Consider the following 57,671-nt stretch of genomic DNA (forward strand, 5'->3'; position numbering starts at 1 on the left):
ACTGCTCTTTAACAATTTATCAGACAATCTGTGTGGGCACTCAAAGTGACATGGATTCTTAATGTCTTCGGACAATAAATGAATACCAAGTCTCTGAGTGAACATACGTAATTCATTACGAAGTTTAATTCACGAGCATCAAACTTAAATTGAAGAGTTTGATCATGGCTCAGATTGAACGCTGGCGGCAGGCCTAACACATGCAAGTCGAGCGGCAGCGGAAAGTAGCTTGCTACTTTGCCGGCGAGCGGCGGACGGGTGAGTAATGTCTGGGAAACTGCCTGATGGAGGGGGATAACTACTGGAAACGGTAGCTAATACCGCATAACGTCGCAAGACCAAAGAGGGGGACCTTCGGGCCTCTTGCCATCAGATGTGCCCAGATGGGATTAGCTAGTAGGTGGGGTAACGGCTCACCTAGGCGACGATCCCTAGCTGGTCTGAGAGGATGACCAGCCACACTGGAACTGAGACACGGTCCAGACTCCTACGGGAGGCAGCAGTGGGGAATATTGCACAATGGGCGCAAGCCTGATGCAGCCATGCCGCGTGTATGAAGAAGGCCTTCGGGTTGTAAAGTACTTTCAGCGGGGAGGAAGGTGTTGAGGTTAATAACCTCAGCAATTGACGTTACCCGCAGAAGAAGCACCGGCTAACTCCGTGCCAGCAGCCGCGGTAATACGGAGGGTGCAAGCGTTAATCGGAATTACTGGGCGTAAAGCGCACGCAGGCGGTCTGTCAAGTCGGATGTGAAATCCCCGGGCTCAACCTGGGAACTGCATTCGAAACTGGCAGGCTAGAGTCTTGTAGAGGGGGGTAGAATTCCAGGTGTAGCGGTGAAATGCGTAGAGATCTGGAGGAATACCGGTGGCGAAGGCGGCCCCCTGGACAAAGACTGACGCTCAGGTGCGAAAGCGTGGGGAGCAAACAGGATTAGATACCCTGGTAGTCCACGCCGTAAACGATGTCGACTTGGAGGTTGTGCCCTTGAGGCGTGGCTTCCGGAGCTAACGCGTTAAGTCGACCGCCTGGGGAGTACGGCCGCAAGGTTAAAACTCAAATGAATTGACGGGGGCCCGCACAAGCGGTGGAGCATGTGGTTTAATTCGATGCAACGCGAAGAACCTTACCTACTCTTGACATCCAGAGAACTTTCCAGAGATGGATTGGTGCCTTCGGGAACTCTGAGACAGGTGCTGCATGGCTGTCGTCAGCTCGTGTTGTGAAATGTTGGGTTAAGTCCCGCAACGAGCGCAACCCTTATCCTTTGTTGCCAGCGGTTAGGCCGGGAACTCAAAGGAGACTGCCAGTGATAAACTGGAGGAAGGTGGGGATGACGTCAAGTCATCATGGCCCTTACGAGTAGGGCTACACACGTGCTACAATGGCGCATACAAAGAGAAGCGACCTCGCGAGAGCAAGCGGACCTCATAAAGTGCGTCGTAGTCCGGATTGGAGTCTGCAACTCGACTCCATGAAGTCGGAATCGCTAGTAATCGTAGATCAGAATGCTACGGTGAATACGTTCCCGGGCCTTGTACACACCGCCCGTCACACCATGGGAGTGGGTTGCAAAAGAAGTAGGTAGCTTAACCTTCGGGAGGGCGCTTACCACTTTGTGATTCATGACTGGGGTGAAGTCGTAACAAGGTAACCGTAGGGGAACCTGCGGTTGGATCACCTCCTTACCTTAAAGAACCTGCCTTTGTAGTGCTCACACAGATTGTCTGATGAAAAGTAAATAGCAAGGCGTCTTGCGATTGAGACTTCAGTGTCCCCTTCGTCTAGAGGCCCAGGACACCGCCCTTTCACGGCGGTAACAGGGGTTCGAATCCCCTAGGGGACGCCACTTGCTGGTTCGTGAGTGAAAGTCACCGGCCGTCATATCTCAAAACTCATCTTCGGGTGACGTTTGAGATATTTGCTCTTTAAAAATCTGGATCAAGCTGAAAATTGAAACGACACATCTTTAAGGTGTGTTCGAGTCTCTCAAATTTTCGCAATCATGAAGTGAAACATCTTCGGGTTGTGAGGTTAAGCGACTAAGCGTACACGGTGGATGCCCTGGCAGTCAGAGGCGATGAAGGACGTGCTAATCTGCGAAAAGCGCCGGCGAGGTGATATGAACCTTTGACCCGGCGATGTCCGAATGGGGAAACCCAGTGCAATTCGTTGCACTATCGTTAACTGAATACATAGGTTAACGAGGCGAACCGGGGGAACTGAAACATCTAAGTACCCCGAGGAAAAGAAATCAACCGAGATTCCCCCAGTAGCGGCGAGCGAACGGGGAGCAGCCCAGAGTCTGAATCAGCTTGTGTGTTAGTGGAAGCGTCTGGAAAGTCGCACGGTACAGGGTGATAGTCCCGTACACGAAAATGCACAGGCTGTGAACTCGAAGAGTAGGGCGGGACACGTGGTATCCTGTCTGAATATGGGGGGACCATCCTCCAAGGCTAAATACTCCTGACTGACCGATAGTGAACCAGTACCGTGAGGGAAAGGCGAAAAGAACCCCGGCGAGGGGAGTGAAAAAGAACCTGAAACCGTGTACGTACAAGCAGTGGGAGCACCTTCGTGGTGTGACTGCGTACCTTTTGTATAATGGGTCAGCGACTTATATTCTGTAGCAAGGTTAACCGTATAGGGGAGCCGAAGGGAAACCGAGTCTTAACTGGGCGTTAAGTTGCAGGGTATAGACCCGAAACCCGGTGATCTAGCCATGGGCAGGTTGAAGGTTGGGTAACACTAACTGGAGGACCGAACCGACTAATGTTGAAAAATTAGCGGATGACTTGTGGCTGGGGGTGAAAGGCCAATCAAACCGGGAGATAGCTGGTTCTCCCCGAAAGCTATTTAGGTAGCGCCTCGTGAACTCATCTTCGGGGGTAGAGCACTGTTTCGGCTAGGGGGCCATCCCGGCTTACCAACCCGATGCAAACTACGAATACCGAAGAATGTTATCACGGGAGACACACGGCGGGTGCTAACGTCCGTCGTGAAGAGGGAAACAACCCAGACCGCCAGCTAAGGTCCCAAAGTCATGGTTAAGTGGGAAACGATGTGGGAAGGCACAGACAGCCAGGATGTTGGCTTAGAAGCAGCCATCATTTAAAGAAAGCGTAATAGCTCACTGGTCGAGTCGGCCTGCGCGGAAGATGTAACGGGGCTAAACCATGCACCGAAGCTGCGGCAGCGACACTATGTGTTGTTGGGTAGGGGAGCGTTCTGTAAGCCGTTGAAGGTGTGCTGTGAGGCATGCTGGAGGTATCAGAAGTGCGAATGCTGACATAAGTAACGATAAAGCGGGTGAAAAGCCCGCTCGCCGGAAGACCAAGGGTTCCTGTCCAACGTTAATCGGGGCAGGGTGAGTCGACCCCTAAGGCGAGGCCGAAAGGCGTAGTCGATGGGAAACAGGTTAATATTCCTGTACTTGGTGTTACTGCGAAGGGGGGACGGAGAAGGCTATGTTAGCCGGGCGACGGTTGTCCCGGTTTAAGCATGTAGGCGGAGGTTCCAGGTAAATCCGGTACCTTTTAACGCTGAGGTGTGATGACGAGGCACTACGGTGCTGAAGTAACAAATGCCCTGCTTCCAGGAAAAGCCTCTAAGCATCAGGTAACATCAAATCGTACCCCAAACCGACACAGGTGGTCAGGTAGAGAATACCAAGGCGCTTGAGAGAACTCGGGTGAAGGAACTAGGCAAAATGGTGCCGTAACTTCGGGAGAAGGCACGCTGATATGTAGGTGAAGCCCCTGCGGGTGGAGCTGAAATCAGTCGAAGATACCAGCTGGCTGCAACTGTTTATTAAAAACACAGCACTGTGCAAACACGAAAGTGGACGTATACGGTGTGACGCCTGCCCGGTGCCGGAAGGTTAATTGATGGGGTTAGCGGTAACGCGAAGCTCTTGATCGAAGCCCCGGTAAACGGCGGCCGTAACTATAACGGTCCTAAGGTAGCGAAATTCCTTGTCGGGTAAGTTCCGACCTGCACGAATGGCGTAATGATGGCCAGGCTGTCTCCACCCGAGACTCAGTGAAATTGAACTCGCTGTGAAGATGCAGTGTACCCGCGGCAAGACGGAAAGACCCCGTGAACCTTTACTATAGCTTGACACTGAACACTGGTCCTTGATGTGTAGGATAGGTGGGAGGCTTTGAAGCGTGGACGCCAGTCTGCGTGGAGCCGTCCTTGAAATACCACCCTTTAATGGCTGGTGTTCTAACGTAGACCCGTAATCCGGGTTGCGGACAGTGTCTGGTGGGTAGTTTGACTGGGGCGGTCTCCTCCCAAAGAGTAACGGAGGAGCACGAAGGTTAGCTAATCCTGGTCGGACATCAGGAGGTTAGTGCAATGGCATAAGCTAGCTTGACTGCGAGAGTGACGGCTCGAGCAGGTGCGAAAGCAGGTCATAGTGATCCGGTGGTTCTGAATGGAAGGGCCATCGCTCAACGGATAAAAGGTACTCCGGGGATAACAGGCTGATACCGCCCAAGAGTTCATATCGACGGCGGTGTTTGGCACCTCGATGTCGGCTCATCACATCCTGGGGCTGAAGTAGGTCCCAAGGGTATGGCTGTTCGCCATTTAAAGTGGTACGCGAGCTGGGTTTAGAACGTCGTGAGACAGTTCGGTCCCTATCTGCCGTGGGCGCTGGAGAATTGAGGGGGGCTGCTCCTAGTACGAGAGGACCGGAGTGGACGCATCACTGGTGTTCGGGTTGTCATGCCAATGGCACTGCCCGGTAGCTAAATGCGGAAAAGATAAGTGCTGAAAGCATCTAAGCACGAAACTTGCCCCGAGATGAGTTCTCCCTGAGACTTTAAGTCTCCTGAAGGAACGTTAAAGACTATGACGTTGATAGGTCGGGTGTGTAAGCGCAGCGATGCGTTGAGCTAACCGATACTAATGAACCGTGAGGCTTAACCTTACAACGCCGAAGGTGTTTTGGCGAAGAGACAGACACGATTTTCAGCCTTGATACAGATTAAACAGAATTTGCCTGGCGGCTTTAGCGCGGTGGTCCCACCTGACCCCATGCCGAACTCAGAAGTGAAACGCCGTAGCGCCGATGGTAGTGTGGGGTCTCCCCATGTGAGAGTAGGGAACTGCCAGGCATCAATTAGAAGAACCCCGTACCGGAAGGTGCGGGGTTTTTTGCTTTGTGCGTCAGAAATCATGGCGGATGGCGGCTTCGCCTTATCCTGCCTGCAAAATCCGTAGGCCCGGTAAGCGCAGCGCCACCGGGCAGACCAGACCGCACGATCTTACTGGAAAGAGATACAGGAATATAAAAACAGGGAAGGTTTTGATAAACGCAGAAAAGCAAAAACCCAGCCATAGGCTGGGTTCTTTAAATAGTGGTGCCCGGACTCGGAATCGAACCAAGGACACGGGGATTTTCAATCCCCTGCTCTACCGACTGAGCTATCCGGGCAACGGAGCGCATTAAACCGCAATCACGCTCTAGCGTCAACATTATTTCGGGAAAAGCTGTTCAACTGCTTAAGTTTGCGGCAATCTGGCGGTTTACGCGCCGAATACGTCGAATTTAACAGGTTCGCTTACGTCAATGCCCCGCCCATACGGCACTGAGCAAAGCGCAGAATATCTTCCGCCAGCCGGTGCGCCGTATCCACGTCGGCCTGGCTACGGTTCACCAGCATGCGGCTCAGGCAGCCCTCCAGCACCAGCTCCATCTGTTTCGCCACCATTGCCGGGTCATCCACTTCCAGCGTGGTCAGTAGCTCGTGGGTGAAGTCATGTGCCGCCCGTTTTTGCTGATCCGCCAGCTGATGGACAGGATGGCCTGGGTCGGGAAAATAAGTGCAGGCGGCGATGAACAGACAACCCGGGTACCGGTTGTTGCTGACACATTCCGTCAGGGCGGTATAGCGCGCCAGCAGCTTTTGTTCCGCAGTCAGTTCTTCATTCAGCATCAGCTGCCTGCGCCAGACATCAACCTGCTGGCTGAGATAGCGCAGGGCATCATAAACGAGCGCCTCTTTATCCGGCCAGAAGCGCTTAAGATCATCCACGGGGTAATCGATACGGTCGGCTACCATCTCAAGCGTGGTGCTGGCGATCCCTTGAATCTCAAGTAATTGCAGGGCTTGTCCCAGTACGTCTTCACGTTGCACGGTTATCTCCTCCGCTATTCCCAACGGTTTGTCCCGTTTAAAGTGTTGTTTACGGTTGGCGATTGCGCAAATGCGCGTTAAATGCCGCTGCATCCATAAACCCGGTTACACGCTGTTCTGGCTGCTCCTGGCCCTGCTGATTGAAGAACAGAATGGTTGGCAGCCCGAGCACGTTAAGCTGCTTCTGCAGAGCCTTATCCTGCGCATTATTGGCGGTCACGTTCGCCTGAAGCAAAACGGTCTCTTTCAGGGCACTTTGCACCTGCGGATCGCTAAAGGTATATTTCTCAAACTCTTTGCAGGCAACGCACCAGTCGGCATAGAGATCGAGCATCACCGGTTTGCCTTTTGCCTGTGCGAGCGCGCTGTTGAGCTCATCAACGTTCTTAATCTGGATGAAGTTCAGATGCGCCTGCGTCTGGTCTACCGGCGAGCCGAACGCCCAGTCCTGAAGAGGACGCACGCTCACCAGCGCGGCGGCGAGCAGGAGGATTTGCACCAGGCGCATCCACGCTTTTTTCGCCCCCAGACTGACGATAAACGCCCAGGAGAAGAATGCTACGCCGAGCATCGCCCACAGACGCAAACCCCAGACGTCGCCGATGATACGCTCGAGGAGGAACACCGGCAGCGCCAGAATCACAAAGCCAAACGCGGTTTTCACCGTCTCCATCCACGGGCCGCTCTTCGGCAGAAGTCGATTGCCGAAAACCGTGACCAGAATCAGCGGTAGGCCCATGCCCAGCGCGTAAAGGTACAACGTACCGCCGCCAAGCCACAGATTCCCGCTCTGGGCAATATAGAGCAGGATGGCACTCAGCGGTGCGGTGGTGCAAGGGGAACAAATTAAACCAGCGATGGCTCCCATCGCGAATACCCCACCCGCCGAGCCACCCTGCTGGCGATTACTCATTAGCGTTAAGCGAGTTTGCAGAGACGACGGTAACTGCAGGGTAAACAGGCCGAACATCGACAGAGCCAGCAGGATAAACACCACCGATAAGCTAATAAGGACGTAAGGATGCTGCAGTGCGGCCTGGAACTGTAACCCGGCAGCGGCAACCACAAGGCCAAGGGCCGTGTAGGTCAACGCCATGCCCTGCACATAAATAAAGGCCAACAGCAGGGCGCGGGCGGTGGAAAGCCGTTGCTTACCGCCCAGCACGATGCCAGAGATGAGCGGATACATCGGCAGCACGCACGGCGTAAAGGCAATGCCGATACCGATCAGCAAGGCCCACAGCGCGGAGAACGGAAGGTCTGACGCGGCTTCACTTTTACCGCTCTCCCCAGAGGGGAGAGGGGAGAAAGCGGCGGCAGCCTTAACTTCGCTGAGTGGAACGACCTTCGTTTCAGGCGGATAGCAGAATCCCGCGTCCGCGCACCCCTGATAGGTCACCGTCAGGGTCGCACCTTTATCCGCCTGATTCACCGTAACAGGCAAGCTCAGGCGCTGGCGGTAGATTTCACTCTTGCCGTAGAACTCGTCCTCATGCCACTCGCCAGAGGGCATCTGTAAAGCGCCCACGCTGGCCTGAGCAGGCGTAATGCTTACCTGCTTGCGATAGAGGTAATAACCCTCTTTCACCTGCCAGTTGAGCGTAAGGTCATGCTGGTTTTGCTGAAAATCGAAAACGAAAGCCTGGTCGGCAGGGATGAAGTTCGAACGGCCGGGCGCGTCAAACAACCCGGCAAAAGCTGACGTGCTGCACAGCAGCAGGATCAGCGTAAGGAAGCGTTGAGCCATGAGAGATAGTCGTTATCGCCATGAACCACTGGCAGGACCAGCAGCTCCGGGGTTTGGTAAGGATGATGAGATTTGAGGCAGTCCAGGAGAGCCTGCTGATTCGCCAGATTAGTTTTGAGCAACATCTGAACTTCGTACTCTTGCTCCAGCTTGCCTTCCCAGTAATAAAGGGAGGTGGCACCGGGGAGGAGCGTCACGCAGGCTGCCAGTTTTTCGGCCAGCACTTTGGCGGCGAGATCCTGGGCAGAGGCTTCATCAGGGGCGGTACACAGTACGACAACAGCATCAGGCGTGTTCACAAGTCGACCTCCTCATCACGAAAGTCTTCACTATATCACGCAAGGCGATTGGTCATTAATGAAACGGGCCGCAGAGCGGCCCGATTTTAACTATTTTTACAACCACTCACCGTTTACAGCACCACGCCGCCAATGATAAAGCCGAGGATCACGCAAAGCGAAATGGCAACCACGCCCGGGATCAGGAACGCATGGTTAAACACATACTTACCGATACGGGTTGAGCCTGTGTCGTCCATCTCCACCGCCGCCAGCAGGGTTGGGTAGGTTGGCAGAACGAACAGGGCAGAAACCGCCGCGAAAGAGGCAATCGCCGTCAGCGGGGTAACGCCCAGCATCAGTGCCGCAGGCATCAGCGCTTTGGTGGTCGCCGCCTGGGAGTAAAGCAGGGTAGCGGCAAAGAACAGCACCACCGCCAGCAGCCACGGATAGTTGTGCAGCAGGTCGCCTGCTACGGTCTGAATGTCGCTGATGTGCGCTTTCACGAAGGTATCACCGAGCCACGCCACACCCAGCACGCACACGCAGGCGCTCATACCGGATTTGAAGGTGCTGGCGTTCAGCACTTCGCTGGTGTCGATTTTACAGGTGATGCTAATCAGCGTCGCGATGGTCAGCATAAACACCACAATCGCTTCGTTACGCGGCAGGACCGGGTTCTGGATCAGGCCCACGGTATCGCTGATGGCGGTCGCATAGAACATGACGGCGACGATACCGATCAGGAACAGCAGCACGGAGCGCTTCGCGTGCGGCTTCAGCTCGAAGACCTGGCTGCCGCGCAGGCTCACTTCACCTTTTGCCAGACGCTCCTGATAAACCGGATCGTCTTTCAGTTCAGCGCCGAGGAAGTTACACAGTACGGCAGTAATCATCACCGCAATCAGCGTCACCGGGATACAGATCGCCAGCAGCGTCAGGTAGCTCACGCCCATCGGCTCAAGGATACCGGCGAAGAAGACCACCGCAGCGGAAATCGGCGAGGCGGTAATCGCAATCTGGGACGCGACGACGGCAATAGAGAGCGGACGAGACGGACGGATACCCTGCTCTTTCGCCACTTCGGTAATCACCGGCAGCGTGGAGAAGGCGGTGTGGCCCGTACCGGCGAGAATAGTCATAAACCAGGTCACCAGCGGGGCAAGGAAGGTAATGTATTTTGGATGGCGGCGCAGCATACGCTCCGCCAGGCTCACCAGGTAGTCCATACCGCCTGCCACCTGCATGGCGGCGATAGCGGCAATAACTGCCATGATGATTTCGATAACGTCAAACGGGATTGCGCCGGGTTTAATCTGAAAGATAAGGGTAAGAACGAGCACCCCGAGACCACCAGCAAAACCGATGCCGATACCCCCGAGTCTTGCTCCCAAATAAATCGCCAACAAGACGATGACGAGTTCTGCTCCAAACATAAGGACCTTCCTTGCTTATTAACAAGTTGATATTGAATTGTTGTATTTCGGTAACGCCTAAAAAGAAAAAAGGCACGTCACAAGTGACGTGCCTTAAGAAGCCTAGCCTGAACGGTTACTGTTCGCTTTCATCGGTATATCGTTTTGCTTTATATGCCGGGTGCATCAGGTTCTGGGCCGAGAAGATATCGTCCAGCTCCGCTTCGGTCAACAGCCCGCGCTCCAGCACCACTTCACGTACGCTCTTACCGGTTTCGGCGCAAATCTTACCGACGATGTCACCGTTGTGGTGACCGATGAACGGGTTGAGGTAGGTGACGATCCCGATGGAGTTATAGACATAACCCTCACAGACTTCTTTATTCGCTGTGATGCCGTTAATGCATTTTTCCAGCAGGTTGTAGCAGGCGTTGGTCAGGATGTGGATAGATTCAAACATCGCCTGGCCAATCACTGGCTCCATCACGTTCAGCTGCAGCTGACCCGCTTCAGAGGCCATGGTCACGGTTGTATCGTTACCGATGACTTTGAAGCAAACCTGATTCACCACTTCTGGCACAACCGGGTTCACCTTGGCCGGCATGATGGACGAACCCGCCTGCAGCTCTGGCAGGTTGATTTCGTTCAGGCCAGCGCGCGGACCGGAGGAAAGCAGGCGCAGGTCGTTACAGATTTTGGACAGTTTCACTGCCAGACGTTTCAGCGCGCTGTGTACCATGACGTAGGCGCCGCAGTCGGAGGTCGCTTCAATCAGGTCTTCTGCAGGCACAACCGGCAGGTTAGAGACTTCAGCCAGCTTCTGTACCGCCAGCTGCTGATAGCCATCCGGGGTGTTCAGACGTGTACCGATGGCGGTTGCGCCAAGGTTCACTTCCAGCAGCAGCTCGGAGGTGCGCAGCAGGTTTTTGGTCTCTTCGTTAAGCAGCACGTTAAACGCGTGGAATTCCTGGCCGAGGGTCATCGGCACCGCGTCCTGCAGCTGGGTACGACCCATTTTCAGGATGTCCTGGAACTCAACCGCTTTACGCTGGAAGCCATCACCCAGTTGGTTGATCGCATCCACCAGTTTCACTACAGAGGCATACACCGCGATACGGAAGCCGGTAGGGTAAGCGTCGTTGGTGGACTGGCATTTGTTAACGTGGTCGTTCGGGTTAAGGTACTGGTATTCACCTTTCTGGTGACCCATCAGCTCCAGGCCAATGTTTGCCAGTACTTCGTTGGTATTCATGTTGACGGAGGTGCCCGCGCCGCCCTGATAGACGTCAACCGGGAACTGGTCCATGCATTTGCCGTTGTTCAGCACTTCATCGCAGGCTGCGATAATCGCATTTGCCGCGCTTTTAGGAATGGTTTGCAACTCTTTGTTGGCCAGGGCTGCGGCTTTCTTCACCATCACCATGCCACGGACAAACTCAGGGATGTCGCTGATTTTGCTGTTGCTGATGTAGAAGTTTTCAATCGCTCTCAGAGTGTGAACACCGTAGTAGGCATCCGCTGGAACTTCCCTGGTACCCAACAAGTCTTCTTCGATACGAATGTTGTTTAACATGTGAACCTTCTTTTCAAGCTGCCGATGGATTGTACTAAACACACAGTATTTATGTGGTTTTGAATATTTTCTGGCCGACGATTATTCCCTCAATCAGCCAGATGTTCGAGATCATATGCTGATGATAGCGAATTGCCGTAAGCTGGATCACTTATTATCGAGCCGATTCCATGATAATTATTAATCTGTGAAATGGGTCACCGCTTTAATATTTCCAAAAAAAATATCCGTGCAAACTGATTGAATTTTCGCTAACCGTCACCATCTCATACAAACGCGCGTCGCGAACACATTCAGACAGGGGCCCGTCGGCCCTTGCCACACAGGAGATGCCAGTGCGCTGGATACCGTTTATTGCTTTCTTTCTCTATGTTTACATTGAGATTTCCATTTTCATCCAGGTTGCTCATGTGCTGGGCGTCCTGCTGACGCTGATTCTGGTGATTTTCACCTCCGTCATCGGCATGTCGCTGGTGCGTAATCAGGGTTTCAAAAATTTCCTGTTAATGCAGGAGAAGATGGCCGCAGGCGAAAGCCCGGCAGCGGAGATGATCAAAAGCGTATCGCTGATTATTGCGGGGCTGCTGCTGATCCTGCCGGGGTTCTTCACCGACTTCCTCGGCCTTCTGCTGCTTCTGCCGCCGGTGCAAAAGCACCTGACCATGAAGCTGCTGCCGCATCTGCGCTTTAACCGTATGCCTGGCGGTGGGTTCAGCACCGGGCCAGGCGATACCTTTGAAGGGGAATATCAGCGTAAAGATGAACAGCACGACCGTTTAGACCATAAAGACGATCGGTGATAGATTTGCCCGGTGGCGCTTCGCTTACCGGGCGCTACTGGTGCGCATCGCGCTTCGGTAAAAACAGCCACAGTCCTGCCAGCATGACAATCGCGTACAGACTCTTCCATCCCACCATCGCCAGCAACAGCAGGCAAAGCCCACCCCCGATGACCGCCAGTGTTTTATAGCGACCTTGCAGCAAACGACATCCCGCCAGCATGCACAGCAGGTAGATCATAATGAAAATGCCGTTGGCGTAGACGATCAGCGCGTCCAGATTGATCTTCAGTGCGTAAATACACAGCGTGCTCAACACGCAGCAGCCCAGCACGGCATTCAGGGCATTCAGCGGAAGCTGGCGTTTAGACAGGCGCGCGAGGCGATTCTCAGGTTTGTCGAGCGCCTGCGACCACACCAGCCGGGCAAAGCTCTGGATATAAATGTTGAGGCTGGCAAAACAGGCCAGATAGCCGATGACGCAGGCGATCCACAGCGCCTTCACACCAAACAGATTAACCACGATACCCGGCAGCGATGCCGCGGCGGCGAGATCCGCGCCGAACGCGTGGAAGTGCAACACCAGCACGGTACACGCCCAGTAGACCGTGCCTGCCAGCAGCAGGCCTATCATCAGCGCCCGGGGGAAATCGCGCTCAGGCTGCTTAAATTCAGAGGCAAGATGGGCAAAGGCTTCCAGACCCACAAAACACCAGAACATGACGGAGAGCGCGGCGAAAAGCTGTGAATGATCGACGTCTGTCACTGCCGGGAAGGGAATTTCCTTGATTGTGATATCGCCCGCCCACCAGATAGCGGCAACGAGCGCGACAATCAGCACCGCAACCAGCGTCTGCAGGTTGGCGCTGGAGCGGGCCCCGCGAGAGCCTACCCACCAGACGATAGCCAGCGTGCCCAACTCGGCCAGCAATAACTGCTCGTTATGCCAGCCAAACAGCGCCTGACCAAAGCCGGTCGCAATATGCAATGCCGCAGGAAGGCCAACCGGAATGACGGAGAGAAACAGCCAGCCGGTGACACGCTGCAGCCGCGGCCCAAAGGCCAGACCGACAAAGTGCGCCACGCCGCCCGCGCTGGGGAAATGCCTCCCCAGGATGGCAAACACAATGGCTATCGGGAAAACCAGTACAATCAGCGCTGGCCACGCCCACAGGCTATTATTTCCCGCGACCAGCGCCGCCAGTGCCGGTACGGCTAACACGCCCGTACCTAACAAGGAGGTTGAGAGCAGGCCAACGCCCTGCGCCAGCCCTAACTCCTGCTTGAGTCCACTCATTGACATCGCCCTGCCAGTACCAAAAGAGAGGCGATGGTAACACTTTCGCAAATTTTTTTTTCAACTCCCCCTTGAAGGGGTAAAAAGCTATCCCCATCTCTCAGGGCACTAGTCGGAAAACCGCTTGCGGGCCGGCGTCATCCATAACTGATAATGACTTTCTCAAAGGAGAGCTATCAATGAGTATTCGTCCGTTACATGATCGTGTGATCGTCAAACGTAAAGAAGTTGAAACCAAGTCTGCTGGCGGCATCGTTCTGACCGGTTCTGCAGCAGCCAAATCAACGCGTGGCGAAATCATCGCTGTCGGTAAGGGCCGCATCCTGGAAAACGGAACTGTGCAGCCGCTGGACGTTAAAGTTGGTGACATCGTAATTTTCAACGATGGCTACGGCGTGAAATCCGAGAAGATCGACAATGAAGAAGTGTTGATCATGTCCGAGAGCGACATTCTGGCAATTGTTGAAGCGTAATTTACGCACGAGAATTTGAGGAAATAAGAACATGGCAGCTAAAGACGTAAAATTCGGTAACGACGCTCGTGTAAAAATGCTCCGCGGCGTAAACGTACTGGCAGATGCAGTTAAAGTGACCCTGGGCCCGAAAGGCCGTAACGTAGTGCTGGATAAATCCTTCGGCGCGCCAACCATCACCAAAGATGGTGTTTCTGTAGCACGTGAAATCGAGCTGGAAGACAAGTTCGAAAACATGGGCGCGCAGATGGTGAAAGAAGTTGCCTCTAAAGCGAACGACGCTGCAGGCGACGGTACCACCACCGCGACCGTTCTGGCGCAGGCTATCATCACTGAAGGTCTGAAAGCCGTTGCTGCGGGCATGAACCCAATGGATCTGAAACGTGGTATCGACAAAGCTGTCGCCTCCGCTGTTGAAGAACTGAAAGCGCTGTCCGTACCGTGCTCTGACTCTAAAGCCATTGCTCAGGTTGGTACCATCTCCGCTAACTCCGACGAAACCGTAGGTAAACTGATCGCAGAAGCGATGGATAAAGTCGGTAAAGAAGGCGTGATCACCGTTGAAGACGGTACCGGTCTGGAAGACGAACTGGACGTGGTTGAAGGTATGCAGTTCGACCGCGGTTACCTGTCCCCATACTTCATCAACAAGCCAGAGACTGGCGCTGTTGAGCTGGAAAGCCCGTTCATCCTGCTGGCTGACAAGAAAATCTCCAACATCCGCGAAATGCTGCCAGTGCTGGAAGCCGTTGCTAAAGCAGGCAAACCGCTGGTTATCATCGCTGAAGACGTTGAAGGCGAAGCGCTGGCAACTCTGGTGGTTAACACCATGCGCGGCATCGTGAAAGTGGCTGCTGTTAAAGCACCTGGCTTCGGCGATCGCCGTAAAGCGATGCTGCAGGATATCGCTACCCTGACCGGCGGTACCGTGATCTCTGAAGAGATCGGTATGGAGCTGGAAAAAGCGACCCTGGAAGACCTGGGCCAGGCGAAACGCGTTGTGATCAACAAAGACACCACCACCATCATCGATGGCGTGGGTGAAGAAGCCGCTATTCAGGGCCGCGTGGGTCAGATCCGTAAGCAGATCGAAGAAGCGACTTCCGATTACGACCGTGAAAAACTGCAGGAGCGCGTAGCGAAACTGGCTGGCGGCGTTGCGGTAATTAAAGTCGGTGCGGCGACCGAAGTTGAAATGAAAGAGAAAAAAGCACGCGTTGACGATGCCCTGCACGCGACCCGTGCTGCGGTAGAAGAAGGCGTGGTTGCGGGTGGTGGCGTTGCGCTGGTGCGCGTGGCCGCTAAACTGGCTGGCCTGACCGCTCAGAACGAAGATCAGAACGTGGGTATCAAAGTTGCGCTGCGCGCAATGGAAGCGCCTCTGCGTCAGATCGTGTCCAACGCCGGTGAAGAGCCATCTGTTGTGGCGAACAACGTTAAAGCGGGCGAAGGTAACTACGGTTACAACGCTGCAACCGAAGAATACGGCAACATGATCGACTTCGGTATCCTGGACCCAACTAAAGTAACCCGTTCTGCTCTGCAGTATGCGGCCTCTGTTGCTGGTCTGATGATCACCACCGAGTGCATGGTGACCGACCTGCCAAAAGGCGATGCACCTGACTTAGGTGCTGCTGGTATGGGCGGCATGGGCGGAATGGGCGGCATGATGTAATCGTGCGCTCTACGTCGTAGAATGTGAAAAACCCCCGGGCAGAAATGCTCGGGGGTTTTTCTTTTGGTCATCTTTTAGGTATAAGATTTACACACGGACAACTACTGTCCAGCTTATTGAAAACGAGGAATAACATGCGCGTAAAAGTCTGTGCAGGGATTGTAGGGGCAGCATTGCTGCTGGCGGGTTGTAGCTCCAGCAATGAGCTGTCGGCAGCGGGCCAGGGCGTTCGCTTTGTGGAAGATAAGCCTGGCAGTGAATGCCAGCTGTTAGGTACGGCAACCGGTGAGCAAAGCAACTGGATGTCTGGTCAGCATGGCGAAGAAGGTGGCTCTATGCGCGGTGCGGCGAATGCCCTGCGTAACCAGGCTGCGGCAATGGGTGGCAACGTGATTTACGGCGTGAGCAGCCCAACGCAGAGTATGCTGTCCAGCTTCGTGCCGACCGCCAGCCAGATGAGCGGCCAGGTCTACAAGTGCCCGAACTGATTGCCTTTTTCCCTCTCCCTGTGGGAGAGGGTTAGGGTGAGGGGAAACTAGTGCTGCCGCAGCTGCAAATCCAGCGGCGTCTTGCTCGGCTCTCCGCCAATCTCGCGTGCCAGCTTCGGCACCATATAGCCTGAAACCAGCGTTAACAGTTCGCGCATAATCTGCCGGGCTTCTTCGTCCGTCACCATGAAATGGGCCGCGCCCTGAACGCGATCCAGCACGTGCAGGTAATAGGGCATCACGCCCGCATCAAACAGGGCATTGCTCAGATCGGCCAGCACGCGGGCGCTGTCATTGACGCCGCGCAGCAGCACGCTCTGGTTCAGCAGCGTCACGCCCGCTTTACGCAGTCGCGCCATCGCCGCGCGAAACGCATCGTCAATTTCGTTCGCGTGGTTAATATGGTTCACCAGCAGCACCTGCAATCGGGACTGCTCCAGGCGTGACACCAGGCCGTCCGTGATACGTGCCGGAATAACAATCGGTAAACGGCTGTGAATGCGCAGGCGCTTAATGTGCGGGATGGCTTCAAGCTGAGTCAGCAGCCAGTCCAGCTCATGATCTTTTGCCATCAGCGGGTCGCCGCCGGAAAAAATAATCTCATCCAGCTCCGGATGGGCGGCGATATAGTCCAGCGCGACCTGCCAGTTGCGTTTATTGCCCTGGTTTTCGGCATAAGGGAAGTGCCGACGGAAGCAATAACGACAATTTACCGCACAGCCGCCTTTTACCAGCAGCAGGGCGCGGTTGAGATATTTGTGCAGTAAACCGGGCACCACGCTGTTCTGCTCTTCCAGCGGATCGGTGCTATAACCCGGCGCGGTGACAAACTCATCCTGCGAAGTAAGCGTTTGTTTTAATAGCGGATCGTCGGGATTGCCTTTCTCCATCCGCGCCACAAACGCGCGGGGAACGCGCAGGGCGAATAGGCGCTTTGCCTCGCGGCCTGCAAGCAACTCTGGGTGCTGATCGAGGTCTAAAAGACGCAGCAATTCATCAGGACTGGTGATTACATCGGCAAGTTGCGATAACCAATCTTCTCTGGACGGGGTGTTTAGGGTTACAATATGCGCCATTTTGTGGCTTAGCTACCAGTTAACAAATTTAGAGGGCCTTATGGCAACGTACTATAGCAACGATTTTCGTGCTGGTCTTAAAATCATGATGGACGGCGAACCGTACGCGGTTGAAGCCAGCGAATTCGTTAAACCAGGTAAAGGCCAGGCATTCGCACGCGTTAAGCTGCGCCGTCTGCTGACCGGTACCCGTGTTGAGAAAACCTTCAAGTCTACTGACTCCGCTGAAGGCGCTGATGTTGTTGATATGAACCTGACCTATCTGTACAACGACGGTGAGTTCTATCATTTCATGAACAACTCCACTTTCGAACAGCTGTCTGCTGATGAGAAAGCGGTAGGTGACAGCGCTAAATGGCTGCTGGATCAGGCTGAGTGCATCGTGACCCTGTGGAACGGTCAGCCTATCGCTGTGACCCCACCAAACTTCGTAGAACTGGAAATCGTTGAAACCGATCCAGGTCTGAAAGGTGATACCGCAGGTACCGGCGGTAAACCAGCCAAACTGTCTACCGGCGCCGTGGTTAAAGTGCCACTGTTCGTACAGACTGGCGAAGTGATCAAAGTGGATACCCGCTCCGGCGAATACGTGTCCCGCGTGAAGTAATTTACGTATGATTGAAGGCGCAGCGCCCGCTGCGCCTGATTCTTGCAGGCAGGGATGATGAAACGTACCGTTAAAATTCTGCTTCTGTTAGCGCTTTCCTGCGCATTGCTTTCCGGCTGTAACACCACGCGTGGAATGGGACAAGACATCCAGGATCTCGGTCATATCATTTCTCACGCCGCCAGCTAAGTTCGTCTATTTTTCCTAAAAATGCGTCCTTTTCCGTCAACCGGCGGGATCTTGTCTATTCTTAAGTTGCTATACACAAAACAACTTTGGCTATAAAAGGAAGATATTATGGTTAAGAAGACAATTGCAGCGATCTTTTCAGTCCTGGTACTTTCTTCAGTGTTAACGGCCTGTAATACCACGCGTGGCGTCGGTCAGGATATTTCTGAAGGTGGTAGCGCAATCTCTGGTGCAGCAACAAAAGCTCAGCAGTAATGAATAAACGGTACGGGACCAGCCGGGTTTCGTACCGTCAGCTTTCCGATTCCTGCAGGGATAAAAACGGAGAAAAACGCGTATCCATATGCAATTTCATGCGGATATTGCGTTTATAGGTATAGACCGTTTTTCCATTGATACTCAGGTGAGCGGCAATTTTTTGATTGCTCGCGCCGTCCATCCACAATGTCAGCACTTTCTCTTCCTGCCGGGTCAGCAAGGGGGCAGCCGCCGCTGGCCTTTCTGCGCATGAGCGTGAGATCAATGCGTCGTTGATGACCGTTGCCACTTCTTCGAGACTGGCGTTTTTCAACAACGACGACCACACCGGGAACTGTCCGAGCCAGTCTGTCATGCCGCTGTCCTCTCCCGATTGCAGCAAAATAAACGGTAAGCGTTCACTGGCGTTAAGCAGGGACGAGAGCTGCTGAAAATGGTGAATGTCCTGCCTGAAGCCGTACAGGTCAGCAATAACCAACGTAGGTTTCCATTGCAGAATGTGTTCTCTGGCAAGAAACAGATTATTCAGCCCGGTCACAACGTAGTGTCCCGGGAACAAACCGGAATGATTGAGCCATGCTTCAAACCCCGTGCGGGTGAAGTGACAACGGTCAATCAAAAGAATTTTGAACATATTTTATTCGCAGTCGGCTAGTGGTTTGGCTTCCTGCCATCAGAAAGCACATCATCATAGAGAAGTCGGATGAGTGCTAAAAGCCGGAACTCCGCGCCATACTGCGGCTATTTCTTGCCTTAACGTGTTCAGCAAAAAATGATTGAAAAAAAATAGCACGCTAACCACAATAGGTGGCGTAATCTCTGCCTTACGGGACGACCCGTAAGCGTTTCTTTCACCGGGGACGGCCCCAACTTGTATTAAGTTAAGGAGCCTGACATGTCCTGGATCATTCTTTTTATTGCTGGCCTGCTCGAAGTGGTATGGGCGATTGGTCTCAAGTACACCCACGGATTTACCCGCCTGACGCCCAGCGTCATTACCGTTACCGCCATGATAGTCAGTATCGTTCTGTTATCCTGGGCGATGCGCTCTCTGCCTGTGGGAACGGCTTATGCCGTCTGGACGGGTATTGGCGCGGTGGGTGCCGCTATCACCGGCATTTTGCTGCTGGGAGAGTCAGCGAGTCTGGCGCGTATCGCCAGCCTCGCCTTGATTGTGGCCGGGATCGTTGGGCTGAAGCTCAGCACCCATTAATGGGGTTGTTTCACCCAGATAAGTTTTGACACATCAAACCCTTGCCGGGTCGCGACGTCCAGCATCTGCTGCTTCATTTCTGGTGAAAGTGTTGGCGTGCGGGAAAGTATCCATAGATAGTCGCGATCCGGCCCGCAGACCAGCGCGTGACGGTACTCTCTGTCGAGCGCGATCACGTTATAGCCGCCATAAAACGGGCCAAAGAACGAGACTTTAAGCGCGGCCCGCCGCGGGTCGCCCGTGAAGTACGCTTTCCCAATCGACTGTTGCCACATCTCCCGGTCGGGGTTATAGCCCCGGTTGATCACCTGAATACCGCCATCATCCATCGGGCTGTAATTCGCAGTGACCTTCTCTAAGCCCTGCTCAAACCGGTGGTCGAGGCGCGCGATTTCATACCATGTTCCAAGGAAGCGTTGTGCATCAAAAGGCGTGACGACGGTAACGCCAGGCGGTGGGGTAGGGGAACTGCAGGCAACCACTAAAAACGCGGCTGTCACCGCGGCGATAACAGGCAAAATGCGCATAGGAGTTTCCTTACTGTTTTTTGTTAAGTGTAGATGACGGCAAGGAAAATGTGGTTTTTGTACGGCGTCACACCGTGGATTTTGTAGGCCGGGTAAGGCGAAGCCGCCACCCGGCAATGTTTTACTGCAGCGCGTCGAGGATGCGGTATGCCGCATCAACGCGTGCAGGGTTCGGATAGCTTTTATTTGCCAGCATCACAATGCCGAGCTGCTTTTCAGGTATAAAGGCCACGTAGCTGCCAAATCCGCCGGTAGAGCCTGTTTTATGAACCCAGGAGGCCTTAACCGGCGGTGCCGGAGGATTTACTTCTCTCGCAGGCAACGGTGCCAGCGCCACCTTATTGTCGCTACCTTCAACTACGGTTTTGGCATCGACCGGCCAGTTAAGCATTTCCCAGCCTAACCCCTGATACATGGCCCCCACGCGCCAGTAGCGAGACTGCGCCAGGGCAATGCCTTGCCTGAGTGAAGTATCCTGAAGGGAGTCAGGCTCCATGTTCACCATCACCCAGCTCGCCATATCCTTCACGTTAGTTTTTACGCCATAGGCTTCCGCGTCGAGCATGCCTGGCGAAACGTGGACCGCTTTACCGTCACGGTATCCCCAGGCGTAATGCGCCTCTTCCGCTTTCGGAACGTTAATCCACGTATGGTCCAGCTTGAGCGGCTTAAAGACCCGCGCCGTTATGGCCTGCTCATAGCTCATGCCGGAAGGTTTGACCGCCAGCGCGCCAAAAAGACCAATGCTGGTATTGGCATAAAGACGCGTGGTGCCCGGCTTCCACTTCGGCTGCCAGTTTTGATAAAAGCGCAGCAGGGAGGCGGTATCCGTGACCTCATCCGGCACCTGCAACGGCAGACCGCCTGCGGTATAGGTTGCCAGATCCAGCATGCGAATCCCCTGCCACTGCTTGCCCGTCAGCTCAGGCCAGTACTTTGTCACCGGATCGCCGAGCGATATTTCACCGCGAGCAATGGCATCGCCACCCAGTACGCCGGTGAAGGTTTTACTTATAGAGCCCAGTTCGAACAAGGTTTGTGGGGTGACAGGTTTGTTTGCCGCAACATCGGCTTTACCGAAGGTAAAGTAGTGCGGCTGACCCTGATAAATCACCGCCACCGCCATACCCGGGATGGCCTGCGCTTTCATCAACGGCGTAACGGTACGTTCCACCACCTCAGCCAGCTGTTTTTCTGACATCGGTGCAGCCAATACCGAGCAGGCGGTGCTGAGCAGCAGGGCACAGCTTAGGGATTTTTTCATCATCAGTTATCTTCCGTAATAGCGGTTCAAGGGAGTGTCCGGGCCCGTCAGACCGCTGTAGTCTGTTGGATTTGACTATGGCTGACAAACGGTTAAATTTAGCATTAGCTGTTAATTTTTCTAACGGACGAGACTATGACGCGCAGCTATCTTCCTCTTAATTCCCTGCGGGCGTTTGAAGCTGCTGCCAGGCACCTCAGTTTTACGCATGCCGCTATCGAGCTGAACGTCACCCATTCCGCGATTAGCCAGCACGTAAAGGCGCTGGAGCAGCACCTTAATTGCCAGCTGTTTGTCCGCGTTTCGCGCGGGCTGATGTTGACCACCGAAGGCGAGAATTTGCTGCCGGTGCTGAATGACTCGTTCGATCGTATCGCCGGAATGTTGGATCGCTTTGCCAGCCAGCGTGCTCAGGAGAAGCTCAAAATAGGTGTGGTAGGGACCTTTGCCACGGGTGTTTTATTCTCAGAGCTCGCGGACTTTCGCCGCTGCTATCCGCATATTGATCTTCAGCTTTCCACCCATAACAATCGCGTCGATCCGGCGGCTGAAGGGCTTGATTACACCATTCGCTACGGTGGCGGCGCGTGGCATGGAACCGATGCTGAATTTCTTTGCGCCGCGCCGCTGTCTGCGCTCTGTACACCCGATATTGCCTCTTGCCTGAAAAGCCCGGCAGATATCCTGAAGTTTACCCTGCTTCGCTCCTACCGACGCGACGAGTGGGCTGCGTGGATGCAGGCAGCGGGTGAACATCCTCCCTCGCCGACGCACCGGGTGATGGTGTTTGACTCGTCCGTGACCATGCTGGAAGCGGCTCAGGCAGGCGTCGGGATTGCCATTGCGCCTGTCGACATGTTTACCCATTTACTCAGCAGCGAGCGCATCGTGCAGCCGTTTGCAACGCAGATTGACCTCGGCAGCTACTGGCTGACAAGACTACAGTCACGGACAGAAACGCCCGCAATGCGCGAGTTTGCCCAGTGGCTGGTGGGAAAGATGCAGAAATAAAAGGCCCGCCGGATGGCGGGCCAGAAGCGTCAGATGGTGACCACGGCAATCAGCGTCACCACGGTCAGGATGGTCGCCAGACCGTAGAACACCCATTTACCGCTCGGGACATGGATTTTCAGGTCATGCATCGCATGGTGAATACGGTGCAGACCACACCACAGCGGCAGGACGATCATCAGGAAGATGAACACGCGACCGATAAAGCTGCCCGCGAACGCCAGTACGCGCTCGTAGCTCAGCGCATCGCCCGGGAACAGCCCCAGCGGCAGCATAATGCCGACCAGCAGGATGATGACGGGGGCGATGATGGCGCTCCACATGCCGCCTGCGCCAAACAGGCCCCAGAAGACCGGCTCGTCAGAACGTTTTGGATTTGGATTGATCACAGGTGTCTCCTTACCAGAACAGTGCGACAAACAGAATGACCACAGTGACCAGAATCGTCACCGCCCAGAGCCCTTTAATCACCGGTTCTGGCCCCATTTTTTCGTCTTTAACGATGATGTTCGCCGCTTTTGGCGCCAGTTCAAACCACGTTTTGGTATGAAGCAGCGCGGCCGCGAGCACGATCAGGTTCAGCACAACGATGATCGGGTTTTGCAGAAAACCGACAAAGTTGGCCCAGGTTTCCGGACCGTGCTTGAGGGCAAAAACGCCGTACATCAGCTCAAGGCTGAACCAGACCGCCGGTACCGCCGTGCCTTCACGCAGCATATAGAAGCGATAAAACGGCAGGTTTTTCCACCAGGTGGACGGCATTGGCCGCACATAGGCTTTGCGTTTAGTCGTCATCATGCACTCCTTAGCGTGGTTTCAGGGTAGCGATAAGAAAGTCTTTCGAGCTTTCCACTTTACCCTGCTGAATAGCGGCGGCCGGGTCGACGTGCTTCGGACAGACTTCGGAGCAGTAGCCCACAAAGGTACAGCTCCAGACGCCGTTCTGGCTGTTAAGCTGCGCCATACGTTCTTTTTTACCGTGGTCGCGGCTGTCCTCGTTATAGCGGTGCGCCAGGGTAATGGCGGCCGGGCCGATGAACTCCTTGTTCAGGCCAAACTGTGGACAGGCGGCGTAGCAAAGACCGCAGTTGATGCAGCCGGAGAACTGATGGTATTTCGCCATCTGCGCCGGGGTCTGGGTGTTTGGCCCCTGATCCGGCGTGCGTGGGTTACCAATGATATACGGCTTAATGGCTTCCAGGCTTTCGATAAAGTGGGTCATATCGACCACCAGATCGCGTTCAATCGGGAAGTTGCCCAGCGCTTCGACCTTAATGCCTTTGGTGTACTCGCGCAGGAAGGTCTTACAGGCCAGCTTCGGCACCTTGTTGACCATCATGCCGCAGGAGCCGCAGATCGCCATGCGGCAGGACCAGCGGTAGCTCAGGTCTGGCGCCAGGTTGTCTTTGATATAGCCGAGCGCGTCCAGCAGGGAGGTTTGCTCGTCATAAGGCACTTCATAGAAAGCGCTGTGCGGTGCGGCGTCCACTTCCGGATTGTAGCGCACCACTTCAACTTTCATTTTTTGCATCTCAGCCATTCGCCTTCTCCTTCTTCTCGGCGGCTTCTGCTTCTGCACCGTACACGCGTTTTGCCGGCGGCAGCGTGGTGATTTTCACGTCGCTGTAGTCCAGACGTGTGGTGCCGTCCGCATCGCGCCAGGCGAGCGTGTGTTTCAGGAAATTGACGTCGTCACGTTCGGTACAGCCTTCGTCCAGACGCTGGTGGGCACCACGCGACTCTTTACGCGCCAGCGCAGAGTGCGCCATACATTCCGCGACGTTCAGACCGTGGCCCAGCTCGATGGTGTAGAGCAGGTCGGTGTTGAATACGCTGGAGGTGTCGGTGATGCGCACGCGCTTGAAGCGCTCCTGCAGTTCCGCCAGCTTGTCGACGGTTTTTTGCATCAGCTCAGGGGTACGGTAGATACCGCAGCCTTCTTCCATCGACAGGCCCATCTCGTCGCGGATCTTAGACCAGTTCTCGTTACCCTCCTGGTTCACCAGATCTTTCAGGCGTTTTTCAACGTCTGCGACCTGCGCATCCAGCGCGGCACCGTTGGCTTCACCTGCGGTTGCCGCACGCTCCATTGCGCGCTCGCCCGCCATGCGGCCAAAGACAACCAGCTCTGCCAGCGAGTTAGACCCGAGACGGTTAGCGCCGTGCAGGCCAACGGAAGAACATTCGCCGACGGCGAACAGCCCTTTAATGCGGGTTTCGCACTGCTGATCGGTTTCGATACCGCCCATGGTGTAGTGCGCGGTTGGACGCACCGGGATCGGCTCTTTAACCGGATCCACGCCAACGTAGGCTTTCGCCAGCTCGCAGATGAACGGCAGACGTTCCAGCAGTTTCTTCTCGCCCAGATGACGCAGGTCGAGATAGACCACATCGCCGCGCGGCGTGGAGATGGTGTTGCCTTTGCGCCACTCGTGCCAGAAAGCCTGAGAGACTTTGTCACGCGGGCCGAGCTCCATGTATTTGTTCTTCGGCTCGCCGAGCGGGGTTTCCGGGCCCATGCCGTAATCCTGCAGATAGCGATAGCCGTTTTTATTGACCAGAATACCGCCTTCACCGCGGCAGCCTTCCGTCATCAGAATGCCGGAGCCCGGCAGGCCGGTTGGGTGATACTGCACGAATTCCATATCGCGCAGCGGCACGCCGTGGCTGAGCGCCATGCCCATACCGTCGCCGGTAACGATGCCGCCGTTGGTGTTATAACGATAAACGCGACCCGCACCGCCCGTTGCCATTACTACCGCGTTGGCGCGGATCTGGACGAGCGTGCCTTCCATCATGTTCATCGCCACCAGGCCGCGCGCCTGTCCATCATCCACCAGAATGTCGAGGACGAAATGTTCATCGAAGCGCTGGATTTGTGGGAACTGAAGGGAGGTCTGGAACAGGGTGTGCAGCATGTGGAAGCCGGTCTTATCGGCGGCGAACCAGGTGCGTTCGATCTTCATGCCGCCGAAGCGGCGAACGTTGACGCTGCCGTCCGGACGGCGGCTCCATGGACATCCCCACTGTTCAAGCTGGGTCATCTCCGTTGGACAATGGTGCACAAAGTAGTCAACGACATCCTGTTCGCAAAGCCAGTCGCCCCCTGCAACCGTGTCGTGGAAATGGTATTCAAAGCTGTCATGATCCTGCGCAACGGCGGCGGACCCTCCTTCTGCTGCCACTGTGTGACTACGCATTGGATAGACTTTTGAAATCAATGCGATTTTAGCGTTGGGATTAGCTTGTGCTGCAGCAATCGCAGCACGTAATCCAGCCCCGCCAGCGCCTATTACGGCAAGATCGGCTTGAAAAGTTTGCACGACATTCCTCCAGATTTTTGTTATTTCGCAACGCGACAAACTAAAGGTAGTTCACCCGTCCAAAAGGACGATTGCGAAAGCGTTTCCACTGCTCCTTTATGGGTAAAACAGTATAACCGTGTAGATGTCAGGGAAATTTGACGTGTTCGATTTTTTTGCTGTTCTGTCAGGCGATTTATCATGAAGATTGATGAAATACGTCACGCAATTGTTCACCTAAATGAAATGCGCTTTTTTACTGCACAAAATTTGTCTCTGCCCCGGCTAACGAGTAGACTTCGTGCCCTTGTCTGAAATCGGAGAACAACTCATGAGCGAAACGGCCACCTGGCAGCCGAGCGCATCCATCCCTAATCTGTTAAAACGCGCTGCAATTATGGCGGAAATCCGCCGTTTCTTTGCCGACCGCGGCGTCCTGGAGGTGGAAACCCCGTGCATGAGTCAGGCAACGGTAACGGATATTCATCTGGTCCCGTTTGAAACCCGTTTTGTTGGCCCCGGCCACTCTCAGGGAATGAATTTGTATCTGATGACCAGCCCGGAATACCACATGAAACGCCTGCTGGCAGCGGGGTGTGGTCCGGTCTATCAGTTGTGCCGCAGTTTCCGTAATGAAGAGATGGGTCGTCACCACAACCCGGAATTCACCATGCTGGAGTGGTACCGCCCGCATTATGATATGTACCGCCTGATGAATGAGGTGGACGATCTGCTGCAGCAGGTCCTGGACTGCTCGGAAGCCGAAACCCTTTCCTATCAGCAGGCTTTCCAGCGCCATCTGGAAATCGATCCGCTGTCGGCGGACAAAACCCAGCTGCGCGAAGTGGCGGCAAAACTGGATCTGAGCAACGTGGCGGATACCGAAGAGGATCGCGACACGCTGCTGCAGCTGCTGTTCACCTTCGGCGTGGAACCGCAGATTGGCAAAGATCGTCCGACGTTTGTTTATCACTTCCCGGCAAGCCAGGCCTCACTGGCGCAGATCAGTACCGAAGATCATCGTGTCGCAGAGCGTTTTGAGGTCTATTACAAAGGCATCGAGCTGGCGAACGGCTTCCATGAACTGACCGACGCTCGCGAGCAGGCGCAGCGCTTCGAGCAGGATAACCGCAAGCGCGCCGCGCGCGGTCTGCCGCAGCAGCCTATTGATGTTAATCTGCTTGAAGCATTGAAAGCAGGTCTGCCGGATTGCTCCGGCGTGGCGCTGGGTGTTGACCGTCTGGTCATGCTGGCCCTGGGCGCAGAGCAGCTTGGCGATGTGATTGCCTTTACGGTCGATCGCGCCTAATAAAATGCCGGGTGGCGCTGCGCTTACCCGGCCTACTATTCCTGTCAATTAACCTTTCCACTTCAGCACGACAACATTAAAAACTGCCACATTCCCTATACACGGGTCTTTTTCTTAATTTGCCCCGTATAGCCACAATATCTGTCTGGTCTTCTGCTACCATCCGCGCAGTTTAATTCCTCTTTGGATGGTTCTATGTCCCAGTCACTCAAAAAGATGACCCTCATCGGGCTCATCCTGATGATATTTACCTCAGTCTTTGGCTTTGCCAACAGCCCGTCAGCGTTCTATCTGATGGGCTACAGCGCGACGCCGTTTTATATCGTTTCTGCTCTGTTCTTCTTTATCCCGTTTGCGCTGATGATGGCGGAGATGGGCTCGGCTTACCGGAAAGAAGAGGGCGGGATCTACTCATGGATGAATAACAGCGTCGGGCCGCGCTATGCGTTTATCGGCACGTTTATGTGGTTTTCATCCTACGTCGTCTGGATGGTGAGTACGGCGGCCAAAGTCTGGGTGCCGTTCTCAACGTTTCTTTTCGGTGCCGATAAAACGCAGGTCTGGTCTTTGGCCGGGCTGAGCTCCACGCAGGTCGTCGGGATTCTGGCGGTATGCTGGATGGTTGTCGTGACGCTGGTGGCGTCTAAAGGTATCAATAAAATCGCCCGGATCACCGCCGTGGGCGGGATCTCGGTGATGGGATTGAACCTGGTGCTGCTTCTGGTGAGCATCGCTATCCTGTGCCTGAACGGTGGTCATTTTGCACAGGAGGTTAACTTTGCCTCCTCGCCGAATCCGGGCTACCAGTCCGGGCTCGCCATGCTCTCTTTCGTGGTGTTTGCCATCTTCGCTTACGGTGGTATTGAAGCCGTAGGCGGCCTGGTCGATAAGACGGAAAACCCGGAAAAGAACTTTGCGAAAGGCATTATTTTTGCCGCCATCGTGATTTCCATCGGCTATTCGCTGGCGATTTTTCTCTGGGGCGTCAGCACCAACTGGCAGCAGGTGCTGAGCAACAACACCACTAACCTTGGCAACATCACCTATGTGCTGATGAAAAGCCTGGGGATGACGCTGGGGCAGGCGATGAACCTGAGTCCCGAGGCGGCATCGGTAATGGGGGTCTGGTTCGCGCGTATTACCGGCCTGTCGATGTTCCTGGCCTATACCGGCGCATTCTTCACGCTGATCTATTCGCCGCTGAAAGCGATTATTCAGGGTACGCCAAAAGCGCTGTGGCCTGCGAGTATGACCCAGCTGAACACCGCAGGCATGCCTGCCAACGCCATGTGGATGCAGTGTGTGCTGGTGTGCGTGTTCATTCTGCTGGTGTCATTTGGCGGCGATACGGCGTCTGCGTTTTACAACAAGCTGACCCTGATGGCGAACGTGTCGATGACGCTACCGTACCTGTTCCTGACCCTGGCGTTCCCGTTCTTTAAGGCGAAGCAGGATCTTGAACGTCCGTTTGTGATTTTTAAAACCCGCGCGGCTACGCTGCTGGCCACCACGGTGGTGGTGCTGGTGGTGGCGTTTGCGAACATCTTCACCATTATCCAGCCGGTAATTGAGGCGAACGACTGGAACAGCGCGCTGTGGATGGTGGGCGGCCCTATCTTCTTCTCGCTGCTGGCGATGGGGATTTATGAGAATTACCGTCGACGCGCGATGGCATACGTCGCAGAAGTGGCGTAGCGGGAATAGTCCCCTCCCGAAAGGGAGGGGAGACGCGTTACAGACTGCCCGCCGGGCGCGTACGCGCCGCTGACGTCAGCGTTCTTCCTGTTTTACGTCCGTCCAGGCTTTCCAGACGCATCTGGAAAGGTGGGAACGGCATATCAATACCGTGCTCGCGGAAGCCCGCCAGAATCAGCTGGTGGATCTCATGGCGCAGCGGCATACGGTGTCCCATTTCGGCGGCGTAGATACGCAGCTCGAAAATCTGGATCCCCTGCTGTAAATCCACAAGGAAGACTTCCGGCGCCGGGTTGTCGATCACCAGCGAGCAGCGCTCAGCGGCGGTGTAGAGGATCTGGGTGACCTCTTCGCTGTTAGCGTCCGACGGCGCCGGTACCGTCAGCACCACACGGGTAACGGAGTCTGACAGCGACCAGTTGATGAACTGCTCGGTGATAAACGCCTTGTTTGGCACGATGATCTCTTTCCGATCCCAGTCGCTGATCGTCGTTGCACGGGTATTGATCTTCGTGATGCTGCCGGTCAGATCGCGGATCGTGACGGTATCGCCAATACGGATCGGTTTTTCGAACAGAATGATCAGACCGGAGATGAAGTTGGCGAAGATCTCCTGTAAACCAAAACCTAACCCTACACCGAGCGCTGCCACCAGCCACTGGAGCTTCGACCACTCAATACCGATCATCGAGAAGCCAACCAGTCCACCAAACAGCATGATCAGATACTTGGTAATGGTCGTGATCGCATAGCCCGTACCCGGCGTTAAATCCAGATGCTGCAGCAGCGCCAGCTCCAGCAGCGCCGGGAAGTTGCGCACCAGCTGGGTGGTGATGATCAGCACCAGAATGGCAATCAGCACCGCCCCCAGGGTAATCGGCTCCAGGCTTTCAACACCCTGCACCGTGGAGGTCACGTCCCAGAGAGAGATGTTCTCCAGGAAGCCAAACGCGGAGTGGATCTCCGACCACAGGAAGATGACCGAGAGGAGGGCAATCAGCATCAGGATGGAACGAACCAGGCGCAGGGACTGGGTGCTAATGGCATCCAGATCCAGTTCGACCTCGTCCGCTTCCGTTGTGCCTTCCGTACTGTTGACGTGGTTTGGTTCTTCCTCACCTCGCGCGCGCTGGGCGAGGATCTCCGCCCGGCGGTGCTTGGCACGGTCAAACGCCAGACGGCGGCGCTGGATCAGCATCCAGCGGCGGATCACGTGGTACACCACCAGAAGCAGGAACCAGATGGCCACCGAGGTTTCCAGCCTCGCCAGAAGCGCCTGCGCGGTTGCCAGATAGCCCACCGCGGCTGCCAGCATTGCAAACAGCGGCGCGCTAAGCAGCAGGTTCCAGAGAAGCCGGTTGAACATGTTGTCGCCGCTGCCGGATTTATCCAGATAGAGCGGAATACCCGCGCGTTTCAGGCTGAGCGTGACGATGGCTAGCGCCCCGCATATCAGCATAAAGCAGAGGCGGCCCAGCGAGCCTGAGAATTCCCGGTCGTTGAGATTATCGAACATGATCAGCGCCATAATCAGCGGCACAATCAGCCCGATGCTCATCAGGTAGTAACGCATGGCGCGCGCAACGCGATTACGCGGCCAGCCAAAGTGGGTGATGAACAGGCCATTGGGGCGCGCGAAGGTGGCGCATATCATCACCACCCACAGCAGCGGCACCGTGGCGGTGACGCCATCACCAATCGCTACTGCGAGCGGATAGGGCCAGGCTTCCCGCAGGCCATAGCCCAGGGTCATCCACAACACCGGCAGCGGAGAGGCGACAAGAATCGACCAGAATACGGTGCGCAACGTCAGCCAGAAGTGATCCTGGGTAACTTTCCCGACCCTGGAGCTGGAACGCTCCAGGAAACGGGTGAAATGTCTGCGCGAGTAAATGCTGAAGCCCACCAGAATCAACGCCCCCAGCAGCGGGAAAATGGTCTCTTTGCTGGTGAACATCATCACGCTGGCCTGTCCCAACTGGCTGAAGGTATCCAGCGAAATCAGGCGGCGCAGGTCCTGGACAATCTCAATCGGCCACGAGAAGGTCATCGGACGCACGTCGGACGTCCAGAAGAGATAACGGTGCGTCGCCTCGTTCACCTCTTTCAGCGCATCTTCCAGCTGGCTGTTAGAAACCTTCAGCTTGGTCAGCTCCAGAATCAGCGTATCCCCGCCCTGCAGCAGAGAGTTCAGCAGTTCACGCTGGGTACGCAGCTGGGCTTCCAAAATACGGTTTTGCTCGCTGGTCAGCGGCTGTCCATCAGCCTGACGGATCTGGCGGATTTGCGGCTGCTTATTGAGGAGATCTTCAAAGTGCAGGCGCTGAACGCGTAGCTGGGCCATCTCGGTATCCAGCTGCTGCGGCTTAGGCATTTCCGGCAGGCGCGCGACCTGGGCGCGCAGCGCTTCGCCCAGCAGGTTTGATGACCCGAGCCACTGGGACTGCTCGCGCAGGGTGTTTAACGCCTGACGAACCTGCAAGGTTTGATTGGTCGCCTGACGCTGCTGCGAGGCAACCAGATCCATACGCTGCGCCTGCTGATTCAGCGCGGCAGAAAGCTCACGGTTGACCTTAAACTGCTGGACGATGCCGGAAGGCAGGTTATCGCTGTTTTCCGCCAGCAGCTCGGTACTTTCCAGCGCACGCTCCGCTTCACGCTGGCGCTGACTGTTGAGCTGATTGCGCAGAGCCTGAAGGTAAGCGTCCAGCTGCTCGCTCTGCTTCTGAGCGAGTTCAGAGCGCATTCGCGACAGCTCCTGGCGGTTATTGGCGGAAAGCTGCGCCAGCTCCAGCTCATCGACAAGGGCCTTCAGGCGAGCCGATTCTGCCTGCAGGCCCAGATTTTGGGCCTGCGCCTGTGGCGTGTTGCCGTTTTGCGTACCCACGCGGCGCTCAACTTCATTAAGCTGGCGACGGGCGTCGGTTTGCTGCTGCGGAAGCTGGCTGAGGGAGTCGGCAATTTCACGCGCTCGCTCCTGCTCCTGCTGAGCAAGGCGGCTCTTTTCCAGAAGCTGGCTGCTGACCTGCAGGATCTCCTGGTTCAGCGCGTCGGAGGTCATGCCTGCCGGCACATCGCGCGGTTCGTCACGCAGATTATTGAGCTGCGCGCGCAGCGTCTGGGAGAGTTTGGGGAAGTTGTCGATAACCTGCTGATACTGCTGAGCGCGCTCAAGCGAGCCTTTCCGCTCCTCAAGCGCGTTCAGGGCAGCCTGGAGCGACTCGACGGTCTCTGGCTGAGCGGGTTTGGCCGCTTTTGCCTGCTCCAGTTCCTGGGTTATCTGTTTGGCGTCGGGGGCTGTCGCTGCGTACGCCCCCATGCTGAGGCACCAGGCCATCAGTAGAACGATAATCGGGCGCACGTCAGCGATCCTTCTGTTGTTAGCCTTCGTCTTTTTTGTCGTCAACCAGCGGGCTGGCGTCGTGCTCGGCCTGGATCTCTTCCTGTGACAGCGGAGCAGGTTCTGCCTCTGGCGTCACGAAGGTTTCTGTCGAGACCGCCAGCGGCTGGCCCAGTTTGGTGACCGACAGGCTTTCGAGTTGTTCAGCCAGCTTCACTTTGCCTGGCGCAAACAGGTTGATCACGGTGGAGCCCAGCTTGAAGCGACCCATTTCCTGACCTTTCAGCAGGGCCACAGAGCCTTCCGCTTCACCGGCAGGCCAGGTCCAGCGTTTGATCACGCCTTCGCGCGGTGGGGTGATGGTGCCTGCCCAGACGGTTTCAATGCTACCTACGATGGTTGCACCCACCAGAATCTGTGCCATAGGGCCAAATTCAGTATCAAACAGGCAGATGACGCGCTCGTTACGGGCAAACAGGTTCGGCACGTTCTGCGCGGTCAGGTGGTTCACGGAGAACAGATCGCCCGGGACGTAAATCATCTCGCGCAGGATGCCGTTACACGGCATGTGCACGCGGTGGTAGTCGCGCGGTGACAGATAGGTGGTGGCAAAGGTACCGTTGCGGAACAGATCCGCCATCAGGTAGTTACCCGCCAGCAGCGCTTCCAGGCTGTAGTTATGGCCCTTCGCCTGCAGAATGTTGTCGTCTTCGATGTTACCCAACTGGCTGATCACGCCGTCTGCCGGCATCACCAGGACGTTAGGGTCTGTGTTCAGCGGGCGCACGTCGTCACGCAGCGGGCGCACGAAGAATTCGTTGAAGGTGCGGTAGCTGGCGGTGTCCGGCTTCTGTGCCTCTTTCATATCGACCTTGTAATATTTTACGAAAAGGTCGATGACCAGTTTGGTCAGCCAGCCCGCGCGTTTGCTTGCGCCCCAGCCCGCCAGGCGAGTGAGCCACAGTTTTGGCAGAATGTATTGAAGCGAAAGTTTAAATGCGTTTAACAAGGTAGCCTCCAGGCCATTGTTTTGTCGTTCCTGATCCGGCGTTAAGCCGCCGGAACCTGAAAAAAGGGGACGATTTTAGCGATGCTTAGCTTAGTTGTCAGTTATCAGAATCAGAAAAGTTTTTACGCGTTTTTACCTGATCCATGCTCTCAAGAATACGGTGGTAATTCTCGAAGCGGGTCTCCGCGATCTCGCCTTTCTCAACCGCTTCACGGATAGCGCAGCCTGGGTCGTTATCGTGTTTACAGTCGCGGTACTTGCAAGCGCCTAAATAATCATGGAATTCGACAAATCCGTTAAAGATTTGTTCCGGCTCCAGGTGCCATAAACCGAACTCTCGCACGCCCGGGGAGTCGATGACATCGCCCCCGTGCGGGAAGTGATACAGGCGTGACGCGGTGGTGGTGTGCTGGCCCAGGCCCGAGACATCAGACACGTCGTTGGTGAGGATTTCCTGCTGGAGGCCAAGCAGGTTGTTCAGCAGGCTCGATTTGCCCACGCCGGACTGGCCCGCAAAGATGCTGATGCGATCGGTAAGCGCCTCTTCCAGCGGTTTCAGGCCATCTTTGGTGTAGCTGGAGACCATCAGGACGCGGTAGCCAATTTTGCGATAGATATCCATCTGCTCATTGACGAAGGCCATGCCGTCGTCGTCCAGCAGATCGATTTTGTTCAGCACGATAATCGGTTCAACCTGCAGCGTTTCGCAGGCGACGAGATATCGGTCGATAATATTGAGCGACAGTTCGGGCAAAATCGCCGATACGATAACAATCTGGTTAATGTTGGCGGCAATCGGTTTGACCCCGTCGTAGAAATCGGGACGGGTTAATACGGACGTGCGCTCATGGACCGCTTCAACGATGCCTTTTACCGTCACGCCTTCCGCCGCCTCTTTACCCGGCCGCCAGACGACGCGGTCGCCGGTCACCAGAGAACGAATGGTCCGGCGGATGTTGCAGCGGTGAATCGCACCATCGGCGGATTCCACGTCAGCGTGCATACCGAAACGGCTGATGACTACGCCTTCCGTTGGGTCGCCAAACAGGTTGTCGTCATAATCGACCTTCTCCGCAGTGGTTTTAAGACGGCGCTGGTGATTGGCATTCACGCGGCGCTGCTGCCCTTTGGAGAGTTTATTTTTACTCAATCGCACTGGCTCCTGGTCGCCCGTAGGGGGCAAAACCTCTATGATACACTCTAATTAATACTAGTTAACCTGCTACTGCCGGTTATGCGAGAAGGGTGGAAAATAACATGAGCGCGGATGAAAACAACCTGATTTGGATCGATCTCGAAATGACCGGGCTGGATCCCGAGCGCGATCGCATTATTGAAATTGCAACCCTGGTGACGGACGCCAACCTGAATATCCTGGCGGAAGGGCCAACGATAGCGGTGCATCAGTCCGATGACCAGCTGGCATTGATGGATGAGTGGAACGTGCGTACCCACACCGGCAGCGGTCTGGTGGAGCGGGTGAAGGCGAGCACCATGGGTGACCGAGAGGCGGAGCTGGCTACGCTTGAGTTCCTGAAACAGTGGGTTCCGGCAGGCAAATCGCCAATCTGTGGGAATAGCATCGGCCAGGATCGTCGTTTCCTGTTTAAGTACATGCCGGAGCTGGAGTCTTACTTCCACTACCGCTATCTGGACGTCAGCACGTTGAAAGAGCTGGCGCGTCGCTGGAAGCCTGAAATCCTCGACGGCTTTAAAAAGCAGGGGACGCACCAGGCGATGGACGATATCCGAGAGTCCGTGGCGGAGCTTTCCTACTACCGCGAAAACTTTATTAAGCTGTGATTTTGCGATCCGGCGCCTTGCGTGGCCGGGTTTTTGTCGTTAAATTGTTCAGCTTGCCGATTAAATAAGCATTTGAACTTAATTTCGAAAAAATCGCTTTAAGGGGGGTTGCAGCTAAAAGGATTTCTCGTATAATGCGCCTCCCGTAACGACAGAGAATTACACGTTACGACAGCAACAAAAGCAGTGCAGATTTGCGGGAATAGCTCAGTTGGTAGAGCACGACCTTGCCAAGGTCGGGGTCGCGAGTTCGAGTCTCGTTTCCCGCTCCAAAATTTGAAAGTGCTTCCACAGCACAGACTGCCCAAGCGGGAATAGCTCAGTTGGTAGAGCACGACCTTGCCAAGGTCGGGGTCGCGAGTTCGAGTCTCGTTTCCCGCTCCAAAATTTGAAAGTGCTTCCACAGCACGGACCACCCAAGCGGGAATAGCTCAGTTGGTAGAGCACGACCTTGCCAAGGTCGGGGTCGCGAGTTCGAGTCTCGTTTCCCGCTCCAAATTCTTCTTCATCTCTAAAATATCCACAGCGAAAAGCATCGCTGGGGACGTTTTCTGTTGTCTCTGAAATACTCTTGTGAACAGAGTTATCCACAGAAACTGCGCTTAACCGAAACAGGGTTAAAACTTAGCAGGGTGAATAATGTCGTCGTAACGCACTGTATTTAAAGTATAAAATTTGATTTCAAAATGTTATTGAGATCACTTGATCTCTTCTCCAGCCCAGATGGCGCTTGAGTTTGTAATTTTATTCACAGGCTGTGAATAGTTCAGGCATCCCGCGGAAGCCCTTTTTCAATCACCCTCACCAGACGCTGTTTCTTCGGGAGCTGCACCTCAACCACGCAGGCATTACGTTTCTCAATTTGCTGCACAATCGCCCATTCTATGTGCTCATCAAGAAGTGGGTGCTCACCTCTACGGCTTTCAAGCGCCTGCACGTTCGCTTCATCCCACGGGGCATTACCCAGCGCGACGGCCACATTTCGCAGCCAGCGCAGATGCCCGATACGGCGAATGGCCGAACCTTCCGTCACCTTCAGGAACCAGGCCTCGGTCCAGGCGAACAGCTCGATGAGCGGCGGCGCATGGAGCGCCTTACGCGGGCTGAAATCCTCTTCGTCCGTAAGCTGCGAATAGCGGTTCCACGGGCAGATGAGCTGGCAATCGTCGCAGCCGTAGATGCGGTTGCCGATAAGCGGTCGGAACTCCTCTGGAATGGCCCCTTCCAGTTCGATAGTGAGGTAGGAGATACAGCGACGGGCATCAACGGTGTAAGGCTCAACGATGGCGCCGGTGGGGCAGATGGTCATACAGGCCACGCAGCGGCCACAGTCTTCCTCTACCGGGCCGTCTACCGGCAGCGGTAAATCAATCAGCAGTTCACCCAGAAAGAAGAACGATCCGGCGTCGCGGCTAAGGATAAGTGAGTGCTTACCTGTCCAGCCAAGCCCGGCTTTTTCGGCGATCGGACGCTCAAGAATAGGCGCGGAATCGACAAAGGGTCTAAAATTCAGCGAAACACAGTGCTGCTGAATAGTTTCCCCGAGTTTTTTTAAACGGTTACGCAGAAGCTTATGGTAATCACGTCCCAGGGCGTACCGGCTAACGTAACCCAGCGAGGGGTCTTTTAGCGTGCGCGCAAAGGCCGCGTTGGCGGGCAGATAATTCATGCGCACGCTGATGACGCGTAATGTGCCCGGCAAAAGCTCGTGTGGACGGGCGCGCATCATGCCATGACGCGCCATCCACTCCATTTCGCCGTGGTATTGTTTGTCCAGCCAGGCCTGCAGTTTCGGCTCGCTGGCAGAAAGGTCGGTATCGGTAATGCCCACCTTCTGGAAGCCAAGCTCAGCACCCCACTGTTTTATTTTTTGCGCTAATTCATTGAGATCGAGGGGCTGTGACATGACGGACCATACGGTGAAGAAAAACCCCGCAAGTATACCACATTCCATCTGGCATGCGGATGACCTCCGGCGCGCCGAAAAAGAGGCCGCAGACAGCCTCGGGATTACCCTGTATGAACTGATGCTGCGCGCGGGTGAGGCGGCGTTTAACGTTGCCCGCAGCGCGTACCCGCAGGCCGCCCACTGGTTGATTCTGTGCGGTCACGGCAATAACGGCGGCGATGGCTACGTCGTCGCCCGTTTGGCGGTTGCGGCAGGTATCCGCGTGACCTTGCTGGCTCTCGAAAGTGATAAACCGCTGCCGGAAGAGGCCGGCGCGGCCCGGGAGGCGTGGCTTAACGCAGGCGGTGTGATCCATGCGCCTGATATCGTCTGGCCGGAAGAGGTGGATCTGATTGTTGACGGGCTGCTAGGCACGGGGCTGCGCAGCGTGCCTCGTGAGAACATTGCCGTACTTATTGAACACGCTAACAGACATTCCGCGCCGGTAGTCGCCCTGGATATTCCCTCTGGCCTGATTGCACAAACCGGCGCGGCGCCGGGGGCGGTGATTCAGGCTGCACATACGGTGACTTTCATCGCCCTCAAGCCGGGGTTACTGACCGGTAAAGCGCGGGATGTCGTCGGCGTGCTGCACCACAGCGCGCTGGGGCTGGAGAGCTGGCTCGACGGGCAGGAAATGCGCATCGCGCGTTTTGATGCATCGCAGCTTGCTGCGTGGCTCCCGCCGCGCCGGCCGACCTCCCATAAGGGCGATCACGGCCGGCTGGTGATTATTGGCGGCGACCACGGTACGGCAGGTGCGATTCGCATGACCGGCGAAGCGGCTCTGCGCAGCGGTGCCGGATTAGTGCGAGTACTCACTCGCATCGAGAATATTGCGCCGATCGTTACAGCCCGACCGGAGCTGATGGTGCACGAGCTTACGCCCCAGTCGCTTGAAGAGAGCCTTGAATGGGCGGATGTGGTGGTGATTGGCCCGGGGCTTGGGCAACAGGCATGGGGTAAACAGGCCCTGCAAAAGGTCGAGAATTTTCGTAAACCGATGCTGTGGGATGCCGACGCGCTTAACCTTCTGGCAATAAACCCGGATAAGCGTCACAATCGCATTCTGACGCCACACCCCGGCGAAGCCGCGCGGCTGCTTAACTGCAGCGTGGCAGAAATTGAAAGCGATCGCTTACTTTCTGCTCAGCGTCTGGTAAAACGTTACGGAGGTGTTGCTGTTTTGAAAGGGGCAGGAACCGTTGTCGCCAGTGAGGAGACGCAGGGCATTATTGATGCCGGAAATGCGGGCATGGCGAGCGGCGGTATGGGCGATGTGCTTTCCGGCATCATCGGCGCATTGCTTGGACAGAAACTTCCCCTTTATGATGCAGCCTGCGCGGGCTGCGTGGCTCACGGCGTTGCGGCGGATAAACTGGCTGCGCGTTACGGTACACGCGGTATGCTGGCCACCGATCTTTTTTGCACGCTGCGGCGTGTTGTTAACCCGGATGTGATTGACGTAGAAAATGACTAATCGAGCGATTCCTTTACCTGATGAACAAGCCACTTTAGAACTCGGCAAGCGCGTGGCGCAGGCCTGTCAGGGGGCAACCGTCATTTATCTGTATGGTGATTTAGGTGCGGGTAAAACCACCTTTAGCCGGGGTTTTTTGCAGGCGTTAGGGCATAACGGGAATGTCAAAAGCCCAACCTACACGCTGGTAGAACCGTACACCCTTGAAAATCTCATGGTGTACCACTTCGATTTATACCGCCTTGCGGATCCTGAGGAGCTGGAATTTATGGGGATCCGTGATTATTTTGCCAACGACGCCATTTGCCTGGTGGAGTGGCCGCAACAAGGTGCGGGTGTGCTGCCTGACCCGGATGTCGAAATTCACTTAGATTACCAGGCACAAGGGCGTGAGGCACGCATCAGTGCTGTTTCCTCATCAGGCAGTTCCTTACTGGCGCGACTGGCCGGTTAAGCGTAGGGATGACGGGATGATAAATCGCGTTAAAGGTTGGTTGTTGGCTGCCACCGTGCTGCTGTGCGCGCAGGCCGGGGCGGCAAACCTCTCAGATATTCAGGTATCGAACGGCGAAAACCAGGCCCGGATCACGTTCAGCTTTATGGGCGATCCTGAATATGCGTTTTCACAGCCAGACAGCCACAGCGTGGCGCTGGATATCAAACAGACAGGCGTGATCCAGGGGCTGCCGCTGCGGTTCAGCGGCAACAACCTGGTGAAAAGTATCCGTTCGGGAACACCGCAGGATAGCCAGTCGTTACGCCTGGTGGTCGATCTGACCGAAAAGGGCATAACGAAGGCGGTGAAACAGCAAAACGGGGCGAACTATACGGTGGTCTTTACCATCAATGCCGACGCACCGCCACCGCCTCCACCGCCGCCGGTCGTAGCGAAGCGTGTGGAAGAACCGGTGTATACGCCCCGTCCTTCTGAACCTGCGCGTAATCCGTTTAAATCGCAGAACGATCGCATTACTGCGGCAACCAGCAGCAATACGGTGACGCGTCCGGCTGCCAGCGCGCGACGCGCGACGGCCAGCGGTGACAAAGTGATTATCGCCATTGATGCGGGTCACGGCGGGGAAGATCCGGGGGCGATTGGCCCTGGCGGTACGCGAGAGAAAAACGTGACGATCGCTATCGCGCGTAAACTGCGTTCGCTACTCAATGACGACCCTATGTTTAAAGGCGTGTTGACCCGCGATGGGGATTACTTTATCTCCGTCATGGGACGCTCGGATGTGGCGCGTAAGCAAAACGCGAATTTCCTGGTCTCCATTCATGCGGATGCCGCACCGAATCGTAGCGCGACCGGCGCCTCGGTTTGGGTGCTGTCGAACCGTCGCGCCAACAGCGAAATGGCCAACTGGCTGGAAGAGCATGAGAAGCAGTCTGAACTGTTAGGCGGCGCGGGCGACGTGCTGGCGAACAGCCAGTCCGATCCGTACCTCAGCCAGGCGGTGCTGGATTTACAGTTCGGTCATTCTCAGCGCGTCGGGTATGATGTCGCCACTAACGTATTGAACCAGCTGCAAAGCGTTGGCGTGCTGCATAAGCGTCGTCCGGAACATGCCAGCCTCGGCGTTCTGCGCTCGCCGGATATCCCGTCCATCCTCGTAGAGACGGGCTTTATCAGTAACAACGGTGAAGAGCGTCTGCTGGGAAGCGACAGCTACCAGCAGCAAATTGCCGAAGCGATTTATAACGGTCTGCGTAAATACTTTGATGCCCATCCGCTGCAGTCTGCGCCACAGAGTGGTGCTGGCCAGACGGCCAGCGCAGCGCTGCCGGGTGAGATGACCGCGACCAACTAAGGAGAATTCATGCCGATTCAGGTTCTACCGCCGCAGCTCGCGAACCAAATCGCCGCCGGTGAGGTGGTGGAACGCCCTGCGTCGGTGGTGAAGGAGCTGGTGGAAAACAGCCTCGATGCGGGGGCAACCCGCATCGATATTGATATCGAACGCGGTGGCGCGAAGCTTATTCGCATTCGCGACAACGGCTGTGGCATTAAAAAAGACGAGCTCGCGCTGGCGCTGGCCCGTCACGCCACCAGTAAAATTGCCTCTCTGGACGACCTGGAGGCGATTATTAGCCTCGGTTTTCGAGGTGAAGCGCTGGCCAGTATCAGCTCGGTTTCGCGCTTAACGCTGACCTCCCGTACCGCTGAACAGCAGGAAGCCTGGCAGGCTTACGCCGAAGGGCGCGATATGGATGTCACGGTTAAACCCGCAGCACACCCTGTCGGCACGACGCTTGAAGTATTAGATCTCTTCTACAACACCCCCGCCCGACGCAAGTTTATGCGTACCGAGAAGACCGAGTTCGGCCATATCGACGAGATCATCCGGCGTATCGCACTGGCGCGATTCGATGTCACCATCAACCTCAGCCACAACGGCAAGGTGATGCGCCAGTATCGCGCGGTGGCAGAAGGTGGACAGAAAGAGCGCCGTTTGGGGGCGATCTGCGGTACGCCGTTCCTTGAACAGGCCCTGGCCATTGAGTGGCAGCACGGCGATCTGGCGCTGCGCGGCTGGGTTGCCGATCCAAACGCGAGCAGTGCTGCGTTTGCGGAGATCCAGTATTGCTACGTCAACGGCCGCATGATGCGCGACCGTCTCATCAATCACGCGATTCGCCAGGCCTGCGAAGACAAACTGGGTGCCGATCAGCAGCCTGCTTTCGTCCTTTATCTGGACATCGACCCCCACCAGGTGGATGTGAACGTCCATCCCGCCAAGCATGAGGTACGGTTCCACCAGTCGCGTCTGGTTCACGACTTCATTTATCAGGGCGTGGCCACCGTGTTGCAGCAGCAGGCAGAGCCAACGCTGCCGCTGGAGAACGACGCTACTGTACCGCGTCCGCTGCCCGAAAACCGTGTGGCGGCAGGGCGCAACCATTTTGCGGAGCCTGCCGTCGCGCGTGAACCGGAAGCCCCGCGTTACTCCCCGGCTGGTAGCGCGCCGCGTCCAACGGGCGCGAACTATCCGAATGCCCAGCCTGGCTATCAGAAGCAACAGGGCGCGTTGTACCGCAAGCTGCTGGAAACGCCAGCCGTGGAACGTAAAGAGCACATTCCGGCCGCTCAGCCTTCTCTGGACGGCCATAGCCAGAGTTTTGGCCGGGTGCTGACGATTATCGCGCCGGATATGGCACTGCTTGAGCGTGACGGCAAATTGATGCTTCTGGCACTGCCGGTCGCCGAACGCTGGCTTAAGCAGGTGCAGCTCACGCCTGGCGAAAATGCCGCCTGCGCGCAGCCGTTGTTAATTCCGGTTCGTCTGAAAATATCCCCTGATGAAACAAGGGTATTGCAGCGCGCCGAGTTGCAGCTGGCGCAGATGGGTATTGAAACTGTGCTCGAACCACAACATGTGACAATTCGTGCAGTGCCTTTACCCTTACGCCAACAAAATTTACAAAACTTGATTCCTGAACTGATAGGCTACCTGGCGCAGCAAACAGCGTTTAATGCCGCCAACACCGCGCAGTGGATCGCCCGCCATCTGGCAAGCGAACACACGCCGTGGAGTATGGCGCAGGCCATTAGCGTGCTGGCGGAGGTGGAACGCCTCTGTCCGCATCTGGTGAAAACGCCGCCGGGTGGGTTATTACAACCTGTTGATTTACAAACGGCGATGAACGCCCTGAAACATGATTGACGCAAGTAAGGCGAGCCTGCCTAAGGCAATTTTTTTAATGGGCCCAACGGCCTCCGGCAAAACGGCGCTCGCCATTGAGTTGCGTAAAGTTTTGCCTGTAGAGTTGATTAGCGTCGACTCCGCCCTCATCTACCGGGGGATGGACATCGGCACGGCGAAGCCTGACGCAGAAGAGCTGCGTGCGGCACCGCACCGTTTGCTGGATATTCTCGACCCGGCTCAGGCGTACTCCGCAGCGGATTTCCGCCGGGATGCCTTAGCCGAGATGGCCGAGATAACGGCGGCGGGACGTATACCGCTGTTGGTTGGCGGAACCATGCTCTATTTCAAGGCGTTGCTGGAGGGGTTGTCACCCCTGCCATCCGCGGATCCGGAAATAAGAGCGAAAATTGAGCAGCAGGCGGCAGAGCAGGGTTGGGACGTTTTGCATCAGCAACTGGCGGAAATTGACCCGGTTGCCGCAGCACGGATCCATCCAAATGATCCGCAAAGGCTTTCCCGGGCACTGGAAGTTTTTTTCATTTCGGGTAAAACTTTAACGGAACTGACGCAAACGTCAGGAGACGCTCTGCCGTATCAGGTGCATCAGTTCGCCATCGCCCCGGCGAGCCGTGAACTGCTCCATCAGCGAATTGAGCAGCGTTTTCATCAGATGTTAGCTTCAGATTTTGAAGCAGAAGTGCGGGCGTTATTTGCCCGTGGAGATTTGCATACGGACATGCCTTCCATTCGTTGTGTGGGATACCGCCAGATGTGGTCGTATCTTGAAGGTGAGATTTCATACGATGAAATGGTTTATAGAGGTGTTTGCGCCACGAGACAGTTAGCGAAGCGCCAGATCACCTGGTTGCGCGGTTGGGACGGCGTTCACTGGTTAGACAGTGAAAAACCGCAACAGGCGTTAAACGAAGTGATTGAGGTTGTTGGTGATATCGCTCACTGAATGTGTACAATTGAGACGTATCGTGCGCAATTTTTCAGAATCGCAAGGTTCTAAGTACAAAACAAGCATATAAGGAAAAGATAGAATGGCTAAGGGGCAATCTTTACAAGATCCGTTCCTGAACGCATTGCGTCGGGAACGTGTTCCAGTTTCTATTTATTTGGTGAATGGTATTAAGCTGCAAGGTCAGATTGAGTCTTTCGATCAGTTTGTGATTCTGTTGAAAAACACGGTCAGTCAGATGGTCTACAAGCACGCTATTTCTACTGTTGTTCCGTCCCGTCCGGTATCTCATCACAGCAATAACGCTGGCGGCGGCACTGGTAGTAACTACCATCATGGCAGCAGCGCGCAGGGCTCTTCAACGCCGGCGCAGGACAGCGACGAAACCGAATAAGGTTTCGCACTGTTATCCACACGGGGAGCCAGGGATCCTGCGTTCCCCGCTGATCTTTTTAGAGAGGTTTACGCTTGTTTGACCGTTATGATGCCGGTGAGCAGGCGGTGCTGGTACACATCTATTTTTCGCAAGACAAAGATATGGAAGACCTCCAGGAGTTTGAATCTCTGGTCTCTTCCGCCGGTGTCGAAGCAATGCAGGTGATTACCGGTAGCCGTAAAGCGCCGCACCCAAAGTATTTTGTTGGTGAAGGTAAAGCAGTCGAAATTGCGGATGCCGTAAAAGCAACCGGCGCGTCAGTCGTGTTGTTTGATCATGCGCTGTCTCCAGCCCAGGAGCGCAACCTGGAAGCCCTTTGCGAATGCCGTGTTATCGATCGCACGGGTTTGATTTTAGATATTTTTGCTCAGCGTGCACGTACCCACGAAGGGAAACTGCAGGTTGAGCTGGCGCAGCTGCGCCATCTGGCAACGCGTCTGGTGCGTGGCTGGACACACCTTGAAAGACAAAAAGGCGGGATTGGTTTGCGCGGCCCGGGTGAAACCCAGCTCGAAACCGACCGTCGTTTGCTGCGTGGCCGAATTACCCAGATCCTCTCACGTCTGGAACGTGTAGAGAAACAGCGTGAACAGGGACGTCGGGCGCGAACGAAAGCCGACATCCCGACGGTGTCGCTGGTGGGCTATACCAACGCCGGTAAATCCACCCTGTTTAACCAGATAACCGAGGCCCAGGTGTATGCCGCAGACCAGCTGTTTGCGACCCTGGACCCTACGCTGCGCCGTATTGACGTTGCAGACGTCGGTGAAACGGTGCTGGCGGATACCGTAGGGTTTATCCGCCACCTGCCGCATGACCTGGTGGCGGCGTTTAAAGCCACCCTGCAGGAGACGCGACAGGCGACTCTGCTGCTGCACGTGATTGATGCGGCAGACGTGCGCGTGCAGGAGAACATCGACGCGGTAAACGTGGTGCTCGAAGAGATCGACGCCCATGAGATCCCAACGCTGTTGGTCATGAATAAGATCGATATGCTGGACGATTTCGAACCGCGTATCGACAGAGATGAAGAGAACAAACCGATTCGGGTCTGGCTTTCTGCCCAGACCGGTATTGGTGTGCCACTGCTTTTCCAGGCTTTGACAGAACGTCTTTCCGGTGAGGTAGCTCAGCACACGCTGCGACTGCCGCCACAGGAAGGCAGGCTGCGCAGCCGGTTTTATCAGCTTCAGGCGATAGAAAAAGAGTGGATGGAGGATGACGGCAGCGTGGGGATGCAGGTGCGTATGCCGATCGTTGACTGGCGTCGCCTCTGTAAACAAGAACCTGCGCTGGTCGACTATATCGTCTGATCAGAAAGGGGATGCCTGAATAATTCGCCCTTGCATAACAAATATGGAGCATATACATGGCGTGGAATCAGCCCGGTAATAACGGACAAGACCGCGACCCGTGGGGAAGCAGCAAACCTGGCGGCAACTCTGAGGGAAATGGCAACAAAGGTGGTCGCGAGCAGGGGCCGCCGGATCTGGATGATATCTTCCGCAAGCTGAGCAAGAAGCTTGGTGGCCTTGGCGGAGGAAAAGGTTCTGGCTCGGGTGGCAATTCCACTCAGAGTTCGCGCCCGCCAATGGGTGGCCGCGTAGTGGGCATCGTGGCCGCTGCGGTGGTCATCATCTGGGCAGCCAGCGGATTCTACACCATTAAAGAAGCAGAGCGCGGCGTGGTCACCCGTTTCGGCAAGTTCAGCCATCTGGTTGAGCCGGGTCTGAACTGGAAGCCGACCTTCATTGACGACGTGACCGCGGTAAACGTGGAATCTGTCCGTGAACTGGCCGCCTCTGGCGTGATGCTGACCTCTGACGAAAACGTGGTGCGCGTTGAGATGAACGTGCAGTACCGCGTGACCGATCCTGAGCGTTATCTGTTTAGCGTGACCAGCGCCGATGACAGCCTGCGTCAGGCGACCGACAGCGCCCTGCGCGGTGTGATCGGTAAATACACCATGGACCGTATCCTGACCGAAGGTCGTACCGTTATTCGTAGCGATACCCAGCGCGAGCTGGAAGAGACCATTCGTCCGTACAACATGGGTATCACCCTGCTGGACGTCAACTTCCAGGCTGCGCGTCCGCCGGAAGAGGTGAAAGCCGCATTTGACGATGCGATTGCTGCCCGTGAAAACGAACAGCAGTACATCCGTGAAGCAGAAGCGTACACCAACGAAGTTCAGCCACGCGCTAACGGTCAGGCGCAGCGTATTCTGGAAGAAGCGCGCGCGTATAAGACGCAGACCATCCTGGAAGCTCAGGGTGAAGTGGCTCGCTTTGCGAAGATCCTGCCGGAATATAAAGCGGCACCGGAAATTACCCGTGAGCGTCTCTATATCGAGACCATGGAAAAAGTGCTGAGCCACACCCGCAAAGTGTTGGTTAACGACAATAAAGGCGGAAACCTGATGGTTCTGCCGCTGGATCAGATGCTGAAAGGCAGTTCTGCGCCAGCAGCGAAAGGCGACACCAGCGGCGCGAACAACCTGCTGCGTCTGCCGCCAGCCTCAACAGGCAGCGCCAGCACGAACACAACGCCTTCTTCGAACGATGGTGACATTATGGACCAACGCCGTGCTAACGCGCAGCGTAACGACTACCAGCGTCAGGGGGAATAAGGATGCGTAAGTCAGTTATTGCGATCATCGTCATCGTACTGGTCGTGCTTTATACCTCGATCTTTGTGGTGAAAGAAGGCGAGCGTGGGATCAAGTTCCAGTTCAGCAGCGTCGTGCGTGATGGCGACAAACGCCCGGTCATTTACGAACCGGGCCTGCACTTCAAGGTGCCGTTCATTCAGTCAGTGAAAACGCTTGATGCGCGTATCCAGACCATGGATAACCAGGCTGACCGTTTCGTGACCAAAGAGAAGAAAGACCTGATCGTTGATTCCTATATCAAATGGCGTATCAGCGATTTCAGCCGTTACTTCCTGGCAACAGGCGGCGGTGACGTTTCTCAGGCAGAAGTGCTGCTGAAGCGTAAGTTCTCTGACCGTCTGCGTTCTGAGATTGGTCGTCTGGATGTGAAAGACATCGTGACCGACTCCCGTGGTCGTCTGACCCTGGAAGTTCGCGATGCCCTGAACTCCGGTACCGCGGGCACGGAAGACGAGGTTTCAACCCCGGCAGCAGATGATGCGATTGCCAAAGCGGCTGAACGCGTTCAGGCGGAGACCAACGGTAAAGTGCCGGTGATCAACCCGAACAGTATGGCTGCGCTAGGTATCGAAGTGGTTGACGTGCGTATCAAGCAGATCAACCTGCCAGCAGAAGTGTCTGAGGCGATTTACAACCGTATGCGCGCCGAGCGTGAAGCGGTAGCCCGTCGTCACCGTTCACAGGGCCAGGAAGAGGCTGAGAAGCTGCGTGCAGCAGCGGATTACGAAGTCACCAAGACGCTGGCGGAATCTGAGCGCCAGGGCCGTATCCTGCGCGGTGAAGGTGATGCCGAAGCGGCGAAGCTGTTCGCTGATGCCTTCAGCCAGGATCCTGACTTCTACGCCTTTATCCGTAGCCTGCGTGCTTACGAGAATAGCTTCCAGAGCAACCAGGATGTGATGGTGCTCAGCCCGGACAGCGATTTCTTCCGTTATATGAAGACGCCGACTAACGCAACGCGATAAACTCAGGCTCGTTTGAGTATTCAAACCACCGCTCTTAACGGAGCGGTGGTTTTCTTTTATAAGGAATAAAAATGAATTCAACGATCTGGCTCGCACTGGCTTTGGTCCTGGTGCTGGAAGGCCTTGGACCGATGCTCTATCCACGCGCCTGGCGTCGAATGATCGCCACGATGAGCCAACTGCCGGATAATATTTTGCGTCGTTTTGGCGGTGGTCTTGTGGTTGCGGGCATCGTGATCTACTACATGTTGAGGAAAACGATTGGCTGATCAAAAAGTAGGCGCAATCGGCGTATTTTGAGGTCAAAAAGTGCTGTATATCTGAAAAAGCGATGGTAGAATCCATTTTTAAGCAAACGGTGATTTTGAAAAAAATGGGTAACAACGTCGTCGTACTGGGCACCCAATGGGGTGACGAAGGTAAAGGGAAGATTGTTGATCTTCTGACTGAACGGGCTAAATATGTTGTACGCTACCAGGGCGGTCACAACGCAGGCCATACTCTCGTAATCAACGGTGAAAAAACCGTCCTCCATCTTATTCCATCAGGCATTCTTCGTGATAACGTCACCAGCATCATCGGTAACGGCGTTGTGCTGTCTCCTGCTGCGCTGATGAAAGAGATGAAAGGTCTGGAAGACCGTGGTATCCCTGTTCGTGAGCGTCTGCTGCTCTCCGAAGCCTGCCCGCTGATCCTGGATTATCACGTGGCGCTGGACGTCGCGCGTGAGAAAGCGCGCGGTGCGAAAGCGATCGGTACCACCGGTCGTGGCATCGGCCCGGCTTACGAAGATAAAGTTGCACGCCGCGGTCTGCGCGTAGGTGACCTCTTCGACAAAGCAACCTTCGCTGAAAAACTGAAAGAAGTGATGGAATATCACAACTTCCAGCTGGTGAACTTCTACAAAGCTGACGCTGTTGACTACCAGAAAGTGCTGGATGACGTCATGGCGATTGCTGACATTCTGACCGGTATGGTTGTTGATGTGTCCGATCTGCTGGACCAGGCGCGCAAGCGTGGCGATTTCGTCATGTTCGAAGGCGCGCAGGGTACGCTGCTGGACATCGACCACGGTACCTATCCGTACGTTACCTCCTCTAACACCACTGCAGGTGGCGTGGCGACCGGCTCTGGCCTGGGTCCACGTTATGTGGATTACGTTCTGGGCATCATCAAAGCGTACTCCACTCGCGTGGGTGCGGGTCCATTCCCGACCGAGCTGTTTGATGAAACCGGCGAGTTCCTGTGCAAGCAGGGTAACGAGTTTGGCGCGACCACCGGTCGTCGTCGTCGTACCGGCTGGCTGGATGCGGTTGCAGTGCGTCGTGCTGTGCAGATCAACTCCCTCTCTGGCTTCTGCCTGACCAAGCTGGACGTACTGGACGGCCTGAAAGAAGTGAAAATCTGCGTAGGCTACCGTATGCCAGACGGCCGCGAAGTGACCACCACTCCGCTGGCAGCTGACGACTGGGAAGGCATTGAGCCAATCTACGAAACCATGCCGGGCTGGTCTGAGACCACTTTCGGTGTGAAAGAGCGTAGCGGCCTGCCGCAGGCGGCGCTGGATTACATCAAGCGTATTGAAGAACTGACCGAAGTGCCGATCGATATTATTTCTACCGGCCCGGATCGTACTGAAACGATGATCCTGCGCGACCCGTTCGACGCATAATCTTCGTGAATGCTGGCCTGCGGGGGGACCCGTAGGCCAGATAAGCGTAGCGCCATCCGGCGAACGCTCCTGGATCTCCGCTTTTTCGCCCCGTCTGTCAAATAAATTAGCCGCTAACTATCTGGCTGGTTTATCATCATTAATGAATATCTCTGCGGTTTGACCGCGTTTTCCCTTTTTTCCTGAGGTTGATGTGCAGTTAACAAGTTTCACCGATTACGGCTTACGTGCGCTGATTTACATGGCGTCGTTACCCGAGGGGAAGATGACCAGTATCTCTGAAGTTACAGAGGTCTACGGCGTATCCCGTAATCATATGGTCAAAATAATCAATCAACTTAGTCGTGCCGGGTACGTTGCTGCCGTCCGCGGGAAGAATGGTGGGATCCGTCTCGGTAAACCGGCACAGAGTATTCGTGTGGGCGATGTGGTACGTGAACTGGAGCCGCTGTCTCTGGTGAACTGCAGCAGCGAGTTCTGCCACATCACGCCCGCTTGCCGCCTGAAAAAGGCGCTTTCAAAGGCCGTGCAAAGTTTTCTCATGGAACTGGATAACTACACGCTGGCCGATTTGGTTGAAGAGAATCAACCGCTTTATAAATTATTGCTGGTGGAATGAAGAAAATTTCCACCGGAGCTGACAACGGAGGAACCGACATGTCACATGATCCTTTCCAGGAACGCGAAGCCGAAAAATACGCGAATCCTATTCCCAGCCGCGAGTTCATCATTGAACACTTAACAAAACGCGAAAAACCCGCCAATCGTGAAGAACTTGCCGTTGAACTAAACATTGAAGGTGAAGAGCAAATTGAAGCCCTTCGCCGCCGCCTGCGCGCAATGGAGCGTGACGGGCAGCTGGTCTTTACCCGCCGCCAGTGCTACGCGCTGCCAGAACGTCTCGATCTGCTGAAAGGCACCGTTATTGGTCATCGTGATGGCTTCGGCTTCCTGCGCGTGGAAGGCCGTAAAGACGATCTGTACCTCTCATCTGAACAGATGAAAATGTGCATTCACGGCGACCAGATCCTGGCGCAGCCGCTGGGCGCTGACCGTAAAGGTCGCCGCGAAGCGCGCGTGGTACGCGTTCTGGTGCCAAAAACCAGCCAGATCGTTGGCCGCTACTTTACCGACGCGGGCGTGGGCTTCGTGGTGCCGGACGACAGCCGTCTGAGCTTCGACATTCTGATCCCACCTGAAGAGGTGATGGGTGCCCGCATGGGCTTTGTTGTGGTGGTGGAACTCACCCAGCGCCCAACCCGTCGCACTAAAGCGGTAGGTAAAATCGTCGAAGTGCTTGGCGACAACATGGGCACCACAATGGCCGTTGATATGGCGCTGCGTACCCATGAAATTCCGTACATCTGGCCGAAAGCGGTTGAAGAGCAGATCGAAAGCCTGCGCGAAGAAGTGCCGGAAGAGTCCAAAGCGGGCCGCGTAGATCTGCGCTCCCTGCCGCTGGTCACTATCGACGGTGAAGACGCCCGCGACTTCGATGACGCCGTCTACTGCGAGAAAAAACGAGGCGGCGGCTGGCGTCTGTGGGTCGCTATTGCAGACGTAAGCTACTATGTTCGTCCGCACACTCCGCTGGATAACGAAGCGCGCAGCCGCGGTACCTCGGTCTACTTCCCGTCCCAGGTCGTGCCGATGCTGCCGGAAGTGCTGTCTAACGGCCTGTGCTCCCTGAACCCGCAGGTTGACCGCCTCTGTATGGTTTGCGAGATGACCATCTCCACCAAAGGGCGCTTAACCGGCTACAAGTTCTACGAAGCAGTGATGAGCTCGCACGCGCGTCTGACCTATACCAAGGTCTGGCATATGCTGCAGGGCGACCAGGATCTGCGCGAACAGTACGCGCCGCTGGTTAAACACATCGAAGAGCTGCATAACCTCTACAAAACGCTGGATCAGGCGCGCGAAGAGCGCGGCGGGATCTCCTTTGAGAGTGAAGAAGCGAAATTCATTTTCAACGCGGAACGCCGCATTGAGCGTATCGAGCAGACCCAGCGTAACGATGCGCACAAGCTGATCGAAGAGTGTATGATTCTGGCGAACATCTCAGCGGCACGATTCGTCGAGAAAGCCAAAGAGCCTGCGCTGTTCCGTATTCACGATAAACCGTCGACGGAAGCCATCACCGCGTTCCGCTCCGTGCTGGCCGAACTGGGTCTGGAGCTGCCTGGCGGTAACAAGCCAGAGCCGCGCGATTACGCCGAGCTGCTGGAGTCCATTGGCGATCGTCCTGACGCAGAAATGCTGCAGACGATGCTGCTGCGCTCAATGAAGCAGGCGATTTACGATCCGGAAAACCGCGGTCACTTCGGCCTGGCGCTGCAGTCTTACGCCCACTTTACCTCGCCGATCCGTCGCTATCCTGACCTCTCTCTGCACCGTGCGATCAAGTATCTGCTGGCGCAGGAGCAGGGCCATAAAGGGAACACCACCGAAACCGGTGGCTACCACTATTCGATGGAAGAGATGCTGCAGCTGGGTCAGCACTGCTCCATGACCGAACGTCGTGCTGATGAAGCAACACGTGACGTGGCGGACTGGCTGAAGTGTGACTTTATGCTCGATCAGGTGGGTAACGTCTTTAAAGGCGTGATTGCCAGCGTGACCGGCTTTGGTTTCTTCGTTCGTCTGGACGAGCTGTTCATCGACGGTCTGGTGCACGTCTCCAGCCTGGATAACGACTACTACCGCTTCGACCAGGTCGGTCAGCGACTGATTGGCGAATCTGGCGGCCAGACCTATCGTCTGGGCGACCGTGTGGAAGTGAAGGTTGAAGCCGTGAATATGGATGACCGTAAGATCGACTTCAGCCTGATCTCCAGCGAGCGTGCGCCGCGTAACGTCGGGAAAACCGAGCGTGAAAGGGCGAAAAAAACCGGTAACGGTAAACCGGGCGGCGGTAAACGTCGTCAGGCGGGCAAGAAGGTAAACTTCGAGCCGGACAGCGCGTTCCGCGGCGAGAAGAAACAGAAGCCGAAGGCGGCGAAGAAAGAAGCCCGTTCAGCGAAAAAACCGTCCGCGAAAACGCAGAAAATAGCGGCTGCCACCAAAGCGAAGCGCGCGGCCAAGAAAAAGCAGGCGGAGTAAAGTCTCCCCGCACCCTGACCCTCTCCCTAACCGGGAGAGGGGAAATACTTTTTACGAGAACCATCAATGAGTGAAATGATTTACGGCATCCACGCGGTGCAGGCCCTTCTCGAGCGCGCACCGGAGCGTTTTCAGGAAGTGTTTATTCTGAAAGGGCGTGAAGATAAGCGTCTGATGCCGCTGATCCACGCCCTGGAAGCGCAGGGCGTGGTGATCCAACTGGCGAACCGCCAGTTTCTGGATGAGAAAAGTGACGGTGCGGTTCACCAGGGCATTATTGCCCGCGTGAAGCCGGGCCGTCAGTATCAGGAAAACGATCTGCCGGATCTGATTGCCGAGCTGGATAATCCGTTCTTCCTGATCCTCGATGGCGTTACCGATCCGCACAACCTCGGCGCGTGCCTGCGTAGCGCCGATGCGGCGGGCGTGCACGCGGTGATCGTGCCGAAAGATCGCTCCGCGCAGCTGAACGCGACGGCGAAGAAAGTGGCCTGCGGCGCGGCGGAAAACGTTCCGCTGATCCGCGTGACCAACCTGGCGCGCACCATGCGTCTGCTGCAGGAAGAGAACATCTGGATCGTCGGTACCGCCGGTGAAGCGGATCATACTCTGTACCAGAGCAAAATGACCGGCCGTCTGGCGCTGGTGATGGGGGCAGAAGGCGAAGGCATGCGTCGTCTGACCCGCGAGCACTGCGACGAGCTGATCAGCATCCCAATGGCGGGCAGCGTGTCGTCCCTGAACGTTTCTGTTGCGACGGGTATCTGCCTGTTTGAAGCGGTGCGTCAGCGGGGAGAATAAACAGCAAGGCCGTCCACAGGACGGCCTTTTGTGTTTTCTCCCTCTCCCCGTGGGAGAGGGCCGGGGTGAGGGCACCAGACGGTGACAAACTCACTCCTCTAACGACCGCAAATGGTCATCCTTCCTTAGCGTCATCAGCGCGAAAATACTCACTACCGCCGTCGCCATCACGTAATACGCCGGAATATCCAGGTTGCCCGTCTGCTTAATCAGCCCGGTAATAATCAGCCCTGCGCATCCCGAGAAAATCGCGTTCGACAACGAGTAGGCCAGCCCCAGCCCCGTATAGCGCACGCGCGTCGGGAACATCTCAGATAGCATTGCCGGGCCTGGCCCTGCCAGCATCCCGACCAGACCGCCCGCAATCAACACCACAACAGCCTTCACCGCCAGCGTACTCGACTCTGCCTGAAGAATTTTCAGCAGCGGCAGGGCGAGGATCAGCAGCAGCGCGGTGGCGATAATCATCACCGTGCGGCGCCCGATCCGGTCGCTCAGGATCCCCGACGGAATGATGGTGAGTGCAAAACCAATATTCGAAATCACCGCTATAAGCAGCGCCTGGTTAAACCCGGTATGCAGCGCCGACTGCAGATAGGTCGGCATAATCACCAGGTAAGTGTACCCCGCTGCAGACCAGACCATTACGCGCCCAATCCCCATCGCGATGGCCCGGAGCGTGGCGGCAGTATCTGCCTGAGCGACAACCGGTTTATCCTGCTGCTGCACAAAGCTGGGTGTCTCTTCCATACTGACACGAAGCCACAGCGCAACGACGCCCATGGGCAGCGCCAGGAAGAAAGGAATGCGCCAGCCCCAGTCGTGCAGGGCTTCCAGCGTGAGGAGGGCAGAGAGCAGCGCCACGATGCCTGCACCCGCTAACAGCCCCAGCGCCACGGTAAAGGACTGCCACGCGCCATAGAGCCCACGCTTGCCGCGCGGGGCAAACTCCGTCATCAGCGAGACCGCACCGCCGTACTCGCCGCCCGCGAACAGTCCCTGCAGGATGCGCAGCAGCGTAATAATGAGCGGCGCGGCAATCCCGATGCTGGCATAGACCGGCACAATGCCGATGGCGGCGGTAGCGAGCGTCATCAGCACCAGCACAATAATGAGCGTCGGCTTACGGCCAATCCGGTCGCCGATGCGGCCAAACACCACCGCACCCAGCGGGCGGAAGAAGAAGGCGATGGCAAACGAGGCGTAGGTGAGGATCAGGCTGGTGACCCCCGCTTCCCCTTCAAGCTGGAAGAAGTTTTTCGCAATGACGGTCGCCAGAAAACCGTAGACCGCAAACTCATACCACTCGATAAAGTTACCAATGGAGCCTGCAATTAATGCTCGCTTGTGCGCATCCGGTTGCATAACGATCCTCACTGAAAAGGGTAAGAATAAATTATTCAACAAAAGCGAAGTCATGAAATAGTTTATTCTTATGTTCTGTGAGCTATTTCACGAATGATATCAGCGGGATCGTGAACGTGTGACTCCCCTCCCATGCAGCGTGTGCGCGGTCTGTCCATACTTATCGTCATTGCCACTGAAGGAGGGAGACAGCATGCACTGGCAGACCCATACCGTTTTCAATCAACCTGCACCGCTTTCCAACAGTAACCTTTTCCTCTCCGACTGCGCCCTGCGCGATGCGGTCTCGCGTGAAGGGGCCGAGTGGGATATCGAACTCCTCGCCAGCATTGGTCAGCAGCTGGGTACGGCGGAATCGCTGGAGCTGGGCAGGCTGGCGAACGTGAATCCGCCGGAGTTGCTTCGCTATGACGCCACCGGGGAGCGGCTGGATGACGTCCGCTTTCACCCGGCATGGCACCTGCTGATGCAGGGCCTGTGTGCCAACCGCGTGCATAACCTGGCGTGGGAAGAGGAGGCGCGTAAAGGGGCGTTTGTCGCGCGGGCCGCACGCTTTGTGCTTCATGCTCAGGTGGAGGCGGGCACGCTGTGCCCTGTCACCATGACGTTTGCCGCGACACCGCTCCTGCAGCAGGCGCTCCCCAAACCCTTTCACGACTGGCTGACGCCGCTGCTCAGCGATCGCTACGATCCTCATCTTGCGCCCGGCGCGCAAAAGCGCGGCCTGCTGATCGGTATGGGGATGACGGAAAAGCAGGGCGGATCGGACGTGCTGAGCAACACCACCAGGGCGGAAAAATGCAGCGACGGCAGTTATAGGCTGGTGGGACATAAATGGTTTTTCTCCGTCCCGCAAAGCGATGCGCATCTGGTGCTGGCCCAGGCGAAGGGCGGATTATCCTGCTTTTTTGTGCCGCGCTTTTTACCTGACGGGCAGCGCAACGCCGTCCGGCTGGAGCGCCTTAAGGACAAGCTCGGGAACCGCTCCAACGCCAGCAGCGAGGTGGAATTCCTTGATGCCTCCGGCTGGCTGCTGGGGGAAGAAGGCGAAGGGGTACGGCAGATCCTCAAAATGGGCGGGCTGACGCGTTTCGACTGCGCGCTGGGCAGCCACGGACTGATGCGCCGTGCGCTCTCCGTGGCGCTGTACCATGCGCATCAGCGCCAGACCTTCGGCAAAAATCTTATCGATCAGCCGCTCATGCGCGAAGTGCTAAGCCGGATGGCGCTGGTGCTGGAGGGGCAAACGGCGCTGCTGTTCCGCCTGGCGCGGGCGTGGGATAAACGCGCGGATCCGCAGGAGGCGGCATGGGCGCGGCTGTTTACCCCGGCCGCGAAATTTAGCGTGTGCAAAGCGGGCATCCCGTTTGTGGCTGAAGCGATGGAGGTGCTGGGGGGAGTCGGGTATTGCGAGGAGAGCGAACTTCCCCGCCTGTATCGCGAGATGCCGGTGAACAGCATCTGGGAAGGGTCAGGCAATATCATGTGCCTGGACGTGCTGCGCGTGCTGGCGAAGCAGCCGGGTATACACGATCGGCTTGCCGATGAGTTTGCGCAGGTAAAAGGGCAGGACAGACACTTCGACCGCAGCTGGCGGCAGCTTCAGCAAAAACTGCGTAAACCGCAGGAGGCGCAGGGGCGGGAGATCGCCCAGCAGCTTTTCCTGCTGAGTGCCGGGAGCGAAATGCTGCGGCACGCGTCGCCCCCGGTGGCGCAGGCGTGGTGCCGCATGATGCTGGATACCCGTGGCGGAACGGTGATGAGCGAGCAGGTGCAAAGTGACCTGCTGCTGCGTGCGACGGGCAGAGTCGGCTAGCCTTTTAGCTGGAACAGACTCACCAGTTGAGCCAGGTGTGAACCCTTCTCGCGCAGCGTTTGAGCCGTTTGTTCGCTGCGTGAGATGCGATCGGCATTGATATGCGACGCTTCGCCAATGTGGGTCATGGCGAGGTTCACCTGACCGATCCCGGCGGACTGCTCGCGTGAGGCATGGTTAATCTCGGTGACCAGCTGGCTGATGTTATCGATATGAATGATGATGTCATCCATCGCCAGGCGCGTCTGTTCAGACAGCGCATGACCCTCACTGACTTTTCTGAGCGTATCGCCAATCAGCTGTTCAATCTCCTTCACCGCGTTAGCGCTGCGTCCCGCCAGGGCGCGAACTTCCTGCGCGACGACCGCAAACCCTTTACCGTGCTCGCCCGCGCGAGCCGCTTCCACGGCCGCATTCAGCGCCAGGATATTGGTCTGAAAAGCAATGGACTCGATCACGCGCGTGATGTCTGCGATGCGTTTTGACGCTTCGCGAATGTCGTCCATGGTCGACACCGCGTGGGTGACCGTCTCACCGCCCTGATGAACCGCGAGCGAGGTTTCACCCACCAGCTGCTGCGTTTGCTCCATGTTGGCGGCATTTTGCTGTACGGTGGCGGCCAGCTGCTCCATGCTGGCGGAGGTCTCTTCCACGCTGCTGGCCTGCTTGTTGATCTGCTCTGAAATTTCGCCCGTATCGGCGGCTAGCGCGTTGGTGCCTGAATGGATCTCACCTGCGGCCTCGCGGACCTGCAGGACAATTTTTTGCAGGCCGCCACCGATGCCGTTGATGGCGTCGATCAGCTGTCCGACTTCGTCCTGACGCGTCACGGGCAGGCTGGAACGGAGATCCCCTGCGGCATATTGCCGGGCAAGATGGATCACATTGCGCAGTGGTCGGGTCAGCACGCGGCGAATCAGGACTACAAACAGGCCAGCAAACAGGATGGATAAGGCCGTACCGGCGAGGAGGAAACCGTCGCGCATGGCGGTGACGCTTGAGAGCAGTACCGATTTATCCACTTCACCCACGATAGTCCAGTTCCAGCCTGGCAGCGGGGTATAAGCCATTTTCAGCGTGCGGCCGTCGTCGCTTACGCGCTCCAGCGTGCCGGGTTTATCACTCAGAAGCTGTTGCTGCGTCGTGCCGTCCCACTTCGGCAGTTTTCCCTCTTCGCTGGCGTGGAAAAGGTATTGCCCGCGCGTTTTGCCGTTGCTGCGATCCAGCACGAAGAAGTGACCGCTCTCGCCCAGGCGGCGGTTGAGGATTTTCTCACGCATGACGTTCCAGGAGTGGGTGATGTCCACCCCGACAAAGACGATCGCAATGACCTGTCCTTCGGCGTTTTTAACCGGCTGGTACTGGGTGATGTAGCGTTTGCCAAACAGCAGCGCCAGGCCGCGGTAGACTTCACCTTTGTTGACGGCGGCAAAGGCCGGGCTGGCGTTATCCAGAACGGTACCCATTGCCCGCTCGCCGTTCTCTTTACGCAGGGAAGTGGCTACGCGAACAAAGTCGTTACCGCTGCGTACAAACAGCGTCGAAATGGCTCCCGTACGGTTCAGGAACGCGTCCGAAAGCGTGTTGTTTTCATGCAGCCCGGTATCTCCGCCTTTCAGAAGCGGAACGCTGAGCCCGTTAATTGTCTGGGTTTGGGAAGCATCAATGTTCAGGGGCTGCGGTAAAAAGGTGGTGAACAGACGGGTATAGCTCTCAACCTCTTCACTCAGGCTGGTGTTAAACATCTGCACCATGTCGACCATGCCGGTGGACTGATTATGCAGATCTTCTACCGCAAGGGCTTCAAGCTGCTGGCTGGCTTTTTGACTGAGCAGAAAAGTGAAAAGCAGAAACAGCGTGGCGACACTGACGCCGGTAAGCAGCGACAGTTTCGCACCCAGGCCTGCGCGGCGAAAAATGTTGATCATAAATTGCTCATCATTGAAAAGGTATGGTTCTTCAACGGCAGAGCGGGGATTACGTTTACTGGTTTAATGTAACAAAATGTTATTTTATTGTTCTTGATTTGTTTTTTATAAGATAAAAAATTTGCAAAAACGAAAAGCCACTAAAAATAAGTGGCTTTTATCAGGAGGGAGATTACACGTAGAGAATGGCCTGTACCCGCCAGTGGTCGATATGGTTATCTTCCTGCATCTGGATGATGCGATACCATGAAGCACCCTGCTCATCGGCCTTTAATGCCACGACACGTTCAACGTCTTGCGGGCTCCCCGAGATATTATTCACGGAGATCTGGCCAATTTCATTCAGGCCAGTCACACAATCAGCACTGGCGAATTCTGCTGACTGCGCGGTGGTGCTCAGCA

The 57,671-nt window shown here is 55.9% G+C and carries 48 protein-coding genes, 5 tRNA genes and 3 rRNA genes (1 of these 56 running past the window's edge); 34 read left to right on the top strand and 22 right to left on the bottom strand.

Features of this window, described 5'->3' with window-relative positions; translation table 11 throughout:
* Positions 1-146 precede the first annotated feature (146 nt).
* From AC0TOY_RS18860 to rrf, 4 genes are all read left to right on the top strand, one after another.
* Positions 147-1,688: ribosomal RNA gene (locus AC0TOY_RS18860) — 16S ribosomal RNA — on the top strand.
* A gap of 85 nt (positions 1,689-1,773) precedes the next feature.
* Positions 1,774-1,849: transfer RNA gene (locus AC0TOY_RS18865), tRNA-Glu, on the top strand.
* A 183-nt stretch (positions 1,850-2,032) separates the two neighbouring features.
* Positions 2,033-4,936: ribosomal RNA gene (locus tag AC0TOY_RS18870) — 23S ribosomal RNA — on the top strand.
* Between the two features lie 71 nt (positions 4,937-5,007).
* Positions 5,008-5,123: ribosomal RNA gene (rrf, locus tag AC0TOY_RS18875) — 5S ribosomal RNA — on the top strand.
* Together the 16S, 23S and 5S rRNA genes with 1 tRNA gene alongside form the textbook arrangement of a ribosomal RNA operon.
* Before the next feature lie 244 nt (positions 5,124-5,367).
* Here rrf and AC0TOY_RS18880 read toward each other — a convergent pair.
* The 6 genes from AC0TOY_RS18880 to aspA all read right to left on the bottom strand — a co-directional run bounded on the left by AC0TOY_RS18880 (position 5,368) and on the right by aspA (position 11,159).
* A tRNA-Phe gene (locus tag AC0TOY_RS18880) sits at positions 5,368-5,443 on the bottom strand.
* A gap of 127 nt (positions 5,444-5,570) precedes the next feature.
* On the bottom strand, positions 5,571-6,146 hold the full coding sequence (locus AC0TOY_RS18885; RefSeq protein ID WP_407859347.1) for a transcriptional regulator: 576 nt from the start codon (positions 6,144-6,146) through the stop codon (positions 5,571-5,573).
* 49 nt (positions 6,147-6,195) lie between these two features.
* Complete coding sequence (locus AC0TOY_RS18890; RefSeq protein WP_473722364.1) at positions 6,196-7,893, bottom strand: protein-disulfide reductase DsbD; 1,698 nt, start codon at positions 7,891-7,893, stop codon at positions 6,196-6,198.
* Positions 7,869-8,192 (bottom strand): divalent cation tolerance protein CutA, encoded by a 324-nt coding sequence (gene cutA / locus AC0TOY_RS18895; RefSeq protein WP_014168278.1) that lies wholly within the window; start codon positions 8,190-8,192, stop codon positions 7,869-7,871. Before cutA ends, AC0TOY_RS18890 begins: the two co-directional genes overlap by 25 nt.
* Positions 8,193-8,305: 113 nt before the next feature.
* Complete coding sequence (locus AC0TOY_RS18900) at positions 8,306-9,607, bottom strand: anaerobic C4-dicarboxylate transporter (RefSeq protein WP_024907357.1); 1,302 nt, start codon at positions 9,605-9,607, stop codon at positions 8,306-8,308.
* Between the two features lie 115 nt (positions 9,608-9,722).
* The gene (gene aspA, locus AC0TOY_RS18905) at positions 9,723-11,159 is read right to left on the bottom strand and encodes an aspartate ammonia-lyase (protein WP_003855923.1); all 1,437 of its coding nucleotides are present in this window, start codon (positions 11,157-11,159) and stop codon (positions 9,723-9,725) included.
* A gap of 335 nt (positions 11,160-11,494) precedes the next feature.
* Between aspA and AC0TOY_RS18910 the strand changes: the two genes are divergently transcribed.
* Complete coding sequence (locus AC0TOY_RS18910) at positions 11,495-11,959, top strand: FxsA family protein (RefSeq protein ID WP_024907356.1); 465 nt, start codon at positions 11,495-11,497, stop codon at positions 11,957-11,959.
* Between the two features lie 34 nt (positions 11,960-11,993).
* On the opposite strand, the gene yjeH is transcribed toward AC0TOY_RS18910, so the two are convergent.
* Positions 11,994-13,235: an L-methionine/branched-chain amino acid transporter gene (yjeH, locus tag AC0TOY_RS18915; RefSeq protein WP_473722365.1), complete on the bottom strand. Its 1,242-nt coding sequence runs from the start codon at positions 13,233-13,235 to the stop codon at positions 11,994-11,996.
* Positions 13,236-13,414: 179 nt separating this feature from the next.
* On the opposite strand from yjeH, the gene AC0TOY_RS18920 reads away from it, so the two are divergent.
* The 3 genes from AC0TOY_RS18920 to AC0TOY_RS18930 all read left to right on the top strand — a co-directional run bounded on the left by AC0TOY_RS18920 (position 13,415) and on the right by AC0TOY_RS18930 (position 15,871).
* Positions 13,415-13,708 carry a co-chaperone GroES gene (locus AC0TOY_RS18920; RefSeq protein ID WP_003855929.1) on the top strand — a complete coding sequence of 98 codons (294 nt, stop codon included), beginning with the start codon at positions 13,415-13,417 and terminating at the stop codon, positions 13,706-13,708.
* A 31-nt stretch (positions 13,709-13,739) separates the two neighbouring features.
* Positions 13,740-15,383, top strand: coding sequence for a chaperonin GroEL (groL, locus tag AC0TOY_RS18925; RefSeq protein WP_023310114.1), 1,644 nt, complete (start codon positions 13,740-13,742; stop codon positions 15,381-15,383).
* Positions 15,384-15,517: 134 nt separating this feature from the next.
* Positions 15,518-15,871 carry a DUF4156 domain-containing protein gene (locus AC0TOY_RS18930; protein ID WP_024907354.1) on the top strand — a complete coding sequence of 118 codons (354 nt, stop codon included), beginning with the start codon at positions 15,518-15,520 and terminating at the stop codon, positions 15,869-15,871.
* 47 nt (positions 15,872-15,918) lie between these two features.
* Here AC0TOY_RS18930 and epmB read toward each other — a convergent pair whose 3' ends face one another.
* On the bottom strand, positions 15,919-16,947 hold the full coding sequence (epmB, locus tag AC0TOY_RS18935) for an EF-P beta-lysylation protein EpmB (protein WP_049123429.1): 1,029 nt from the start codon (positions 16,945-16,947) through the stop codon (positions 15,919-15,921).
* Positions 16,948-16,987: 40 nt separating this feature from the next.
* On the opposite strand from epmB, the gene efp reads away from it, so the two are divergent.
* The 3 genes from efp to ecnB all read left to right on the top strand — a co-directional run bounded on the left by efp (position 16,988) and on the right by ecnB (position 17,998).
* Positions 16,988-17,554 (top strand): elongation factor P, encoded by a 567-nt coding sequence (efp, locus tag AC0TOY_RS18940; RefSeq protein WP_010427766.1) that lies wholly within the window; start codon positions 16,988-16,990, stop codon positions 17,552-17,554.
* Between the two features lie 57 nt (positions 17,555-17,611).
* Positions 17,612-17,743, top strand: a complete 132-nt coding sequence (locus AC0TOY_RS18945) for an entericidin A/B family lipoprotein (RefSeq protein WP_048990206.1) — start codon at positions 17,612-17,614, stop codon at positions 17,741-17,743.
* A gap of 108 nt (positions 17,744-17,851) precedes the next feature.
* Positions 17,852-17,998 carry a lipoprotein toxin entericidin B gene (ecnB, locus tag AC0TOY_RS18950; protein WP_003025482.1) on the top strand — a complete coding sequence of 49 codons (147 nt, stop codon included), beginning with the start codon at positions 17,852-17,854 and terminating at the stop codon, positions 17,996-17,998.
* A 37-nt stretch (positions 17,999-18,035) separates the two neighbouring features.
* On the opposite strand, the gene AC0TOY_RS18955 is transcribed toward ecnB, so the two are convergent.
* Entirely contained in the window at positions 18,036-18,635 is a 600-nt protein-coding gene (locus AC0TOY_RS18955; RefSeq protein ID WP_024907351.1) for a helix-turn-helix transcriptional regulator, read from the bottom strand.
* 261 nt (positions 18,636-18,896) lie between these two features.
* Here AC0TOY_RS18955 and sugE point away from each other — a divergent pair, with 261 nt between their 5' ends.
* Entirely contained in the window at positions 18,897-19,214 is a 318-nt protein-coding gene (gene sugE / locus AC0TOY_RS18960; protein ID WP_008502938.1) for a quaternary ammonium compound efflux SMR transporter SugE, read from the top strand.
* On the opposite strand, the gene AC0TOY_RS18965 is transcribed toward sugE, so the two are convergent.
* Positions 19,211-19,741, bottom strand: a complete 531-nt coding sequence (locus AC0TOY_RS18965) for a lipocalin family protein (RefSeq protein ID WP_024907350.1) — start codon at positions 19,739-19,741, stop codon at positions 19,211-19,213. The genes sugE and AC0TOY_RS18965 overlap by 4 nt on opposite strands.
* Before the next feature lie 121 nt (positions 19,742-19,862).
* Positions 19,863-21,008: an ACT family cephalosporin-hydrolyzing class C beta-lactamase gene (gene blaACT, locus AC0TOY_RS18970; protein WP_048990209.1), complete on the bottom strand. Its 1,146-nt coding sequence runs from the start codon at positions 21,006-21,008 to the stop codon at positions 19,863-19,865.
* Between the two features lie 132 nt (positions 21,009-21,140).
* Here blaACT and ampR point away from each other — a divergent pair, with 132 nt between their 5' ends.
* Positions 21,141-22,016, top strand: coding sequence for a LysR family transcriptional regulator AmpR (gene ampR, locus AC0TOY_RS18975; RefSeq protein ID WP_024907348.1), 876 nt, complete (start codon positions 21,141-21,143; stop codon positions 22,014-22,016).
* A gap of 29 nt (positions 22,017-22,045) precedes the next feature.
* On the opposite strand, the gene frdD is transcribed toward ampR, so the two are convergent.
* The 4 genes from frdD to frdA are packed head-to-tail and all read right to left on the bottom strand — an operon-like array spanning position 22,046 to position 25,339.
* The gene (frdD, locus tag AC0TOY_RS18980) at positions 22,046-22,405 is read right to left on the bottom strand and encodes a fumarate reductase subunit FrdD (protein ID WP_013095272.1); all 360 of its coding nucleotides are present in this window, start codon (positions 22,403-22,405) and stop codon (positions 22,046-22,048) included.
* Between the two features lie 10 nt (positions 22,406-22,415).
* Positions 22,416-22,811 (bottom strand): fumarate reductase subunit FrdC, encoded by a 396-nt coding sequence (gene frdC, locus AC0TOY_RS18985; protein WP_024907347.1) that lies wholly within the window; start codon positions 22,809-22,811, stop codon positions 22,416-22,418.
* A gap of 10 nt (positions 22,812-22,821) precedes the next feature.
* A complete protein-coding gene (locus tag AC0TOY_RS18990; protein WP_023310124.1) occupies positions 22,822-23,556 on the bottom strand; it encodes a succinate dehydrogenase/fumarate reductase iron-sulfur subunit in 735 nt (244 codons plus the stop codon).
* Entirely contained in the window at positions 23,549-25,339 is a 1,791-nt protein-coding gene (frdA, locus tag AC0TOY_RS18995; protein WP_024907346.1) for a fumarate reductase (quinol) flavoprotein subunit, read from the bottom strand. The genes AC0TOY_RS18990 and frdA overlap by 8 nt, the downstream gene beginning before the upstream one ends.
* Before the next feature lie 310 nt (positions 25,340-25,649).
* On the opposite strand from frdA, the gene epmA reads away from it, so the two are divergent.
* Complete coding sequence (gene epmA, locus AC0TOY_RS19000) at positions 25,650-26,627, top strand: elongation factor P--(R)-beta-lysine ligase (RefSeq protein ID WP_023310126.1); 978 nt, start codon at positions 25,650-25,652, stop codon at positions 26,625-26,627.
* Between the two features lie 195 nt (positions 26,628-26,822).
* Complete coding sequence (yjeM, locus tag AC0TOY_RS19005; RefSeq protein ID WP_473722367.1) at positions 26,823-28,322, top strand: glutamate/gamma-aminobutyrate family transporter YjeM; 1,500 nt, start codon at positions 26,823-26,825, stop codon at positions 28,320-28,322.
* A gap of 37 nt (positions 28,323-28,359) precedes the next feature.
* Here yjeM and mscM read toward each other — a convergent pair whose 3' ends face one another.
* The 3 genes from mscM to rsgA all read right to left on the bottom strand — a co-directional run bounded on the left by mscM (position 28,360) and on the right by rsgA (position 33,821).
* The gene (mscM, locus tag AC0TOY_RS19010; RefSeq protein ID WP_061716099.1) at positions 28,360-31,683 is read right to left on the bottom strand and encodes a miniconductance mechanosensitive channel MscM; all 3,324 of its coding nucleotides are present in this window, start codon (positions 31,681-31,683) and stop codon (positions 28,360-28,362) included.
* 19 nt (positions 31,684-31,702) lie between these two features.
* Entirely contained in the window at positions 31,703-32,671 is a 969-nt protein-coding gene (gene asd / locus AC0TOY_RS19015) for an archaetidylserine decarboxylase (RefSeq protein WP_473722368.1), read from the bottom strand.
* 97 nt (positions 32,672-32,768) lie between these two features.
* Entirely contained in the window at positions 32,769-33,821 is a 1,053-nt protein-coding gene (gene rsgA / locus AC0TOY_RS19020; protein ID WP_008502927.1) for a small ribosomal subunit biogenesis GTPase RsgA, read from the bottom strand.
* A gap of 107 nt (positions 33,822-33,928) precedes the next feature.
* On the opposite strand from rsgA, the gene orn reads away from it, so the two are divergent.
* The 4 genes from orn (at position 33,929) to AC0TOY_RS19040 (ending at position 34,970) form a co-directional block, all read left to right on the top strand.
* The gene (orn, locus tag AC0TOY_RS19025; protein WP_008502926.1) at positions 33,929-34,474 is read left to right on the top strand and encodes an oligoribonuclease; all 546 of its coding nucleotides are present in this window, start codon (positions 33,929-33,931) and stop codon (positions 34,472-34,474) included.
* A gap of 196 nt (positions 34,475-34,670) precedes the next feature.
* A tRNA-Gly gene (locus AC0TOY_RS19030) sits at positions 34,671-34,746 on the top strand.
* A 36-nt stretch (positions 34,747-34,782) separates the two neighbouring features.
* Positions 34,783-34,858, top strand: a tRNA-Gly gene (locus AC0TOY_RS19035).
* Positions 34,859-34,894: 36 nt separating this feature from the next.
* Positions 34,895-34,970 (top strand) — tRNA-Gly (locus AC0TOY_RS19040).
* Between the two features lie 270 nt (positions 34,971-35,240).
* Here the strand turns inward: AC0TOY_RS19040 and queG are convergent.
* Positions 35,241-36,380, bottom strand: a complete 1,140-nt coding sequence (gene queG / locus AC0TOY_RS19045) for a tRNA epoxyqueuosine(34) reductase QueG (RefSeq protein WP_473722369.1) — start codon at positions 36,378-36,380, stop codon at positions 35,241-35,243.
* Between queG and nnr the strand changes: the two genes are divergently transcribed.
* The 14 genes from nnr to rlmB all read left to right on the top strand — a co-directional run bounded on the left by nnr (position 36,379) and on the right by rlmB (position 52,160).
* Positions 36,379-37,902: a bifunctional ADP-dependent NAD(P)H-hydrate dehydratase/NAD(P)H-hydrate epimerase gene (nnr, locus tag AC0TOY_RS19050; RefSeq protein WP_473722370.1), complete on the top strand. Its 1,524-nt coding sequence runs from the start codon at positions 36,379-36,381 to the stop codon at positions 37,900-37,902. The genes queG and nnr overlap by 2 nt on opposite strands.
* Positions 37,895-38,356 (top strand): tRNA (adenosine(37)-N6)-threonylcarbamoyltransferase complex ATPase subunit type 1 TsaE, encoded by a 462-nt coding sequence (gene tsaE / locus AC0TOY_RS19055; RefSeq protein WP_013095283.1) that lies wholly within the window; start codon positions 37,895-37,897, stop codon positions 38,354-38,356. Before nnr ends, tsaE begins: the two co-directional genes overlap by 8 nt.
* Before the next feature lie 16 nt (positions 38,357-38,372).
* The gene (gene amiB, locus AC0TOY_RS19060) at positions 38,373-39,713 is read left to right on the top strand and encodes an N-acetylmuramoyl-L-alanine amidase AmiB (protein ID WP_473722371.1); all 1,341 of its coding nucleotides are present in this window, start codon (positions 38,373-38,375) and stop codon (positions 39,711-39,713) included.
* Positions 39,714-39,722: 9 nt separating this feature from the next.
* A complete protein-coding gene (mutL, locus tag AC0TOY_RS19065) occupies positions 39,723-41,567 on the top strand; it encodes a DNA mismatch repair endonuclease MutL (protein WP_473722372.1) in 1,845 nt (614 codons plus the stop codon).
* Entirely contained in the window at positions 41,560-42,510 is a 951-nt protein-coding gene (miaA, locus tag AC0TOY_RS19070) for a tRNA (adenosine(37)-N6)-dimethylallyltransferase MiaA (RefSeq protein ID WP_032651346.1), read from the top strand. Before mutL ends, miaA begins: the two co-directional genes overlap by 8 nt.
* A gap of 85 nt (positions 42,511-42,595) precedes the next feature.
* The gene (gene hfq, locus AC0TOY_RS19075; RefSeq protein WP_023334248.1) at positions 42,596-42,907 is read left to right on the top strand and encodes an RNA chaperone Hfq; all 312 of its coding nucleotides are present in this window, start codon (positions 42,596-42,598) and stop codon (positions 42,905-42,907) included.
* 74 nt (positions 42,908-42,981) lie between these two features.
* On the top strand, positions 42,982-44,262 hold the full coding sequence (gene hflX / locus AC0TOY_RS19080) for a ribosome rescue GTPase HflX (protein ID WP_023310136.1): 1,281 nt from the start codon (positions 42,982-42,984) through the stop codon (positions 44,260-44,262).
* A 56-nt stretch (positions 44,263-44,318) separates the two neighbouring features.
* Entirely contained in the window at positions 44,319-45,578 is a 1,260-nt protein-coding gene (hflK, locus tag AC0TOY_RS19085; RefSeq protein WP_024907334.1) for an FtsH protease activity modulator HflK, read from the top strand.
* A gap of 2 nt (positions 45,579-45,580) precedes the next feature.
* A complete protein-coding gene (gene hflC / locus AC0TOY_RS19090; protein WP_024907333.1) occupies positions 45,581-46,585 on the top strand; it encodes a protease modulator HflC in 1,005 nt (334 codons plus the stop codon).
* Positions 46,586-46,656: 71 nt separating this feature from the next.
* Positions 46,657-46,854, top strand: a complete 198-nt coding sequence (locus AC0TOY_RS19095) for a DUF2065 domain-containing protein (protein ID WP_003855996.1) — start codon at positions 46,657-46,659, stop codon at positions 46,852-46,854.
* Between the two features lie 104 nt (positions 46,855-46,958).
* Positions 46,959-48,257, top strand: coding sequence for an adenylosuccinate synthase (locus tag AC0TOY_RS19100; protein ID WP_024907332.1), 1,299 nt, complete (start codon positions 46,959-46,961; stop codon positions 48,255-48,257).
* 193 nt (positions 48,258-48,450) lie between these two features.
* Positions 48,451-48,876 (top strand): nitric oxide-sensing transcriptional repressor NsrR, encoded by a 426-nt coding sequence (nsrR, locus tag AC0TOY_RS19105; protein ID WP_023334253.1) that lies wholly within the window; start codon positions 48,451-48,453, stop codon positions 48,874-48,876.
* Positions 48,877-48,914: 38 nt separating this feature from the next.
* Positions 48,915-51,359 (top strand): ribonuclease R, encoded by a 2,445-nt coding sequence (gene rnr / locus AC0TOY_RS19110; protein WP_148770159.1) that lies wholly within the window; start codon positions 48,915-48,917, stop codon positions 51,357-51,359.
* 66 nt (positions 51,360-51,425) lie between these two features.
* Positions 51,426-52,160: a 23S rRNA (guanosine(2251)-2'-O)-methyltransferase RlmB gene (gene rlmB / locus AC0TOY_RS19115; protein ID WP_048989501.1), complete on the top strand. Its 735-nt coding sequence runs from the start codon at positions 51,426-51,428 to the stop codon at positions 52,158-52,160.
* A gap of 90 nt (positions 52,161-52,250) precedes the next feature.
* On the opposite strand, the gene AC0TOY_RS19120 is transcribed toward rlmB, so the two are convergent.
* Positions 52,251-53,525, bottom strand: a complete 1,275-nt coding sequence (locus AC0TOY_RS19120) for an MFS transporter (protein ID WP_473722374.1) — start codon at positions 53,523-53,525, stop codon at positions 52,251-52,253.
* Between the two features lie 193 nt (positions 53,526-53,718).
* On the opposite strand from AC0TOY_RS19120, the gene AC0TOY_RS19125 reads away from it, so the two are divergent.
* Positions 53,719-55,341, top strand: coding sequence for an isovaleryl-CoA dehydrogenase (locus AC0TOY_RS19125; RefSeq protein WP_048989497.1), 1,623 nt, complete (start codon positions 53,719-53,721; stop codon positions 55,339-55,341).
* Here AC0TOY_RS19125 and AC0TOY_RS19130 read toward each other — a convergent pair.
* The gene (locus AC0TOY_RS19130) at positions 55,338-57,269 is read right to left on the bottom strand and encodes a methyl-accepting chemotaxis protein (protein ID WP_370884145.1); all 1,932 of its coding nucleotides are present in this window, start codon (positions 57,267-57,269) and stop codon (positions 55,338-55,340) included. The genes AC0TOY_RS19125 and AC0TOY_RS19130 overlap by 4 nt on opposite strands.
* 172 nt (positions 57,270-57,441) lie before the next feature.
* Positions 57,442-57,671, bottom strand: the 3' portion of a protein-coding gene (gene yjfN, locus AC0TOY_RS19135) for a DUF1471 family protease activator YjfN (protein ID WP_032645202.1). It continues 58 nt past the right edge of the window; the window shows 230 of its 288 coding nt (coding positions 59-288); its start codon lies off the right edge, out of view; it ends in the stop codon at positions 57,442-57,444.

The sequence above is a fragment of the Enterobacter sp. PL_is379 genome (assembly GCF_055817355.1).

Bases quoted from the DNA above. Each gene is read 5' to 3' on its own strand.
- AC0TOY_RS18890 (WP_473722364.1), bottom strand. From the start codon at position 7,893: ATGGCTCAACGCTTCCTTACGCTGATCCTGCTGCTGTGCAGCACGTCA.
- AC0TOY_RS18900 (WP_024907357.1), bottom strand. From the start codon at position 9,607: ATGTTTGGAGCAGAACTCGTCATCGTCTTGTTGGCGATTTATTTGGGA.
- aspA (WP_003855923.1), bottom strand. From the start codon at position 11,159: ATGTTAAACAACATTCGTATCGAAGAAGACTTGTTGGGTACCAGGGAA.
- yjeH (WP_473722365.1), bottom strand. From the start codon at position 13,235: ATGAGTGGACTCAAGCAGGAGTTAGGGCTGGCGCAGGGCGTTGGCCTG.
- AC0TOY_RS18920 (WP_003855929.1), top strand. From the start codon at position 13,415: ATGAGTATTCGTCCGTTACATGATCGTGTGATCGTCAAACGTAAAGAA.
- groL (WP_023310114.1), top strand. From the start codon at position 13,740: ATGGCAGCTAAAGACGTAAAATTCGGTAACGACGCTCGTGTAAAAATG.
- AC0TOY_RS18930 (WP_024907354.1), top strand. From the start codon at position 15,518: ATGCGCGTAAAAGTCTGTGCAGGGATTGTAGGGGCAGCATTGCTGCTG.
- epmB (WP_049123429.1), bottom strand. From the start codon at position 16,947: ATGGCGCATATTGTAACCCTAAACACCCCGTCCAGAGAAGATTGGTTA.
- efp (WP_010427766.1), top strand. From the start codon at position 16,988: ATGGCAACGTACTATAGCAACGATTTTCGTGCTGGTCTTAAAATCATG.
- AC0TOY_RS18945 (WP_048990206.1), top strand. From the start codon at position 17,612: ATGAAACGTACCGTTAAAATTCTGCTTCTGTTAGCGCTTTCCTGCGCA.
- ecnB (WP_003025482.1), top strand. From the start codon at position 17,852: ATGGTTAAGAAGACAATTGCAGCGATCTTTTCAGTCCTGGTACTTTCT.
- AC0TOY_RS18955 (WP_024907351.1), bottom strand. From the start codon at position 18,635: ATGTTCAAAATTCTTTTGATTGACCGTTGTCACTTCACCCGCACGGGG.
- sugE (WP_008502938.1), top strand. From the start codon at position 18,897: ATGTCCTGGATCATTCTTTTTATTGCTGGCCTGCTCGAAGTGGTATGG.
- AC0TOY_RS18965 (WP_024907350.1), bottom strand. From the start codon at position 19,741: ATGCGCATTTTGCCTGTTATCGCCGCGGTGACAGCCGCGTTTTTAGTG.
- blaACT (WP_048990209.1), bottom strand. From the start codon at position 21,008: ATGATGAAAAAATCCCTAAGCTGTGCCCTGCTGCTCAGCACCGCCTGC.
- ampR (WP_024907348.1), top strand. From the start codon at position 21,141: ATGACGCGCAGCTATCTTCCTCTTAATTCCCTGCGGGCGTTTGAAGCT.
- frdC (WP_024907347.1), bottom strand. From the start codon at position 22,811: ATGACGACTAAACGCAAAGCCTATGTGCGGCCAATGCCGTCCACCTGG.
- AC0TOY_RS18990 (WP_023310124.1), bottom strand. From the start codon at position 23,556: ATGGCTGAGATGCAAAAAATGAAAGTTGAAGTGGTGCGCTACAATCCG.
- epmA (WP_023310126.1), top strand. From the start codon at position 25,650: ATGAGCGAAACGGCCACCTGGCAGCCGAGCGCATCCATCCCTAATCTG.
- yjeM (WP_473722367.1), top strand. From the start codon at position 26,823: ATGTCCCAGTCACTCAAAAAGATGACCCTCATCGGGCTCATCCTGATG.
- orn (WP_008502926.1), top strand. From the start codon at position 33,929: ATGAGCGCGGATGAAAACAACCTGATTTGGATCGATCTCGAAATGACC.
- nnr (WP_473722370.1), top strand. From the start codon at position 36,379: ATGACGGACCATACGGTGAAGAAAAACCCCGCAAGTATACCACATTCC.
- queG (WP_473722369.1), bottom strand. From the start codon at position 36,380: ATGTCACAGCCCCTCGATCTCAATGAATTAGCGCAAAAAATAAAACAG.
- tsaE (WP_013095283.1), top strand. From the start codon at position 37,895: ATGACTAATCGAGCGATTCCTTTACCTGATGAACAAGCCACTTTAGAA.
- amiB (WP_473722371.1), top strand. From the start codon at position 38,373: ATGATAAATCGCGTTAAAGGTTGGTTGTTGGCTGCCACCGTGCTGCTG.
- mutL (WP_473722372.1), top strand. From the start codon at position 39,723: ATGCCGATTCAGGTTCTACCGCCGCAGCTCGCGAACCAAATCGCCGCC.
- miaA (WP_032651346.1), top strand. From the start codon at position 41,560: ATGATTGACGCAAGTAAGGCGAGCCTGCCTAAGGCAATTTTTTTAATG.
- hfq (WP_023334248.1), top strand. From the start codon at position 42,596: ATGGCTAAGGGGCAATCTTTACAAGATCCGTTCCTGAACGCATTGCGT.
- hflK (WP_024907334.1), top strand. From the start codon at position 44,319: ATGGCGTGGAATCAGCCCGGTAATAACGGACAAGACCGCGACCCGTGG.
- hflC (WP_024907333.1), top strand. From the start codon at position 45,581: ATGCGTAAGTCAGTTATTGCGATCATCGTCATCGTACTGGTCGTGCTT.
- AC0TOY_RS19095 (WP_003855996.1), top strand. From the start codon at position 46,657: ATGAATTCAACGATCTGGCTCGCACTGGCTTTGGTCCTGGTGCTGGAA.
- AC0TOY_RS19100 (WP_024907332.1), top strand. From the start codon at position 46,959: ATGGGTAACAACGTCGTCGTACTGGGCACCCAATGGGGTGACGAAGGT.
- rnr (WP_148770159.1), top strand. From the start codon at position 48,915: ATGTCACATGATCCTTTCCAGGAACGCGAAGCCGAAAAATACGCGAAT.
- rlmB (WP_048989501.1), top strand. From the start codon at position 51,426: ATGAGTGAAATGATTTACGGCATCCACGCGGTGCAGGCCCTTCTCGAG.
- AC0TOY_RS19120 (WP_473722374.1), bottom strand. From the start codon at position 53,525: ATGCAACCGGATGCGCACAAGCGAGCATTAATTGCAGGCTCCATTGGT.
- AC0TOY_RS19125 (WP_048989497.1), top strand. From the start codon at position 53,719: ATGCACTGGCAGACCCATACCGTTTTCAATCAACCTGCACCGCTTTCC.
- AC0TOY_RS19130 (WP_370884145.1), bottom strand. From the start codon at position 57,269: ATGATCAACATTTTTCGCCGCGCAGGCCTGGGTGCGAAACTGTCGCTG.